The sequence below is a fragment of the Streptomyces sp. NPDC040589 genome, from assembly GCF_055594445.1.
This window is the reverse complement of record NZ_JBVIWP010000009.1, coordinates 230686-286288: the sequence shown is the minus strand read 5'-3', so window position 1 is coordinate 286288 and position 55603 is coordinate 230686. Positions and strand designations below refer to the sequence as shown.

The 55603-nt window shown below is 71.6% G+C and carries 53 protein-coding genes and 1 pseudogene (2 of these 54 running past the window's edge); 23 read left to right on the top strand and 31 right to left on the bottom strand.

The window, feature by feature from the left end; all coding sequences use genetic code 11:
* The 7 genes in view from ACZ58V_RS33075 to ACZ58V_RS33045 are tightly spaced (at most 50 nt apart) and all read left to right on the top strand, a layout consistent with a single transcriptional unit that may run on beyond the window.
* Positions 1-153: the 3' portion of an LLM class flavin-dependent oxidoreductase gene (locus tag ACZ58V_RS33075; RefSeq protein ID WP_405508843.1), read on the top strand. The gene continues 1002 nt to the left of window position 1, outside the view; only the last 153 of its 1155 coding nucleotides appear in the window; its start codon lies beyond the left edge, outside the window; its stop codon occupies positions 151-153.
* Positions 150-1334, top strand: a complete 1185-nt coding sequence (locus ACZ58V_RS33070; protein ID WP_471294699.1) for an SfnB family sulfur acquisition oxidoreductase — start codon at positions 150-152, stop codon at positions 1332-1334. The genes ACZ58V_RS33075 and ACZ58V_RS33070 overlap by 4 nt, the downstream gene beginning before the upstream one ends.
* A 7-nt stretch (positions 1335-1341) precedes the next feature.
* Positions 1342-2517 (top strand): acyl-CoA dehydrogenase family protein, encoded by a 1176-nt coding sequence (locus ACZ58V_RS33065; protein ID WP_471294696.1) that lies wholly within the window; start codon positions 1342-1344, stop codon positions 2515-2517.
* A gap of 50 nt (positions 2518-2567) precedes the next feature.
* The gene (locus ACZ58V_RS33060) at positions 2568-3935 is read left to right on the top strand and encodes an ABC transporter substrate-binding protein (protein WP_471294694.1); all 1368 of its coding nucleotides are present in this window, start codon (positions 2568-2570) and stop codon (positions 3933-3935) included.
* On the top strand, positions 3932-4810 hold the full coding sequence (locus ACZ58V_RS33055) for a carbohydrate ABC transporter permease (RefSeq protein ID WP_468195865.1): 879 nt from the start codon (positions 3932-3934) through the stop codon (positions 4808-4810). The genes ACZ58V_RS33060 and ACZ58V_RS33055 overlap by 4 nt, the downstream gene beginning before the upstream one ends.
* Complete coding sequence (locus tag ACZ58V_RS33050; RefSeq protein ID WP_471294692.1) at positions 4807-5691, top strand: carbohydrate ABC transporter permease; 885 nt, start codon at positions 4807-4809, stop codon at positions 5689-5691. Before ACZ58V_RS33055 ends, ACZ58V_RS33050 begins: the two co-directional genes overlap by 4 nt.
* Positions 5688-7097 (top strand): LLM class flavin-dependent oxidoreductase, encoded by a 1410-nt coding sequence (locus ACZ58V_RS33045; protein WP_471294691.1) that lies wholly within the window; start codon positions 5688-5690, stop codon positions 7095-7097. Before ACZ58V_RS33050 ends, ACZ58V_RS33045 begins: the two co-directional genes overlap by 4 nt.
* 7 nt (positions 7098-7104) lie before the next feature.
* Here the strand turns inward: ACZ58V_RS33045 and ACZ58V_RS33040 are convergent, their stop codons facing one another.
* The 10 genes from ACZ58V_RS33040 to ACZ58V_RS32995 form a co-directional block, all read right to left on the bottom strand.
* The gene (locus tag ACZ58V_RS33040; RefSeq protein ID WP_471294688.1) at positions 7105-8493 is read right to left on the bottom strand and encodes an FAD-binding oxidoreductase; all 1389 of its coding nucleotides are present in this window, start codon (positions 8491-8493) and stop codon (positions 7105-7107) included.
* 35 nt (positions 8494-8528) lie between these two features.
* Positions 8529-9704, bottom strand: a complete 1176-nt coding sequence (locus tag ACZ58V_RS33035; protein ID WP_471294685.1) for an acyl-CoA dehydrogenase family protein — start codon at positions 9702-9704, stop codon at positions 8529-8531.
* The gene (locus ACZ58V_RS33030; protein WP_468195855.1) at positions 9701-10711 is read right to left on the bottom strand and encodes an ABC transporter substrate-binding protein; all 1011 of its coding nucleotides are present in this window, start codon (positions 10709-10711) and stop codon (positions 9701-9703) included. The genes ACZ58V_RS33035 and ACZ58V_RS33030 overlap by 4 nt, the downstream gene beginning before the upstream one ends.
* Entirely contained in the window at positions 10708-11811 is a 1104-nt protein-coding gene (locus ACZ58V_RS33025) for an LLM class flavin-dependent oxidoreductase (RefSeq protein WP_471294683.1), read from the bottom strand. Before ACZ58V_RS33025 ends, ACZ58V_RS33030 begins: the two co-directional genes overlap by 4 nt.
* An 8-nt stretch (positions 11812-11819) precedes the next feature.
* Entirely contained in the window at positions 11820-12830 is a 1011-nt protein-coding gene (locus tag ACZ58V_RS33020; protein ID WP_468195851.1) for an ABC transporter substrate-binding protein, read from the bottom strand.
* Complete coding sequence (locus ACZ58V_RS33015) at positions 12827-13576, bottom strand: ABC transporter ATP-binding protein (RefSeq protein WP_471294681.1); 750 nt, start codon at positions 13574-13576, stop codon at positions 12827-12829. Before ACZ58V_RS33015 ends, ACZ58V_RS33020 begins: the two co-directional genes overlap by 4 nt.
* 7 nt (positions 13577-13583) lie before the next feature.
* Positions 13584-14525 (bottom strand): ABC transporter permease, encoded by a 942-nt coding sequence (locus tag ACZ58V_RS33010; protein ID WP_468195847.1) that lies wholly within the window; start codon positions 14523-14525, stop codon positions 13584-13586.
* A 40-nt stretch (positions 14526-14565) separates the two neighbouring features.
* Positions 14566-15429 carry a sulfurtransferase gene (locus tag ACZ58V_RS33005; protein WP_471294679.1) on the bottom strand — a complete coding sequence of 288 codons (864 nt, stop codon included), beginning with the start codon at positions 15427-15429 and terminating at the stop codon, positions 14566-14568.
* Positions 15426-16157: an alpha/beta hydrolase gene (locus tag ACZ58V_RS33000; RefSeq protein ID WP_471294678.1), complete on the bottom strand. Its 732-nt coding sequence runs from the start codon at positions 16155-16157 to the stop codon at positions 15426-15428. Before ACZ58V_RS33000 ends, ACZ58V_RS33005 begins: the two co-directional genes overlap by 4 nt.
* Before the next feature lie 195 nt (positions 16158-16352).
* On the bottom strand, positions 16353-16514 hold the full coding sequence (locus ACZ58V_RS32995; RefSeq protein WP_184586773.1) for a hypothetical protein: 162 nt from the start codon (positions 16512-16514) through the stop codon (positions 16353-16355).
* Between the two features lie 96 nt (positions 16515-16610).
* On the opposite strand from ACZ58V_RS32995, the gene ACZ58V_RS32990 reads away from it, so the two are divergent.
* Both ACZ58V_RS32990 and ACZ58V_RS32985 read left to right on the top strand, forming a co-directional pair.
* Positions 16611-17489 carry a LysR family transcriptional regulator gene (locus ACZ58V_RS32990; RefSeq protein WP_471294677.1) on the top strand — a complete coding sequence of 293 codons (879 nt, stop codon included), beginning with the start codon at positions 16611-16613 and terminating at the stop codon, positions 17487-17489.
* 61 nt (positions 17490-17550) lie between these two features.
* Complete coding sequence (locus tag ACZ58V_RS32985; protein WP_468195841.1) at positions 17551-20688, top strand: ATP-binding protein; 3138 nt, start codon at positions 17551-17553, stop codon at positions 20686-20688.
* On the opposite strand, the gene ACZ58V_RS32980 is transcribed toward ACZ58V_RS32985, so the two are convergent.
* On the bottom strand, positions 20669-21460 hold the full coding sequence (locus ACZ58V_RS32980) for an ABC transporter permease (protein ID WP_468195839.1): 792 nt from the start codon (positions 21458-21460) through the stop codon (positions 20669-20671). The genes ACZ58V_RS32985 and ACZ58V_RS32980 overlap by 20 nt on opposite strands.
* On the bottom strand, positions 21457-22449 hold the full coding sequence (locus ACZ58V_RS32975; protein ID WP_468195837.1) for an ATP-binding cassette domain-containing protein: 993 nt from the start codon (positions 22447-22449) through the stop codon (positions 21457-21459). Before ACZ58V_RS32975 ends, ACZ58V_RS32980 begins: the two co-directional genes overlap by 4 nt.
* Before the next feature lie 192 nt (positions 22450-22641).
* Between ACZ58V_RS32975 and ACZ58V_RS32970 the strand changes: the two genes are divergently transcribed.
* On the top strand, positions 22642-23388 hold the full coding sequence (locus ACZ58V_RS32970; protein WP_468195997.1) for a TSUP family transporter: 747 nt from the start codon (positions 22642-22644) through the stop codon (positions 23386-23388).
* 165 nt (positions 23389-23553) lie between these two features.
* Here ACZ58V_RS32970 and ACZ58V_RS32965 read toward each other — a convergent pair whose 3' ends face one another.
* Both ACZ58V_RS32965 and ACZ58V_RS32960 read right to left on the bottom strand, forming a co-directional pair.
* Positions 23554-24771 carry an MFS transporter gene (locus ACZ58V_RS32965; protein ID WP_471294674.1) on the bottom strand — a complete coding sequence of 406 codons (1218 nt, stop codon included), beginning with the start codon at positions 24769-24771 and terminating at the stop codon, positions 23554-23556.
* A 36-nt stretch (positions 24772-24807) separates the two neighbouring features.
* Positions 24808-25770, bottom strand: a complete 963-nt coding sequence (locus tag ACZ58V_RS32960) for an LLM class flavin-dependent oxidoreductase (RefSeq protein WP_471294671.1) — start codon at positions 25768-25770, stop codon at positions 24808-24810.
* A 248-nt stretch (positions 25771-26018) separates the two neighbouring features.
* On the opposite strand from ACZ58V_RS32960, the gene ACZ58V_RS32955 reads away from it, so the two are divergent.
* The 5 genes from ACZ58V_RS32955 to ACZ58V_RS32935 all read left to right on the top strand — a co-directional run bounded on the left by ACZ58V_RS32955 (position 26019) and on the right by ACZ58V_RS32935 (position 30658).
* Complete coding sequence (locus ACZ58V_RS32955) at positions 26019-26387, top strand: PhlB family protein (protein ID WP_471294668.1); 369 nt, start codon at positions 26019-26021, stop codon at positions 26385-26387.
* 74 nt (positions 26388-26461) lie between these two features.
* Complete coding sequence (locus ACZ58V_RS32950; protein WP_468195995.1) at positions 26462-27634, top strand: CaiB/BaiF CoA transferase family protein; 1173 nt, start codon at positions 26462-26464, stop codon at positions 27632-27634.
* Positions 27635-27673: 39 nt separating this feature from the next.
* Positions 27674-28849 carry an acyl-CoA dehydrogenase family protein gene (locus ACZ58V_RS32945; RefSeq protein ID WP_471294665.1) on the top strand — a complete coding sequence of 392 codons (1176 nt, stop codon included), beginning with the start codon at positions 27674-27676 and terminating at the stop codon, positions 28847-28849.
* Positions 28850-28875: 26 nt separating this feature from the next.
* The gene (locus ACZ58V_RS32940) at positions 28876-29658 is read left to right on the top strand and encodes an electron transfer flavoprotein subunit beta/FixA family protein (RefSeq protein ID WP_471294662.1); all 783 of its coding nucleotides are present in this window, start codon (positions 28876-28878) and stop codon (positions 29656-29658) included.
* Between the two features lie 34 nt (positions 29659-29692).
* Positions 29693-30658, top strand: a complete 966-nt coding sequence (locus ACZ58V_RS32935) for an electron transfer flavoprotein subunit alpha/FixB family protein (protein WP_471294661.1) — start codon at positions 29693-29695, stop codon at positions 30656-30658.
* Between the two features lie 78 nt (positions 30659-30736).
* On the opposite strand, the gene ACZ58V_RS32930 is transcribed toward ACZ58V_RS32935, so the two are convergent.
* Both ACZ58V_RS32930 and ACZ58V_RS32925 read right to left on the bottom strand, forming a co-directional pair.
* Complete coding sequence (locus ACZ58V_RS32930) at positions 30737-31231, bottom strand: flavin reductase family protein (protein WP_471294659.1); 495 nt, start codon at positions 31229-31231, stop codon at positions 30737-30739.
* Positions 31228-32409, bottom strand: coding sequence for an acyl-CoA dehydrogenase family protein (locus tag ACZ58V_RS32925; protein ID WP_471294657.1), 1182 nt, complete (start codon positions 32407-32409; stop codon positions 31228-31230). Before ACZ58V_RS32925 ends, ACZ58V_RS32930 begins: the two co-directional genes overlap by 4 nt.
* A 250-nt stretch (positions 32410-32659) precedes the next feature.
* On the opposite strand from ACZ58V_RS32925, the gene ACZ58V_RS32920 reads away from it, so the two are divergent.
* Entirely contained in the window at positions 32660-33610 is a 951-nt protein-coding gene (locus tag ACZ58V_RS32920; protein ID WP_471294654.1) for an AraC-like ligand-binding domain-containing protein, read from the top strand.
* Between the two features lie 2 nt (positions 33611-33612).
* Here the strand turns inward: ACZ58V_RS32920 and ACZ58V_RS32915 are convergent, their stop codons facing one another.
* The 7 genes from ACZ58V_RS32915 to ACZ58V_RS32885 form a co-directional block, all read right to left on the bottom strand.
* Positions 33613-34479, bottom strand: a complete 867-nt coding sequence (locus ACZ58V_RS32915) for a 3-hydroxybutyryl-CoA dehydrogenase (RefSeq protein ID WP_468195818.1) — start codon at positions 34477-34479, stop codon at positions 33613-33615.
* 229 nt (positions 34480-34708) lie between these two features.
* Positions 34709-35614, bottom strand: a complete 906-nt coding sequence (locus ACZ58V_RS32910; protein WP_471294652.1) for a LysR substrate-binding domain-containing protein — start codon at positions 35612-35614, stop codon at positions 34709-34711.
* An 88-nt stretch (positions 35615-35702) separates the two neighbouring features.
* Positions 35703-36803 carry an alcohol dehydrogenase catalytic domain-containing protein gene (locus ACZ58V_RS32905; protein ID WP_471294649.1) on the bottom strand — a complete coding sequence of 367 codons (1101 nt, stop codon included), beginning with the start codon at positions 36801-36803 and terminating at the stop codon, positions 35703-35705.
* 47 nt (positions 36804-36850) lie between these two features.
* Positions 36851-37405 (bottom strand): carboxymuconolactone decarboxylase family protein, encoded by a 555-nt coding sequence (locus ACZ58V_RS32900; RefSeq protein WP_471294647.1) that lies wholly within the window; start codon positions 37403-37405, stop codon positions 36851-36853.
* 25 nt (positions 37406-37430) lie between these two features.
* The gene (locus tag ACZ58V_RS32895) at positions 37431-38435 is read right to left on the bottom strand and encodes a VOC family protein (protein WP_471294644.1); all 1005 of its coding nucleotides are present in this window, start codon (positions 38433-38435) and stop codon (positions 37431-37433) included.
* Positions 38436-38522: 87 nt separating this feature from the next.
* Entirely contained in the window at positions 38523-39833 is a 1311-nt protein-coding gene (gene eno, locus ACZ58V_RS32890; RefSeq protein WP_471294642.1) for a phosphopyruvate hydratase, read from the bottom strand.
* A 476-nt stretch (positions 39834-40309) separates the two neighbouring features.
* On the bottom strand, positions 40310-41341 hold the full coding sequence (locus ACZ58V_RS32885) for a LacI family DNA-binding transcriptional regulator (RefSeq protein ID WP_468195806.1): 1032 nt from the start codon (positions 41339-41341) through the stop codon (positions 40310-40312).
* Positions 41342-41435: 94 nt separating this feature from the next.
* Between ACZ58V_RS32885 and ACZ58V_RS32880 the strand changes: the two genes are divergently transcribed.
* Positions 41436-42260 (top strand): fumarylacetoacetate hydrolase family protein, encoded by an 825-nt coding sequence (locus ACZ58V_RS32880; RefSeq protein ID WP_471294640.1) that lies wholly within the window; start codon positions 41436-41438, stop codon positions 42258-42260.
* Positions 42261-42349: 89 nt separating this feature from the next.
* Here the strand turns inward: ACZ58V_RS32880 and ACZ58V_RS32875 are convergent, their stop codons facing one another.
* On the bottom strand, positions 42350-43618 hold the full coding sequence (locus ACZ58V_RS32875; protein WP_471294638.1) for an MFS transporter: 1269 nt from the start codon (positions 43616-43618) through the stop codon (positions 42350-42352).
* Between the two features lie 586 nt (positions 43619-44204).
* Between ACZ58V_RS32875 and ACZ58V_RS32870 the strand changes: the two genes are divergently transcribed.
* The 3 genes from ACZ58V_RS32870 to ACZ58V_RS32860 are packed head-to-tail and all read left to right on the top strand — an operon-like array spanning position 44205 to position 46828.
* Positions 44205-45209: a C-terminal binding protein gene (locus ACZ58V_RS32870; protein ID WP_471294635.1), complete on the top strand. Its 1005-nt coding sequence runs from the start codon at positions 44205-44207 to the stop codon at positions 45207-45209.
* Entirely contained in the window at positions 45206-46267 is a 1062-nt protein-coding gene (locus ACZ58V_RS32865; RefSeq protein ID WP_471294633.1) for a phosphotransferase family protein, read from the top strand. Before ACZ58V_RS32870 ends, ACZ58V_RS32865 begins: the two co-directional genes overlap by 4 nt.
* A 30-nt stretch (positions 46268-46297) precedes the next feature.
* Positions 46298-46828 carry a cupin domain-containing protein gene (locus tag ACZ58V_RS32860; RefSeq protein WP_471294630.1) on the top strand — a complete coding sequence of 177 codons (531 nt, stop codon included), beginning with the start codon at positions 46298-46300 and terminating at the stop codon, positions 46826-46828.
* A 38-nt stretch (positions 46829-46866) separates the two neighbouring features.
* Here ACZ58V_RS32860 and ACZ58V_RS32855 read toward each other — a convergent pair whose 3' ends face one another.
* The 7 genes from ACZ58V_RS32855 to ltnD are packed head-to-tail and all read right to left on the bottom strand — an operon-like array spanning position 46867 to position 53758.
* Positions 46867-47613 (bottom strand): FadR/GntR family transcriptional regulator, encoded by a 747-nt coding sequence (locus tag ACZ58V_RS32855; protein WP_468195793.1) that lies wholly within the window; start codon positions 47611-47613, stop codon positions 46867-46869.
* 42 nt (positions 47614-47655) lie between these two features.
* Positions 47656-48669 (bottom strand): D-erythronate dehydrogenase, encoded by a 1014-nt coding sequence (denD, locus tag ACZ58V_RS32850; RefSeq protein WP_471294627.1) that lies wholly within the window; start codon positions 48667-48669, stop codon positions 47656-47658.
* Positions 48666-49469, bottom strand: a complete 804-nt coding sequence (otnI, locus tag ACZ58V_RS32845; protein ID WP_471294624.1) for a 2-oxo-tetronate isomerase — start codon at positions 49467-49469, stop codon at positions 48666-48668. Before otnI ends, denD begins: the two co-directional genes overlap by 4 nt.
* Positions 49470-49505: 36 nt before the next feature.
* Entirely contained in the window at positions 49506-50813 is a 1308-nt protein-coding gene (locus ACZ58V_RS32840) for an MFS transporter (RefSeq protein WP_468195785.1), read from the bottom strand.
* Positions 50814-50863: 50 nt separating this feature from the next.
* Positions 50864-51562 (bottom strand): class II aldolase/adducin family protein, encoded by a 699-nt coding sequence (locus ACZ58V_RS32835; protein WP_468195783.1) that lies wholly within the window; start codon positions 51560-51562, stop codon positions 50864-50866.
* Positions 51559-52839, bottom strand: coding sequence for a 3-oxo-tetronate kinase (otnK, locus tag ACZ58V_RS32830; protein WP_471294622.1), 1281 nt, complete (start codon positions 52837-52839; stop codon positions 51559-51561). Before otnK ends, ACZ58V_RS32835 begins: the two co-directional genes overlap by 4 nt.
* 1 nt (position 52840) lies before the next feature.
* On the bottom strand, positions 52841-53758 hold the full coding sequence (ltnD, locus tag ACZ58V_RS32825) for an L-threonate dehydrogenase (RefSeq protein ID WP_468195778.1): 918 nt from the start codon (positions 53756-53758) through the stop codon (positions 52841-52843).
* Positions 53759-53872: 114 nt separating this feature from the next.
* Between ltnD and ACZ58V_RS32820 the strand changes: the two are divergent.
* From ACZ58V_RS32820 to cbiE, 3 genes and pseudogenes are all read left to right on the top strand, one after another.
* Positions 53873-54013, top strand: a pseudogene (locus ACZ58V_RS32820) (acyl-CoA dehydrogenase); the annotation flags it as partial.
* Positions 54010-55080, top strand: a complete 1071-nt coding sequence (locus ACZ58V_RS32815; protein ID WP_471294619.1) for an enoyl-CoA hydratase/isomerase family protein — start codon at positions 54010-54012, stop codon at positions 55078-55080. The pseudogene ACZ58V_RS32820 and the gene ACZ58V_RS32815, both read left to right, overlap by 4 nt.
* Positions 55081-55227: 147 nt before the next feature.
* Positions 55228-55603: the 5' portion of a precorrin-6y C5,15-methyltransferase (decarboxylating) subunit CbiE gene (gene cbiE / locus ACZ58V_RS32810; RefSeq protein WP_471294616.1), read on the top strand. It continues 896 nt past the right edge of the window; 376 of the gene's 1272 nt are visible here — the first part of the coding sequence; its start codon is at positions 55228-55230; its stop codon lies off the right edge, out of view.

Genomic DNA, 55603 nt, shown 5'->3' with positions numbered 1-55603 from the left:
GTCCTCTCCGGCTACCCCCACCTGGAGGAGGCCTACTGGTTCGGCGAGGGCGTCCTGCCGAGGCTGGAGGCACAGGGCCTGTGGCAGCACCCCTTCCCGCAGGTCGCGGCCGCCGCCCAGGTCCCCTTCGCGGGCGCGGGAAACCCACGATGACGCAGGTGATCGCCGACGACGCCGAGGCGATCACCGTCGCGGCCGGACTCGCCGCCGAGTTCGCCCGCGACGCCGCCCTGCGCGACGCCGAGCGCATCCTGCCGCGCGCCGAGCTCGACCGGCTGTCCGCCTCCGGGCTGCTGGGCATCACCGTGCCCCGCTCCCACGGCGGTGCCGAGGTCGGCGCGCGCACCCTCGGCGAGGTCGTCCGGCTGCTGTCCGCGGCCGACGCCAGCATCGGCCAGATCCCGCAGAACCACTTCTTCTTCGTCGAGGTGCTGAAGGAGAACGGCACGCCCGGGCAGCGGGACCTCTTCCACGCCGAACTGCTGGCGGGACGCAGGTTCGGCAACGCCCTCGCCGAGAAGGGCACCCGGCACGCGCTGGAGTTCTCCACCCGGCTGAAACCCCGCCCCGACGGCTCGTACACCCTGACCGGCACCAAGAACTACGCCACCGGCGCCCTGTTCGCCCACTGGATCCCGGTCTTCGCCCTCGCCCCGGACGACAGCCTCACCGCGGCGTTCGTCCCGTACGACGCCCCCGGGGTCACGGTCGTCGACGACTGGGACGGCATCGGGCAGCGCGGCACCGCGAGCGGGACCGTGCGCTTCACGGACGTGCACGTGCCCGCCGACCGGGTGGTGCCCCATCACCTCACCTTCGAACGGCCCGAGGTCTTCGGCGCCTTCGGCCAGTTCATCCACGCGGCCGTCGACACCGGCATCGCCCGCGGGGCCCTGGAGGAAGGCGGCGAGCTGATCCGGGACATCGCCCGGCCGTGGGGCGAGTCGGGCGCCGACCGGGCGAACGAAGAACCACTGGTGATCAACAAGTTCGGCGAGCTGGCCCTGGTCGTACGCGCCGCCGAGGCCCTCCTCGACCGGGCCGGAGCCGCCCTCGACGCCGCTCGTGGTGCCCCCGGCGACGCGGGCCTCGCGGCCGAGGCCTCCGTGGCCGTGGCCGCCGCCCGCGCCCAGGCCGACACCGCCGCGCTGACCGTGGCGAACGACGTCTTCGCGCTCATCGGCACCCGGTCCGTGACCGGTGGCCGGGGCCTGGACCGGCACTGGCGCAACGCCCGTACCCACACCCTGCACGACCCGCGCCGCTGGAAGATCCAGCACCTCGGCAACCACGCCCTGAACGGGGTCGCCCCGCCCGCCAACGGAATCGTCTGAGGACCCCATGACCACGACCGACTGGATCGCCACCGCCCGCGCCGTGGCCGCCGACCTCGCCCAGGACGCCGCCCAGCGCGACAAGGCCAACAAGCCGCCCTTCGAGGAGGCCGAACGGCTGCGTGCCGCCGGGCTGCTGACGCTGCTGGTCCCCGCCGAGTACGGCGGCGGGGGAGCGGACTGGCGCACCGCCTACGCCGTCATCCGCGAGATCGCCGCCGGGGACGGCTCGATCGGGCAACTCCTCGGCTACCACTACCTGCTGTCCTGGAACCCGCGCTTCTTCGGAGAGCCCGCCACCGCCGAGCGGCTGGAGCGCGCGGCGGCCGAGGGGCAGTGGCTGTGGGGCGGGGCGTTCAACCCCCGGGACCCGGACGTCACCCTGACCCCCGAGGGCGACGGCTTCCGGCTCGACGGGCGCAAGAGCTTCGCGACCGGCGCCCGCGTGGCCGACCGGCTCGTAGCCGGTGCCACCAGCACCGACACCGGAGAACCCGTAGTCGTCTTCGTCGACCCGGCCCACCCCGGAGTCGTACGTCACGACGACTGGGACAACTTCGGTCAGCGGCTCTCGGCCAGCGGCAGCGTGGAGTTCCACGCCGTGCCGGTGGCGGCGGACGACATCATTGGGTCCCTCTCCGAGGAGGCCGGCACCCTCACCCCGTTCGCCACCCTCGTCACCCCCGCGATCCAGCTGGTCTTCGTCCACTTCTACCTGGGCATCGCCGAGGGCGCGCTCGCCGCGGCCGCCGACTACACGCGCGACACCACCCGCCCCTGGCCGCTGTCGGGCGTCGACTCCGCCACCCAGGACCCCTACACGCTGGCCACCTACGGCGAACTCGCCGTGTCCGCACGCTCGGTGCGGCTCCTCGCCGACCACGCCGCCGAAGCCGTCCAGCGCGGCATCGACCGAGGCCAGGACCTCACCGCCGAGGAGCGCGGCGAGATCGCCGTCACCGTCGCCGCCGCCAAGGTCGCCTCGACCAAGGCCGCCCTCGACATCGCCGCCCGGATCCTCGAGGTCACCGGCGCGAGGGCGACGGCGTCCGCGCACGGCTTCGACCGCTTCTGGCGCAACGTGCGCACCCACACCCTGCACGACCCCGTCGCCTACAAGCTCCGCGAGGTCGGCGACCACTTCCTGAACGGCGCCCACGCGCCTTTCACCCTCTACACCTGAGAACTCTCTCCACCCAAGAGCAGGTAAGAAGAAGCCAGGAGAACCACCCCATGACCCCGCCCCCGCGCCTCCCGCGTTCCCCGCTCTCCCGCAGACACCTGCTGCGCGCCGCCGGCGGTGCGGCGGCCCTCGCCGCGGCCGGCCCGCTCCTGACCGCCTGCGGCTCCTCCGAGGCCGCCGCGCTCGACCCGACCGCCAAGCCCGACCTCGACGGGGTCACCCTCAAGATCCTCGCCAACCAGCCGAACGCCCTGTCGTTCAAGTACCTGAGCAAGCCCTTCGAGGAGGCCACCGGCGCCAAGCTGTCGGTGACACCCGTGCCGTACGACAAGCTCACGGCGAAGGCCGTGCTCGACGTGCAGTCCGGGGCGGGCCAGTTCGACGTCTTCATGTACTGGTACGCGGCCGTCGGCACCCTCGCCGAGGGCGGCGTCATCGAGGACCTCACCGCGTACATCAAGGCGCACAAGGACATCGAGGAGAGCGACTTCCTGCCGTCCCTGTACGACACCTACACCCGCTACGACGGCAAGCGCTGGGGCCTTCCCTACGACGGCGACACCCACATCCTCTTCTACAACACCGAGATCTTCGAACGGCACAAGGTCGAGGCACCCCGCGCCTGGGCGGAGTACAACGACATCGCCGCGAAGATCACCAAGGACGCCAAGGGCAAGTACTACGGCACCATCATCGAGGCCCAGCAGGTCCCCGTGATCCTCGGCTGCGCCTTCGCCAACCGCCTCGCCGGGTACGGCGGTTCGTTCCTCGACGCGTCGGGCGCGCCCACCCTCGACACCCCGGAGGCGATCGAGGCCGCGCAGGTGCTGTTCGACGCCGCGCCCAGCGCGCTGCCCACCCCGCTGCAGATCGGCTTCGACCAGGCGCTGCCCGCCTTCCTCGACGGCAAGGGCGCCATGCTCGACTTCTGGACCGACTTCGCCAAGCGCGCCCAGGACCCGGGGCAGTCGAAGGTCGTCGACAAGTGGGCCGTCACCACGCTCCCGGTCGGCGGCGACAACACCAAGCCCCGTACCTCGCTCGACGCGGGCTTCGGACTGGCGGTGTCCACGGCGTCGAAGCAGAAGGAGGCCGCCGCCGCCTTCATCAAGTGGGCCACCGCCGCACAGCAGAACCTCCTCGTGCTCGCCCGGCCCGACGCGGGCGCCGACCCGATCCGCACCAGCACCCTCAGCTCCTCGGCGTTCCGCAAGAACTCGCCCGACTCCTACGAGGCCGTCCGCACCGGCCTCGCGGGCGACCCGCTGCCCTGGCCGACCGTGCCCAAGGCACCCGACCTGCTCCAGACCCTCGTGGACGAACTCGCGCTCGGCCTGCAGGGCAAGCAGAGCGCGAAGACCGCCCTGGGGAACACGCAGCGCGCCTGGGCCAAGGAACTCAAGGGAGCGTCCGGATGACAGCCAGGCCGGCCGCCCGGGTCCCCGGGGCGCTCGCCGCGCCGTCCGTGGTCTTCCTCGCGGTCTTCGCCGCCTACCCGCTCGTCTACGTCATCGGCCTGGCCTTCACCGACTCCACCCTCGCCCGGCCCTTGCGACGCTGGACCGGGTTCGACAACTTCCGTACCGCGCTGGAGAGCCAGTCGTTCACCGGCTCGCTGTGGCGGTCGGTGCTCTTCGCGGTGCTCGCCGCCGCCGTGCAACTGGTGCTGGGCACCGCCCTCGCGCTCCTGCTGCGCGCCCGGGCCACCCGCCCCGGCTTGCTGGGCACCCTTCTGCTGCTGCCGCTGGTCACGCCGCCCGTCATGGTCGGCGTGGCGTGGAAGCTGCTGCTGGCCCCGGTCGGCGGCGCCCTCAACGGCGTCCTGCACGCGCTGGGACTGCCCGGCGTGAACCCGCTCGGCAGCAGTACGGGAGCCTTCACCACCCTCGTCGTCATCGACAGCTGGCAGTGGACACCCTTCGTGATGCTGCTCGTGTACGCCGCTCTCCTCGGCGTACCGGACGAGCTGCGCGAGGCCGCCGCCCTCGACGGCGCCGGCCGCTCGCGCACCCTCCGCTCGATCGTCCTGCCGTACATCGAACCGACGCTGCTGTCCGTCCTGCTGCTCAAACTCGTGATCGGCTTCAAGGTCTTCGACATCGTCTACGTCGTGACGGCCGGCGGCCCCGGCTTCTCGACCACCACGAGCACGTACGACATCCAGCGCACCGCGCTGCAGGAGTTCGACGTCGGCGGCGCGGCAGCCGCGACCGTGCTGTTCTCCCTGCTGATCGGCCTGGTCACGAGCCTGGTGGCGATACGCCGCGAGAAGTACGAGGAGGTGGCGGCGTGACCACACTCGAAGCCGTACGGGAAGAGGTGGCGGCCGAGCCCGCGCCCCAGAAGCCCCCGCGCCGCACCGCCGGGCGCCGCCGCCCCACCGGACTCACCGCGCTGCTCACGGTCATCGCCCTGCTCATGGCCGTACCGCTGCTGTACGTCGCCTCACTCTCCGTCCGCTCCCGCGACGACGTCCTCAACGGCGGACTGCTGCCCTCCCGCCTGTTCTGGCGGAACTGGCCCGACACCTTCCGGGCCGTCGAGGTCGGCCACTACATCGTCAACTCCTGGACGGTCGCGGCCGGTTCCGTCATGCTCACGCTGCTGATCGCCGTACCGGGCGCGTACTTCACCGCGCGGGCCGGACGCCGTGGGGGCAGGCTCGCGACCCTGGTGCTGTCCAGCTACTGCGCGCCGCCCGTCGTGGCCGTCCTGCCGCTGTTCTATCTGCTGCGGAACCTGGAGCTGAACAACACCGTCACCGGGCTCGCCCTGGTGGACGGTCTGGCGAACGTGCCGGTGGCGATCTGGCTGCTGGACGGCTTCGTACGGAAGGTGCCGAAGGAGATCGAGGAGGCCGCCTGGCTCGACGGACTCGGCCCCTGGGCGAGCCTGCGGCGCGTCGTCCTGCCGCTCATCGCGCCGGGTGTCGCGGCCGCCGCGCTGATCTGCTTCTTCCTCAGCTACAACGAGTTCCTCTTCGCCCTCAGCTTCGCCCAGGACAGCAGTGCGCAGACCCTGCCGGTGCTGCTCTCCCTCTTCCAGGGCGACAAGAACGTCGAGTTCGGCCAGCAGGCCGTCGTCTCCCTCATCGGCATCGCGCCCGTCTACGTCCTGGCCGTGGCCGCCCAGCGCCGGCTCGTCGCCGGTCTGTCCTCCGGAGCCCTGAAATGACCCGCCGCATCCATCTGAACGCCTTCGACATGGCCTGCGTCGGCCACCAGTCGCCCGGCCTGTGGCGGCACCCCGACGACCAGGCGCACCGCTACACCGACCTCGCCTACTGGACCGGCCTGGCGCGGCTGCTGGAGCGCGGCGGCTTCGACTCGCTCTTCATCGCCGACGTGCTCGGCGCGTACGACGTCTATCAGGGCTCGCGTGACGCCGCCGTCCGCCAGGGCGCGCAGATCCCGCTGTCCGACCCGCTGCCCGCCGTCTCCGCCATGGCCGCGGTGACCGAGCGTCTGAGCTTCGGTGTCACCGTGTCCCTCACCTACGAGCAGCCGTACAAGCTCGCCCGCACCCTCACCACTCTCGACCACCTGACCAAGGGCCGGATCGCGTGGAACGTCGTCACCTCCTACCTCGAGAGCGCCGCCCGCAATCTGGGGCTCGGTGAACAGGTCGGGCACGACGACCGCTACGAGGTCGCCGAGGAGTTCCTCGAGGTCTGCTACAAGCTGTGGGAGTACTCCTGGGACGACGACGCGGTCGTCCGCGACCGGGAACGGGGCGTCTTCACCGACCCCGCCCGCATCCGGGACATCGCCCACAAGGGCCGCCACTTCACCGTGCCGGGCGTGTTCCTGTCCGAGCCGTCGCCGCAGCGCACCCCGGTCGTCTTCCAGGCCGGCGCCTCCCCGCGCGGCCGGGCCTTCGCCGCCCGGCACGGCGAGGGCGTCTTCATCAACGCCGTCAATCCGCAGGCGACCCGCCGCGTCGTCGACGACATCCGGGCCAAGGCCGCCGCCGAGGGCCGCGACCCGTACAGCGTCAAGATCTTCATCCTGCTCACCGCGATCACCGCCCCCACCGACGAGGAGGCCCAGGCCAAGTACGCCGACCTGATCTCCTACGCCTCCTACGAGGGCGCCCTCGCGCTCTACGGCGGCTGGAGCGGCCTCGACCTGTCCGAACTCGCGCCGGACCAGCCCTTGGAGTACGTCGACACCGACGCCGTCCGCTCCGCACTCGCGATCTTCTCCACCGCCGATCCGACCCGTCGCTGGACCCCCGACGACGTAGCCCGCTACCTGGGGATCGGCGGTATCGGCCCGGTGGTGGTGGGGTCCCCGGCCACGGTCGCCGATGAACTGGAACGCTGGGTGGAGGAGGCGGACATCGACGGCTTCAACCTCGCCTACGCCGTGACGCCCGGCACCTTCGCCGACTTCGTCGACCTGGTCGTGCCCGAGCTGCGCGAACGCGGCCGGCTCCCGGACACGCCCACCGGCACCACGCTGCGTGAACGCCTGCACGGCCCGGGCGGCGGACCCCGTGTCCGGGCCGACCACCCGGCGGCCGAGTACCGCGAACTGGCCGCCCGGGAGCGGGAGTCAGCCGCGACCCGCCGGGATTGACGGGTGGTCAGAGAGCCTTGCCGGGGTTGAGGACGTGGTGCGGGTCGAAGGCCGCCTTGACGCGTCGCTGCAGCGCGTGCTGCTCGGCGCCGAGTTCCTGGGCGAGCCAGCGTCGCTTGAGCGTCCCCACTCCGTGCTCGCCGGTGAGCGTGCCGCCCAGGCGCAGCGCGGTGGCGAAGATGTCGCTCGCCGCCTGCCAGGCCGCCTCCGGGACGTCGGGGGAGTCGGGGTCGAGGACGAGGATGGGGTGGAGATTGCCGTCGGCGGCGTGGGCGAAGGTGAAGATCCGTACGTCGTGACGCTCGGCGATGGCCGCGATCTCCCGGACCGCCGGGGCGAGTTGTGCCCTGGGTACCGCGATGTCCTCGATCAGCACCCGGCCGAGGCGTTCCAGGGAGGGCAGGACGAGCCTGCGGGCGGTGAGGAGCCGGTCCGCCTCCACCGGGTCGGTGGTGGTCTCGACGGACGCCGCATGCTTCCGCAGCAGCCGTACCGCCGCCTCAGCCTCCGCTTCCGCGGCCCGCCCGTCGCACTGCAGAAGCAGCAGCGCACCGCCCCGCGACCGCAGGTCCGTGCCCTGGGCCGCGTCCACGGCCGCCAGGACCGGACCGTCCAGCAGCTCGGCCATCGCGGGCTCGACGTGGGCGGCGGTGAGCGCGGACACGGCCTCGGCACCCTCGGCGAAGGTGTCGAAGTACGCGGCGACGGTGGCGGTCGACTCCGGTACCGGCCGCAGCCGTACCGTCGCGGCGGTGATCACACCCAGGGTGCCCTCGGAGCCGGTGAGCAGCGCCGTCAGGTCGTAGCCGGTGACTCCCTTGACGGTGCGCCGACCGGTCCGTATCAGCGTTCCGTCGGCGAGCACCGCGTCCAGCCCGAGGACGGCGTCCCGGGTCACCCCGTACTTGGCGCAGCGCAGCCCGCCCGCGTTGGTCGCGATGTTCCCGCCCACCGTGGAGATCGCCGCGCTCGCCGGGTCGGGCGCGTAGCGCAGTGCGAACTCGCCCGCCGCACGGTCCAGTTCGGCGGTGATGACGCCCGGCTCCACGACGGCGGTCTGTTCCTCGGGGCTCAGTTCGAGGATCCGGTTCATCCGCGACAGGTCGACGACGACACTGCCCGCCCCCGCGTTCGCCCCGCCGGACAGCCCGGTGCCCGCCCCGCGCGGCACGACCGGCACCCGCAGCTCGTGCGCGTGCCGCAGCGCGGTCTGTACGTGCTCGGCCCGGGTGGCGTGCACGACCGCCAGCGGCTCCCCGTCCGGGCGGCTGCCCGAGCGGTCGGCGGCGTACGGCGCGGTGGCCTCGGGCCCGATGCCGAGCGCACCCTCGGGCAGTTCGCGGCGGAGCACGGCGAGGAGCCGCGCGGCCGAGGGACCGGTGTGGGGAAGTGTCATGAAACCGTTCTCTCTGCGTACGAGGTGAGGGGCGCCTAGGAGTGGCCGGACCGGCCCGTTTCCAGTGCCCGCGCTCCGATGGCGAGCAGGGCCGTGTCCTCCTGCGGGGCGTGCACCGGGGCGCACTGGACATCCCTGAAGTGGCGCTCCAGGGGGTTGTCGCGGGTCAGCCCCGGGTTGCCGAGCAGCCGCACGGCCAGTGCGACGGCCTCGGTGGCGTGCCGGTCGGCCAGGACGCGGGCGCCCAGGGCCTGTTCGGGCGTATAGGTGTCGTCGGCCGCCTCCACCCGCTCGGCACCGGCGAACACCAGCTGTTCGGCGGAGTCGAGCCGCAGCGCGATCTCGCCCGCGGCGCGACGGAAGCGCTCCGTGCGGGCCACCGGGTGGCCGAGATTGGCGGGGACCCGTTCGTGCGCGAACCGGTGGAAACACTTCTGCGCGGCCCGGGCCACGCCCAGGTAGAGGGCGGCGAGCGGGAGATGGAGGGCGGCGCCGGCCCGGTTGTCCTGCTCCGCGCCCGCTCCGTGCGGGGCGATCTCCACCACGTTCCCGGCCGGGATCTCCACGTCGTGCAGTGCGATGTCGTGGCTGCCGCTGGCCCGCAGCCCCAGATGGTCCCAGCGGTGGGTGATCTCGATGCCGGGGGCCGTGCCGGGCACGGCGAACGTGCCCACGCGCGGGGTGGGTTCGTCCGTGGTCGCCCAGACCAGCAGCCAGTCCAGCCCTTCCACACCGGTGGCGAAGCGTTTGCGGCCGGTGAGGGACCAGCCGGTGGCCGTGCGCCGGGCCACCGTCGCGGGCAGCCCGCCGCGCGCGGGAGAGCCGAGCTCGGGCTCCACCCGTACATGGTTGAGGAGCACCGGGCGGTGAGCCGCCTCGGACAGCACCTGCCCGTACAGCTCCTCCGGCCAGTGCGGCCGTACGGCCTGGCGGTGGTGGACGGTGAGGCTCATCGCGGCGATCAGCGCCACCGACGGGTCGCCCTCGCCGAGCGCGTGCAGGATCCGGGCAGTGTCCGGGACTCCAAGCCCCGGCCCGCCGTACCGGGCGCCGACGGTGGCCGTGAGGAGCCCCGCCTCGTACGCGGCGCGGATCCCCTCGGCGGGGAAGGTGCCGCCGCGGTCGTGAGCGGCGGCGGTGGCGGCGAGCCGTTCCGTGACCTCGGGCAGGGCTCCCAGGCCGGGGGCGCGGAGCAGCAGACCGGTGGTCATCGGGCGAGCTCCTTCCGCAGCGGGGCGTTCAGCCGGTCGCTCCAGAAGCCGCTCACCTTCAGCCCCTGCTTGAGCGCGCCGAGGTCCCGGAAGGCGTCGGCGACCTCCTGCTGGGAGGCGGTGGCCCGGGCACTCACCGGCCGCACCTCGGTCTTCCGCTGCGCCTGCCCCTCGCTGTACTCCTCCAGCGCCTGGTCCACCGGCTGGTGGGTCGCGGTGGCGATGACCTTCGCGTACTCCTTCTCACGCCCGTCGCGGACATACGCGTTCGCCTGGTCGAGCCGGGCGAGCAGATCGGTCAGCGCCTCGCGCTCGGCCTTGTCGCCGAGGGTGTCGTCGGAGGCCGTCCACAGGAAGTTGCCGGAGAGGACGCCCTTGCCGGAGCCGATCGTGCGCGCGCCCTGCTGCCGGGCGGCGATGATCGAGTTCCCGTATCCGGCGAAGGCATCGACGGAGCCGCCGTTGAGTGCGGCGAGCGCCTTGTCCGGCTCCAGCGGGGCGGCGGTGATGTCGTCCCAGCCGAGTCCGGCCCGTTTCAGCAGCTCGTACAGGAAGTAGTGGGCGGTGGTGTTCTTGACGTAGCCGACCTTCTTCCCCTTCAGCTGCGCGATCGAGGTGACCTCGGAGCCCTTGGGAGCCACCACCTCCTGGTTGAGGGTGTTGCCGCGCTGTACGGCGACGACCTTGAAGTTGGGCTTCCCGTCGGCCGCCGCGAAGACCGGCGGGATCTCGCTCGAGCTGGCCACGTCCAACGCGCCCGCCCGTACGGCCTCCAACTGCTTGTCACCGCCCTGGAACAGGCTCCACTGCACCTCGTACGGCGTGTCGTCCAGGCCGGCGAACCTCAGCAGGGCCTCCTCGCCCTTCCAGCCCGTCGCGCCGACGCGCAGGGTGACGGAGGACCCCTGCCCGTTGCCCTCCGCTCCCGCCGAGCCGCCGCAGCCGGTCAGGGCGGTCACGGACAGGACGACGGTGGCGAGAGCGAGCGCGCGCCCCGCCCGCCTCACGCGGCCGCTCCCGAGGCGGCCCGGTGCGCCAGCTCCTGGCGGACCAGCGGCAGGACGTGCCGGGCGTAGTCGATCGCGTCGTTGAGCGGGTCGTAGCCACGGATGGACAGCAGCTCGCAGCCGATGTCGACGTAGTCGAGCAGCGCCTTGGCGACCGTCTCGGGGGAGCCGACCAGTGCCGTGGAGGCGCCGGCGGCGTTGGTGGCCGTGGCCGGCGCGGTCCACAGGCAGCGGTCGTGGACCTCGCCGCGTTCGGCGACGGCCAGCAGCCGCTGCGAACCCACGTTGGCCGGGGTGCCCTGGCCGAGGGCCGGATAGTGGCGCCGCTTGGCCCGCTCCTCGTGGTTCGTGGTGATCGTGCCGAGGACGCGGTGCGCCTTCTCCCACGCCAGCTCGTCGGTGGGCGCGATGATCGGGCGGAAGGAGACCCAGATGCGCGGGCGGGGCCGGCCGGCGGCGTCGGCGTAGGTGTTCACCGCCGCGATCTGCTCGGCGGTCTCCTTCAGCGGCTCGCCCCACAGCCCGAAGATGTCGCCCTGCTGCCCGCCCACCCGGTAGGCGTCCTCCGAGGAGCCGCCCACCGAGATGGGGATCGTGCCGTGGTACGGGGTGACATCGGAGCGGAAGCCCTCGAAGCGGTAGTACGGGCCCTCGTGCGAGACGGGCCCGCCGGCCGCCCACACCTCGCGCAGGATCCGGATGTACTCGTCGGAGCGCGCGTACCGCTCGCCCTTGCTCAGGTAGTCGCCCTCGCGGCGCTGCTCCTCGTCGTTGCCGCCGGAGATGATGTGCACCGCCAGACGGCCCTTGCTGATCCGGTCCAGGGTGGCCAGGGCACGGGCCGCGTGGGTCGGGAAGACCACGCCGGGGCGGTGGGCGAGGACGGGCTTGATGCGCTCGGTGTGGTTCGCCACGAACTGCGCCAGCTGCAGCGCGTCGGGCGAGGCCGAGTGGTAGGTGACGAGGGTGTAGTCGAAGCCGCCGTCGTCCAGGGCGCGGGCGTAGCGGCGGGCGTAGTCGACGTCGATGCCCGTGCCCGCGGTGGGGTCGCCCTCGGTGGCGGGGTTGGGGTGGACGGCGCTGATGAACTCGACGGGCATGGCGGGGCTCATTCCTTGACGAGGCTGGAGTCGACGTGGTCGGCGACGGTCGGGTTCGGGGTGAGGACACCGATGCCGTGCATGGTGTCGCCGACCTTCTGCACGGCGTCGACGACCTGCGAATTCACCGGCAGCAGCTCGCCGTTGGCCTGGCTCACCAGCGTCTTCGCGATCGCGGGGGAGGCGCCGTTGTTGCGCTGGATGGCCTTGGCGTAGTCGTCCGGGTGCTTGCGCGACCAGGCCAGGGCCTTGTCCAGGCGGCGGAGATAGTCGGCGATGGCGGCCTTCTTGTCCTTGTCGGCCAGTGCCTTCTCGGAGGCGCCGATGAAGCCGTAGCCGCTCACCCGCCCGTCGGCGCCGTTGACCAGGAGGCGGCCGCCCTGCTGCTCGGCGACGGCCTTGTAGACCCCGAAGGTCGCCCAGGCCTCGACCTTGCCGGAGGTGAACGCGGCCTGCGCGTCCGTCGGCAGCAGGTACTGCACCTTGACGTCGGAGTACTTCAGCCCGGCCTGCTGCAGCACGTGCGCGAGCAGGTACTCGGCGATGGACCCCTTGGCCGAGGAGACCACGACCTTCTTGCCCTTGAGGTCCTTGACGCTCTTCACCGACGAGTTCCCGCGGACCACGATCCCGGTGTGCGTGCCGTCGTTGCGCAGCGCGCCCACCGCCTTCACCGGCACACCTCCCGACAGCGCCTGGAGCGTGGGCAGATCGGCGGCGTACGAGGTGTCGGCGGCCCCGGCCTGCACGGCCTGGAAGAGCGGCGCTGCCCCCTCGAACTCGGCCCACTTGACCTTGTACGACGTCCCCTTGAGGGCGCCGGAGGCGTTGAACAGCGTCTGCAGGTTCTTGGCCTGGTCGCCGATGGTGAGAGTCTGTGAGCCGCTCCCGTCGGAGGCGGCCTCACTGTTGCCGCCGCAGGCGGTGGTGGCGAGCAGGGCGGTCAGGGAGAGGGCGGCGCCGAGGGTGCGGCGCGTGATCGTGCGGGTCATGAGGTGGGTGCCGTTCCTGTCGGTCATGTCGTGGCCTCTTCGCGAGGCGCCGAGGCGTCGTGGACGCCGAGCCGGTGCAGCAGTTCGCCGCGCAGCCGTACGAAGTCCGGGGAGCCGAGCGCGCGGGGCCGCTCCAGGCCGACCTCGGCTTCGTAGGCGATCCGTCCGCCGTCCATCACCAGGACCCGGTCGGCCAGCAGCAGCGCCTCCTCCACGTCGTGGGTGACCAGCAGCACCGAGCAGCCGTGCCGCTGCCACAGGTCGGCCACCAGCCGCTGCGCCCGGCCGCGGGTGAGGGCGTCCAGGGCGCCGAACGGCTCGTCCAGCAGGAGCAGTTCGGGCTCGCGGACCAGCGCCCGGGCCAGCGACACGCGCTGCGCCTGGCCGCCGGAGAGGGTCTTGGGCCAGCGGCCCGCGTACTCCTCGATGCCGACCTCGGCCAGATAGCGCTCGGCGAGCGACCGGTCCTTGGAGCGGGGCAGGCCGAGCACCACGTTGCGCCACACCCGCAGCCAGGGCATCAGCCGCGGCGACTGGAAGGCCACCGAGCGGCGTTCGGGCACGGTGACCTCGCCCTCGGTCTCGCTGTCCAGCCCGGCGAGGATCTTCAGCAGGGTCGACTTCCCGCAGCCGCTGTGCCCGAGCAGGGCGACGAACTCGCCCTGACGGATGGTGAGATCGAGATCGTCGATGACGGTCTTGTCGTCGAAGGCGCGGCTCAGGCCGCATACCTCCACCTGAGTGCTCACCGTCGTGCTCGCAGTCGTGCTCATCGCTCTCTCACGCTCCTTCGCCGTCGAACGAGGCCCGCCAGGCCAGCAGCCGCCGCGACAGCAGCCGCACGGCGAAGTCGCACAGCAGCCCCAGCACCGCGTAGACGGCCAGGCACAGGACGATGACGTCGGTCTGGAAGTACTGCTGGGCGTTGCTCATCAGATAGCCGATGCCGGCGTCCGCGTTGACCTGCTCGGCGAAGACCAGCGCGAGCCAGGCGGTGGACAGCGCGTAGCGCAGGCCGACCAGGGCGCCGGGCAGCGCGGACGGCAGGATCACGTACCGGATCAGACCGATGCGGCCGAGCCCCGCCATGCGTCCGGCCTCGATGAGCTGGGAGTCGGCGGAGCGGATGCCGCCGTAGATGTTGAAGTACAGCGGGTAGGTGACGCCGAGCGCGACCAGCGCGATCTTCGGGGTCTCGTCGATGCCGAACCAGACGATGAACAGCGGGATCAGGCCCACCCACGGGATGGCCCGGAACATGCCCATCGACGCGTCGATGACGTCCTCGCCGAGCCGGAACAGCCCCGCGGTGAGCGACAGCGCGAGCGCGACGGTCGCACCGATGAGGAACCCGGTAGCGGCGCGGCGGCCGGACGCGGCGATGGCCTGCGGCAGTTCACCGGTGCCGATCAGGTCGGCGGCCCGCTGGACGACGTCCACGGGGGAGGCCAGCACTGACTCGGGCAGTACGCCCGTGGCGCTCGCCAGGAACCAGACCAGCACCAGCCCCAGGGGCCCGGAGGCCCGGCGCACGCCACGCGGTACACGGAAGCGGGACCGCTTGCGCGGGGTGCCGGGGCGGGCGTTCTTCGTGGCGGTGGGGCGAGGCGGCCGCGCCGGTCCGGTGGGCGCCGCGGCTTCTTGTGCGGTGTGTGTCGTCGGTGGTGCGGACCCGTGTGTCGGCGGTGAGGTTTCCGACACGGCGGAGTGCGGGGAGGGCATGCGGCGGCCTCTCGGTCGGGGACGGGGGAGGAGGCGGGGGTCAGCCCGGCTGTTCTCCCTGTGCTGCGGGGCGTGCGGGGTCGGCGGACCAGGCGGACCAGGAGCCGGCGTAGAGGGCGGCCGGGATGCCGGCGTGGGCCAGGGCCGCGACGGTGTGGGCGGCCGTGACGCCGGAGCCGCAGTAGACGGCGACCTCGGTCGCGTCGTCGGCGCCCAGCGCCGTGAAGCGCAGCGCGAGGTCCTCGGCGGGACGGAAGGTGCCGTCCGCCGCCAGGTTGTCGCCGGTCGGGGCGGAGCGGGCACCGGGGATGTGTCCGGCACGCGGATCGACCGGCTCGACCTCTCCCCGGTACCGCTCCGCCGCCCGTGCGTCCAGCAGGACGCCGCCACGGGCGACTTCGGCCGCCGCGTCCGCGTCCAGGACGGGCAACCGCCCCGGGCTGAGCACGATGTCGCCGGGCGCGGGCGTCTCCGGTTCGCCGCTCGCCGTCGGGAGCCCCGCCGCTCGCCAGGCGTCCAGGGCCCCGTCCAGCAGGAGCACCTGCTCGACCCCGGCCCAGCGCAGCAGCCACCAGGCGCGGGCGGCGGCGGTGTTGCCGTTGTCGTCGTAGACCACCACCGGACGCCCGGCGGAGAGCCCCCAGCGGCGCGCCGCGGCCTGCAGCGACGCCGGGTCCGGCAGCGGATGCCGGCCACCGTCCGGCGTCGCGGGAGCGGCCAGCTCGGTGTCGAGGTCGACGTAGCGGGCGCCGGGGATGTGCTCCTTGAGGTAGTGCTCGCGGCCGTGCGGATCGCCGAGCCTCCACCGCACGTCGAGGACGACCGGGGCCGGATCACCGGTGCGCACGAGGAGGTCGAGTTCGGCGGCGCTGGTCAGCACGGGGAGGCTCTCGAACGCGGTCACGCGATGTCCTCGGCGACGGCGATGGGCGCCAGGTCGGAGGAGAGTCGCAGCCGCTCCAGGAAGAGCACGACGGTTGCGGCGGCGGTGCGGTGGGTGACGTCGTTGAGGGCGTCGTGCCGGGTCCCGAGCAGGCTCACCAGCTCAGCGCCCGGGAGCGCGCTGTAGACGCGACGGGCCTCTTCGAGGGGGCTGATGCCGTCTTCGGCGCCGTGCAGACCGAGCACCGGGAGGGAGATCCGGTCCGGCGCGGGCAGTTCCTGTCCCGCGGGCTCCTCCAGAGCACCCCGCCGGAAGGCGGTGTCGTCGGTCAGCCGGCCCCGGTGCGTGGGGCAGGCGGTGCGCTGCTCCAGTTCGCCTTCCCAGCCAGGCGCCGTGGTGCCCGCGTCGGTACCCATCGGCAGGCCGGCGAGGATCAGTGCGTCCAGGCCGGGGGTGTCGCGGGCGGCCAGCGTCGCGGCGTACGACGCGCCGGTGTCGGAGCCGACCAGCACCCGCGGACCGGGCAGCGTCTCGTCGCGCAGCAGCTTGGCCGCGGCGTCGATGACGGCCGCCGGGTCCAGGGAGGCGTCTCCCAGGGCCCGTACGCGGTACCCGTCGGCGGCGATACGGCGGCCGAACCGCTCGTAGACACCGCCGTGTTCACCTCGGCCGGGGAGCACGACGAGGGTGCCGCGCGGGGCGATTCCTTCGGGTTCGTCCCAGGAGTGGACAGGCTGAGAAGCGCTCATGGTGACTCGATTCATCGACAGCGGCGACGCCCGGGCAGGGCGTGGCGGTGCGGTGGGCGGGAGGGGAGAAGCGGCGCACGGCGGTACGGAGCCCCCACGGCGGTTGGGAGCCGGCACGGCGGTACGGAGACCGCGCGCAGTGCGCGGCATCGATCGAGCGGCGAAGCGGGGCGCGCTCGAAGGGGGCGAGAAGGGTCAGCGACAGCGCATGGCGCCGCTGCGGCCGAAGTCGACCACGCGCCGCTGCGTCAGCCAGGCGCCCGCGCCGCAGCGCGCCGCCGACCCGGTGGCCGACGGCCAGGGTCCGATGCGGTGGGCGCGCGGCCGGCGGGCCGTCACGAGGGCTGAACGCAGCATGCGCTCAGCATGCACGAGGCAAGAGACCGACGTCCAACGACGATTCGCCATCAAAACCGATCAGGATCCGTCATCGGTGGGTGTTAACCTGCGGCCATGCGGCCGGTTCTGGACATCGTGGCACTGCGCAGCCTCATCGCCGTCGCCGACTACGGCGGCTTCCACCGGGCTGCCGCGGAACTCGCGCTCAGCCAGTCCGCGGTCAGCCAGCACGTACGACGCCTGGAGAAGGCCCTCGGACATCCCGTCGTGGAACGCGACGGCCGCAAGACCCGGTTCACCGCCCTCGGCGCCCAACTGCTGGAAGAGTCCAGGCTGATACTCGGGGCGCACGACACCGCCGTCCAGCGCCTCCTGGGCGAGGAGGGGGCGACAGCCGCGACCGTCGTCATCGGCGCCACCGAACACGGCGCCGACCAGATCCTCCCGGCGCTCACCGACGCCGTCCGCGAGGTCCGGCCGGACGCCGAGGTGCGGGTGCGGATCGACCGTTCGGCGCGGCTGACCGAGGCGGTCGGACGCGGCGAGCTCGACCTCGCCGTCTACGTCACCGAAGCGACCACCACCGAGGGCACCTCCGTCGGAGACCTCCCACTGCGCTGGTACGCCGCCCCGGGCTGGCAGCCGCCCGCCACCGGGCAGCTGCCCCTGGTCGCCGTCAACGCGCCGTGCGTCATCCGCCGTCGCGCCCTCACCGAACTGGCCGCCTGTCGTATGCCGGCCACCGTGGTCGCCGAGGCCGGATACCTCGCCGGCGTCCTGGACGCGGCCCGTGCCGGACTCGGCGCCGCCCTGCTCGCCGTCCCCGGCGGGCAGCACCCCGACGGGCTCATCCCGTACCGGGGCCTCCCCGCGGTCCCCTCGGTCCGGCTCAGCGCCCTCGCCCGACGAGGCTCCGACCCCTCCCTGACCGGGGCCGCGGTCCAGGCCGTGCGCACCCTGCTCGCGTCCTGCGCGACGGACCGGGCGGCGTAGCGCGCCACCGGGCCGTCAAGGCCGCGAGTTCCGACGGCCGGGCCTTGGCTAGGCTGCACGGGTGACCACCGACCTGACCCTGCTGCCGCGTGTCGCCTACCGCGGACAGGAGGTCACCGCGCCCCGGCTCCGGGGCCTCCTCGCGCTGCTCGCGGGCGACTTGCGCACCGGCTGCAGCACCGACCGGCTCGTGTCGGGGCTGTGGCCGGACGCGTTGCCGGAGCGGCCGGGAAAGGCGGTGCAGGTCCTCGTGTCCAGGGCGCGGGCCCAGCTGGGCGCCGACGTCATCGCCAGCACACCGACCGGATACCGGCTCACCCTCGCCGAAGACCAGGTCGACAGTTCCGCCCTGCTGCGGCACGCTGCCACCGGCGCGGACCGGGCCAGGGCCGGAGACCACGCCGGATCGCTGGCGGCGGCCGAGGCCGGGCTCGCGCTCTGGGAAGGCACCCCTGTCGGCGCCGACGACACCGACGACCCCTTGGCCGCGCTGCGCACCGAGCGCGCCCCCGTCCGCAGCGCGCTCGTCCGCGCGCGGGCCCTCGCGCTCGCCCGCCTCGGACGGCACGCGGAAGCGGCCGGACCGCTGGCCGTGGCCGCCGCCGAGCATCCGCGCGACGAGGAAGTGCTCGCCGAACTGCTGCGCGGCGCGGCCGCGACGGCCGGCCCGTCCGCCGCGCTGACCCGGTACGAGGCCTACCGCCGCGAGCTGCGCGACGAGCTCGGCACGGATCCCGGCGCCGCGCTCCAGGCCGTACAGCGGGAGCTGCTGCGCGGCGAGGCGCCCTCGGTCAGACACGGCGTGCCGCACGAGCCGAACCCGCTCCTCGGCCGGGACGAGGACATCGCCGCGGTGGAGCGGCTGCTGCGCGCCTCCCGCGCCGTCACCGTCGTCGGCCCCGGCGGCCTCGGCAAGACCCGGCTCGCGCACGCCGTCAGCCGCCGGGCCGAGCAGCGCGTCGTGTACTTCGTGCCGCTCGCCGGTGTCACCGAGGACGCGGACGTGGCCGCCGAGGTGGCCTCCGCGCTCGGCGCGGGCGAGAGACGGTCCGGCCCTGGTACCAGCCACGACCCGGTGTCCGGCATCCTCGGCGTGCTCGGCCCCGGGCCCGCCCTGCTGGTGCTCGACAACTGCGAGCAGGTCATCGCCGGCGCCGCCGGCCTCGTACGTGCCCTGGTCTCGTCCTCGAAGGACCTGCGGGTGCTCGCCACCAGCCGGGCCCCGCTGGGCCTCACCTCGGAGGCGGTGTACGCGCTGCCGGAGCTCCAACTCACCACCTCCGTCGAGCTGTTCACCCAGCGAGCCAGGGCCGCCAGGTCCGGCGTCGAGCTGCCGCCGGACGCCGTGGCCGGGCTGTGCCGCCACCTCGACGGGCTGCCGCTCGCCGTGGAACTGGCCGCCGCGCGGGTCCGGGTGCTGTCGGTGCCGGAGATCGCCCGCCGCCTCGGCGACCGGTTCGCGCTGCTGCGCGGCGGGGCGCGGGACGTGCCGGAACGTCACCGCACCCTGCACGCCGTCGTGGACTGGAGCTGGAACCTTCTCGACGAGGAGGCCAGGGCGGCGCTGCGCCTGCTGTCCGTCTTCCCCGGCGGCTTCACCGGCGAGACGGCGGAACAGGTCCTGGGCGAGGACGAGGACGCGCTGTTCCTGCTGGAGCAGCTGGCCGACCAGTCGCTGCTCACCGTCGCCGACACCCCGGCCGGTGTGCGGTTCCGGATGCTGGAGACCGTACGGGAGTTCAGCGCCGCCCGGCGCACGGAGGCCGGCGAGGACGAGGAGGCCGTCGGCCGGTTCCTCGCCTGGGCGCGGGACTTCGGGGTCGCGCACCACGACTGGTTCTTCGGCTCGGGACCGCTGTCCGCCTGGGAGCGGATCAGGGCCGAGCAGGACAACCTCGTGCCGGCCCTGCGGCACGCCCTGGCCCGTACGGACGGCCCCACCATCGCCGCCCTCACCGCGGTCCTCACCGCCCTGTGGTCCACCGGCTCCAACTTCACCCGCCTCACCACCCTCGCCGCGGACACCGGCCCGCCCCTGTCGCACTACCACCCCGAGCCCGAGTACGTCGAAGTCGCCCGCGCCGCCGCGGTGTTGTCCACGACGACCCTGTTCATGGGCTACGGCCCGCACGTCGTACGCCAGCTCGTCACCCTCCGGCGGTTGCCCCCGGCCCCGCCGGACACCCTGGTGCGCGCCATCGCGATCGTGCTGGGCGCGGTCCCCGAGATGCTGCCGCCCGACTACGAGGTGCTGCGCAGGCTCTGCGACAGCGAGCAGCCGCTGCTCGCCGGTATCGCCGAGTGCGTCGCCACCTACGTCTGGGAGTACGAGCACGACATCGACCGCGCGCTCGCCTCGGCCCGCCGGATCGTCACCGCGCTGGGCCCGGTCGACAACCCGTTCCTGCAGGTCATGGGCCATGCTCGGCTGGGCGAACTGTGCCTGAGGACGGAGCAGGGCGAGGCGGCGTACGAGCATCTCAAGGCGGCGCTGGAGGCGCTGCCCCGGCTCGGTGACGAGCACGACTCCATCGGCGTACGCAGTGGCCTCGTCCTCGCCTGCCTGCACCGCGGCGACCCCGACGAGGCCGAGTACTGGCTGCGGCAGGCGGAGGGCCACAACGCCCCGCTGCAGGACGACTTCCACAGCCCCGGCCTCGGCGGGCGCGCCGAGATCGCGCTCGCACGCGGGCTGACGGAGGTCGGGCTCGGCCTGTGGCGCAGCGCCGTGGAGGGGATGGCCGAGGTCGGCCCGGTGGACGGCGGCGATCCCTTCCACGACCGGTGGGTGCTGCAGATCCAGTCGGCGGCGGTGACGGCGCACGCGCACGTCGGCCGTCTCGAGCTGGTCGCGGACGTGGTCGACCGGCTGCGGCAGGAGCTGCGGACCATGCTCGACGGTCCGGCAGGCTCGCCCATGGAGTTCCGGTACGGGACGGCGCTGCACGCCCTCGGCATGGCGGGGCTCGCCTCCGGCGACTCCTCGGCCGTACGGATGATCGCGCTGGCCGAACGGCTGCGGGTGCTGCGCGACTACCAGCCGACGATGTCGGCGGCCCGGGCCCGGCGGGCGGCCGAGAAAGCCGACAGGGCGGCCTACGCCGACGCGGTGTCGGAGTACGCCGCCCTGGAGCGGAACGAGTTGCGGGATGCGGCCCGCGCCGTCATGGCGGTTGCCGCTACTTCGGGTCGCGGTTGAACTGTGCCGTCGACCAGCGGTAGCCGAGCGCGCTCAGGCCGACGCACCAGGCGATGGCGATCCAGCCGTTGTTGCCGATCTCGGTACCGAGGAGCAGACCGCGCAGGGTTTCGATGGCGGGGGTGAAGGGCTGGTACTCGGCGATGGGCTGGAACCAGCCGGGCATGGTGTCGGCCGGGATGAAGGCGCTGGAGATGAGCGGGAGAAGGATCAGCGGCATGGCCATGTTGCTGGCCGCCTCGGGGTTCGGGCTGGCCATGCCCATGCCGACCGCGATCCAGGTGAGGGCGAGGGAGAACAGGGCGAGCAGTCCCACTGCCGCGATCCATTCCAGGAGCGTGGCGTCCGTGGAGCGGAAGCCGATGGCCACGGCGACGGCACCGACGAGGACCAGGCTGGCCATCACCTGCAGCACGCTGCCGACGACGTGCCCGATGAGCAGGGAGCCCCGGTAGATCGCCATCGTGCGGAAGCGGGCGATGAGCCCCTCGGTCATATCCATGGAGACGGCGATCGCGGCCCCGATCACGGTGCTGCCGATGGTCATCATCAGCAGGCCCGGGACGATGTAGGCGATGTAGTCGGAGCGGTCGGCGCCGCTGCCGCCGATGCCCGCGCTCATCACGTCGCCGAAGATGTAGACGAAGAGCAGGAGCAGCATGATCGGCGTGAGCAGCAGGTTCAGCGTCATCGAGGGATAGCGGCGGGCGTGCAGCAGGTTGCGGCGCAGCATCGTGGACGAGTCGCGGACGGCGAGGGCGAGGGAGCTCATCGGACGTTCTCCTTGGACTGGCTGGGCTGACGGGGGACGTTGGTGGTGCCGGTGGTGGTGCTGGTCAGGGCGAAGAACACGTCGTCGAGGTCGGGGGTGTGCACGGTCAGCTCGTCCGCCTCGACGCCGGCCGTGTCGAGCCAGTCGAGGATGGAGCGCAGCTCGCGCTGGCTGCCGTCGCTCGGGATCTGCAGCGCCAGTGCCTCGTCGTCACGGGTGACCTCGCGCAGCGCGGAGGCGGCCGACCGGTAGGCGTCCGGGTCGGTGAAGCGCAGCCGCACATGCCCGCCGGGGATGAGCCGCTTGAGTTCCTCGGCGCTGCCCTCGGCGGCGATCGTGCCGTCGTGCAACACCGCGATGCGGTCGGCGAGTTCGTCGGCCTCTTCCAGGTACTGCGTGGTGAGGAAGACGGTCGCCCCGTCGGAGACCAACTCGCGGATGATGCCCCACATGTTGTGACGGGAGCGGGGGTCGAGGCCGGTGGTGGGCTCGTCGAGGAAGATGATCCGCGGATTGCCGACCAGGGTCATGGCGAGGTCGAGGCGCCGCTTCATGCCGCCGGAGTAGGTGGAGGCGGGCTTCTTCGCGGCGTCGGAGAGGTCGAAGCGTTCCAGCAGCTCGGCGGCCACCCGCCGCCCCTCCGGCCTGGGCAGGTGGTGCAGGTCCGCCATGAGGAGCATGTTCTCCTCGCCGGTGATCAGCCCGTCGACGGCGGAGAACTGCCCGGTGACACCGATCGCGGCCCGCACGGCCTGCGGGTCGGTGGCGAGATCGTGGCCGCCGACGTGCAGCTCGCCCGCGTCGGCGGTGATGAGGGTGGAAAGGATCTTGACGGCGGTGGTCTTGCCGGCGCCGTTCGGCCCGAGCAGGGAGAAGACCGTGCCGGCCGGCACCGCCAGATCGATGCCGTCGAGGACCGTCTTGTCCCCGTAGGCCTTGCGCAGCCCCTTGGCCGCGATGGCGAGTGAGTGCGAAGTCGTTGTCGTCATGCCGCAGAGCTTGCGGCAGGGCGCATTCAGCGCGGTTTCACGACGGTTTCAGCGCCCTGGAACCGGGCGGCGGAGCGAGGTCGCGATCTACGCTGTCGCCGGAAGGCCGGCGGGACAGACCGGCACGGGCTGAGGGCGGCGCGGGGGCATCGGGTGGAGTGGGAACTGGGGGCGGCCGGCCTCGCGGTCGGGATGCTGATAGCCGTGGTGACCGCGCCGGTCGGCGTCTCCGGGGCGGTGTTCCTGCTTCCGGTGCAGCTCAGCGTCTTCGCCGTGCCCAACCCGGCCGTCACGCCCACGAATCTGCTCTACAACGTGGTGGCGGGCCCCGGCGCCCTGCTGCGCTACCGACGCGACGGCGCCCTGGCGGGACCGCTCGTCCGCCGCCTGGTGCTGGGCACCCTGCCCGGTGTCGTCCTCGGAGCGGTCATCCGCGTGTTCGCTCTTCCGGGCCCGAGCGTCTTCCGCCTCCTGGTCGCCGCGCTGATGCTGCCGCTCGGCAGCTGGCTCATCGCCCGGACCCTGCGCCCCGCACCCCCGGAGATCCGGCGCCCCGAGCCCACGCCCCGGACGGTCACCTGCCTGGCCCTCGTGGTCGGCGTCGTGGGCGGCATCTACGGCATCGGCGGCGGCTCGATCCTCGGCCCCGTCCTGGTCGGGCGCGGCGTCCCGGTCGCCAAGGTCGCCCCGGCCGCGCTCGCCTCCACCTTCGCCACCTCGGTGATCGGCGCCGCCACCTACGCCCTGCTCTCGCTGGCCCACAGCGGCAGCATCGCCCCGGACTGGTTCCTCGGCCTGTCCTGCGGCCTCGGCGGTCTCCTCGGCGGCTACCTCGGAGCCCGCCTCCAGCCGCGCCTGCCCGAGCCCCTCCTCCGCCTCGTCCTCGGCACCTTGGCGACGACGCTCGGCGCCCTGTACGCGGTCGACGCGCTGCGCTGACCGCGCAACACGGAACGGCACCGAGGGAATCGGCCAGAGGCCGGCCCGCCACCGGTCGTGGAAGGTGTTGCCGTCCCACAGCGCCTCGACGGTAGCCACCCGGCCCGGGAGCGGCGTGGCACGGGCTGTGAGTGAATGCTGCCTTGACCCTCTGCCCTCACACCCTCACGGCCGTGTTACCGACTCGGTGGCCGGTGAGGCCGTCGCGGAGCGCTTGCCGACGGCGGGAGCGAGGATGATCGCCACGGCGGTGAAGGCGAGGACGACGATCATGGCGACGCGAAGCCCGTAGTGCTCGCCGAGGAAACCGAGACACGGGGGCCCGACGAGGAACGCGACGTAGCCGATCATCGCCACCAGGCTGACACGCGCGGCCGAGTCGGGCCCTGAGTCACCTGCCGCCGAGAGAGTGACAGGGAAACCGAGCGAGGCACCCAGGCCCCAGAGGAGAACGGCGGCCCCCGCGAGGACCGCCGAGTCGGCGAAGACGACGACGGCGATTCCCAGAGTCGCGCAGACGGCGCTGGCCCGGACGACGGGGGCGCGGCCGAGCCGGTCGATGAGGAGTCCGCCGCCGAAACGGCCGATGGTCATGGCGGCGGCGAAGCCCGTGTAAACGGCGGATCCCAGGGCGGGGTCCATGCCGTGGCCGTCGACCATGAGCAGGGGCAGCCAGTCGTTGGCGGAGCCCTCGGCCAGTGCCATGGCCAGGATGACGCCGCCGATCAGCAGCAGCCGCGGGTCCTTCCAGACCTTCACCTCGGCCGGCGCGGCGGCGGGGTCAGGCCGCGAGCCGCCGTCGTCCCGGGTCTTGCCGACCGCGTGGGGGATGGCTCGGAAGGCATGGGCGAACATGACCGCTGTGACGGCGGCCATGCCGGTCAGGTGCCACTGCACGGGCCAGGAAACAGCCGTGCACAGAATGCCGAACGCGGCCCCCACGACGGTGCCCAGGCTGAAGAACCCATGGAGCGTGGGCAGTACCGTCCGGCCCGTGATCCGCTCGACGTCCGCGCCGTCGATGTTGATCGCCACCTCCCCACCGCCCATACCGGCCCCGAGGAGGAACAGTCCGGCGGTGGTCGCGGGGGCGGAGGAGAGCATCGTCCCGCCGCCGATGACGGCCATGCTGAGGATGACCAGCAGTGTCGCGACGCCCATGACGGGCCGGGTGCCGAATCTGGCCACGAGCGTTCCGGAACTGAGAATGCCGATCATCGAGCCGACCGACAGCCCGAACAGGACGATGCCCATCTGAGCCGTCGAGACGCCGAGTTGGTCCCGGATGTCGGGTGTCCGCGTCACCCAGGAGGAGATCGACAGGCCGGGTATGAGGAAGAAGAGGAACAGCGCCGCTCGGCGGCGGCGTGTGGCCAGGTCCATCAGGAGCTTGCTCTTTCATGTGTGTTAGGGGACTGCTCACAGGATCGCCGCGAGCGAATCCAGTGACGCCAGACAGTCATCGCCCACGGGGGTGAGGACGGCGCTGGTGACGCCCGCCTCGAACAACTCCGACACCCTGGACCGGGCCTGCCCCGGCGTGCCTGCCACGGCGAGTTGCCCCACCCAATCGTCCGGCAGGGCGCGGGCGAAGTCCTGCGGACTGTCGCAGCGGGAGCGCAGGGCGACGAGTTCGTCGTAGAAGGGGAGCGGGGCGATGTGGGGCCGCCAGTCCGGTTCTCCCACCACTTCGAGGGCGGGGCGGACCGCTGTCAGCGCGACGGCGGGGTCATCGTCGATCGCCGCGACGTTGTAGGCGACCAGACGGTGCGGGCGGTTCGGGGCGATGTGCTTGAGGGCCTCTCGCACATAGGCGGGGGTGACCGGTTCCGCGAGGACAGTGCCGTCGGCCACGTCACCGGACACGGCAAGGGACTTGGGACCGCGCACGCCGGCCAGGACGATGGGGGCCGCCGCCGGTGTCGCGGTCTCGTGCAGTCGCACCCCGTCGACGCGGACGTACTGCCCGTCGTGGTGAACGGGTTCGCCGCTCAGCACTGACTTCAGGACGGTGATGTACTCGCCCAGGAGCGTGAGAGGGCTCTTCGGCCACGCCCCGACGCTGCGCATCCACGAGGGCATGCCGTGGCCGACGGCGATGTCCACGCGACCGGGATGCAGTTGGACGAGACTCGCGATCTCCATCGCGGCGAAGGCGACGTTGCGGGCGGCGGCCGGCAGCAGTCCGACGCCGACGCGGATCCGCGTCGTGGCGGCGAGGACGGTGGCCGCCTGCACCAGCCCACCCCGGTAGCCGAGATCCTCCACCACCCACAGCTCGTCGAAGCCGTGTTCCTCCGCCCGCCGGGCGAACGTGATGATGTCCCGCGCCCGAATGTCGCGGGGCAAGAGGGCGCCGATCGCGCCGTCCCGTTTCGCCATGGTGATCTCATCCTCCGCAGGTTCAGGTGATCATCGTCCAGCGGCCGACCGGGGGACATGCCGGATGTCCGATCGTAGTCATGACTGGATCCGGGCAACCCGCTCCGACCTCAGAGAACGGATCGCTTTCCGCGCACAAAGATGCGCCAGGTCATCGTTGACCGGTGCTTCGGAGCCGGGCCAGGGTGAAAGGGACATCGGATTCCGGTCACCTTTTCCGGTCACCGAATTGCGTGCAGGAGGCCGCGATGCTCCAGACAGAGACCCGGGAAGACACCGAGCTCGGGAAAGTCCTCTTCTTCCAGCGCTGCCTCTGGTGCGGCACTCCGGCCTACCGGCGCTCGTACTGCCGTGCGTGCGGGGCCGTGGCCTTCGGCCGGGAACGCAGCGCGGGTGCCGGAGTCGTGGTCCGCCGTAACGGTCAGGTCCAGCAGAACACGTGGTTCGTCGCGATGGACGAGGGCTTCAACCTGCTCTGCCAGGTCACCGGAACGGCACCGGTCGTCGTGGCGGTGGGCGCCCGGGTGACGGTCGTACGGGCCGTCGCTCCCCACGGCCAGGGCCTTCCCGTGGTCGAACTCATCCACCCGGAAACGCCCTTGGGGCAGTGGTGGTGACCGGACACGGCCCCCGCGGAGCCGCGGACGAGCGGGACGATCAGAGAGGAGGGTGCGTGAGCACCCAGGACAACATGCCGGACGGACGGGGCGCACTGGGTGGTGTGCGCATCGCTGACTTCTCCCGCGTTCTCGCGGGACCCTACGCCACCATGCTCCTCGCCGACCTGGGCGCCGACGTGGTCAAGATCGAGCGGCCGGGCGTCGGGGACGACACCCGGGCCTGGCGGCCTCCGGCGGACCACGAGGGTACGTCGACCTATTACCTGAGCGTGAACCGGAACAAGCGGTCGGTCGTCCTGGACCTGGCGACGGACGCCGGCCGCGAACAGGCGCGGGCCCTGGTCGCCGAGTGCGACGTGGTCGTGGAGAACTTCCGGCCCGGCACGATGGAGCGGCTGGGCCTCGGCCACGAGGAGCTGCGTGCGCGGCACCCGGAGCTGATCTACTGCTCGATCAGCGGCTTCGGCAGCGGTGCGGGCGCCGCGATCCCCGGATACGACCTGCTCGTGCAGGCCGCCGGAGGCCTGATGAGCGTGACCGGGGAGGCACACGGGGAGCCGGTGAAGGCAGGTGTGGCCCTCGTGGACGTGATCACCGGGCTGCACGCCTCACTCGGCATCCTCGCCGCCCTCCGGCACCGGGACGCCACCGGCGAGGGGCAGCTCGTGGAGGTGAACCTGCTGAGTTCCCTTCTCTCGGCCATGGTCAACCAGGCCTCGGCGTTCGCCGTCGCCGGTGTGGTCCCGGGCCGCATGGGCAACGCGCACCCGAGCATCGCCCCGTACGAGACCTTTCCCACCGCAGACCGTCCGCTCGCCCTCGCGGTGGGCAACGACAAGCAGTTCGTGGTACTCGCCGAGATCGTCGGGGAGCCCGGTCTCGCTCTCGACGACCGATTCCGCACCAACGCCGACCGGGTCGCCCACCGAACCGAACTCGCGGAGATCCTGACCCGGCTGCTGAGCACCGACGGCGCGGACCACTGGTCGGCGGTCCTGCTGGCCGCCGGAGTACCGGCCGGCCCGGTCAACAACCTGGACGAGGCGTTCACCTTCGCCCACGAACTCGGCCTGCCCGGCGTCATCGACCTCCCCGCTGCGGCTGTCGACGCCGAAGGAGGCAGGCCCTCCCGTCAGGTCGCCCACCCCCTCGCGCTGAGCGCGACGCCCGCGCGGTACCTGCTGCCCCCGCCTCTGCTGGGACAGCACACCGACGAGATCCTCCGCGGCATCTCCGGCCGCTGACCCATCCCTCGACACCCCATCGTTCCCAAGGAGCCCACCATGAGCCGCAAGCCGATGAAGGACCCCCTCGACCTGCTCGACATCACCTCCGTCCTCTCCGACGAGGAACGTGAGATCCAGTCCACTGTCGCCAGGTTCCTCGCCGACCGGGTGCGCCCGCACATCGGCGAGTGGTTCGAGAACGCGCACTTCGCCCGCGAACTCGCGCCCGAACTGGGCAAGTTGGGCGTACTCGGTATGCACCTCGAAGGGTACGGCTGCGCCGGGACGAACGCCGTCAGCTACGGCCTGGCCTGCCTGGAGCTGGAGGCGGCCGACTCCGGCTTCCGCAGCTTCGTCTCCGTGCAGGGCTCGCTGTCGATGTTCTCCATCTGGAAGTGGGGTTCGCAGGAGCAGAAGCAGGAGTGGCTTCCCCGGCTGGCCGCCGGTGAGGCGATCGGCTGCTTCGGGCTCACCGAGCCCGACTTCGGCAGCAACCCGTCCGGCATGCGCACCCGGGCCGTCCGCGACGGTGACGACTGGGTCCTGAACGGCTCCAAGATGTGGATCACCAACGGCGGCATCGCCGACGTGGCCACCGTCTGGGCGCAGACCGAGGACGGCATCCGCGGCTTCCTCGTGCCGCGCGGCACCCCCGGCTTCACCACGCAGGACATCAAGCAGAAGATGTCGCTGCGCGCCTCGATCACCTCGGAGCTGTACTTCGACAACGTACGGCTGCCCGACTCCGCGCGGCTGCCGCTCGCGGAGGGCCTGCGCGGACCGCTGTCCTGCCTCAACGAGGCCCGCTTCGGCATCCTGTTCGGCGCGGTCGGCGCGGCCCGCGACTCGATCCAGGCGGCCATCGACTACGCCGGCTCCCGGGTGCAGTTCGACAAGCCGATCAGCGCCTTCCAGCTCACCCAGAGGAAGCTCGCCGACATGAGCGTGTCCGTGGGCAACGCCGCGCTGCTCGCCCTGCACCTGGGCCGGCTCAAGGACCAGGGCCGCATCCGGCCGGAGCAGATCAGCGTCGGCAAGCTCAACAACGTCCGGGAAGCCATCGCCATCGCGCGGGAGTGCCGCACGATCCTCGGCGCCAACGGCATCTCCCTGGAGTACTCGCCGCTGCGCCACGCCAACAACCTCGAGTCGGTCCGCACGTATGAGGGCACTGACGAGATGCACACGCTCGTCGTCGGCCAGGCGATCACCGGTTATCCGGCGTTCCGCTGACCACCCGGAACCGGAGGAGGACGAACGTGAACATCGTCGTCATGGTCAAGCAGGTCCCGGACACCAGCGCGGAGCGCACCCTCGCCGGGGCGGACCACACCCTTGACCGCGAGAGCGTCGATCTCGTACTGGACGAGATCGACGAGCACGCGGCGGAGGAGGCCTTGACGCTCAAGGAGGCCGTGGGAGCCGAGGTGACCGTCGTGTCCATGGGACCCGACGCGGCGCTCGACGCGATCCGCAAGGTTCTGGCGATGGGCGCCGACCGTGGAATCCACCTCTGCGACGACAGGCTCCGGGGCGCCGACGTGGTGACCACGGCGCGAGTGCTGGCAGCGGCCGTGCGGACGGTGGGGGACGTCGGCCTGGTGCTCGCGGGCAACGCGACGACCGACGGGCAGGCGAGCGCTGTACCCGCCATGGTCGCGGACCTGCTCGGACTGCCGCAGCTGACGCACGCCCGGGAGCTGAACGTGGACGCGGGGCGGGTGCGCGCCGAGCGCGAGACCGAGCACGGCGAGACGACGCTCGACGCACCGCTGCCCGCGCTGGTCAGTGTCACCGAGAAGATCAACGAACCCAGGTACCCCTCCTTCAAGGGGATCATGGCCGCCAAGAAGAAGCCGGTGGAGACCGTCGGTCTCGACGACCTGTTCCCCGACGCGGAAGGCGCCGGATTCCTCACCACCCGCACCCGTGTGGTGGACGCCGTCCCGCGTCCGGTGCGGGTGGCCGGCACGCGCGTCACGGACGACGGCTCGGCCGGCCGGCAGCTCGTCGAATACCTGATCACCCAGAAGCTCCTCTGAACGCCCCGCAAGCCCGACCATGAAGCAGGCACCCATGCCCGATGTCCTTGTCCTCGTCGACCACGACGGGGAACGTGTTCACAAGTCCACGTACGAACTCCTCACCGCCGCACGGAGGCTGGGCGAACCGGCAGCCGTCGTGGTCGGACCTCCCGGCACCGCGGCCCGCCTGGCGGCGTCCCTCGCCCGCCACGGCGCCAGGAGCGTCTACGCGGCCGAATCCGCCGAGGCGGACGAGTTCCTCGCCACGCCGGCCGTCGACGCCCTGGAACTCGCGGTCGGGGAGGCTGCCCCCGCCGCCGTTCTGGTCTCCGCGACGACGGACGGCAGGGAGGTGGCCGGGCGTCTGGCCGCGCGGCTGGACGCCGGGCTGCTGATCGACGCGGTCGACGTGGACTCGTCCGGCGTGGTCACCCAGGTCGTCTTCGGCGGGTCGTACACCGTGCGCTCACAGGTCACCCACGGCATGCCGGTGATAACGGTGCGGCCGGGCTCGTTCGAGGCGGAGGAGTGTCCGGTGCGGGCGGAGGAGAAGAAGCTCGCCCTGCCGCCGGTCGCCGCTGCGGCCTGCGCACGCATCACCTCCCGTCGCGGCGCGATCGCAGGTGACCGTCCCGAACTCACCGAGGCGACCGTTGTCGTCTCCGGCGGACGCGGGGTCGGAGGAGCGGAAGGCTTCCAGGTGGTGGAGGAGCTGGCCGACGCCCTGGGAGGCGCGGTGGGCGCCTCACGCGCCGCGGTGGACGCCGGCTACTACCCGCACCGGTTCCAGGTGGGACAGACCGGCAAGTCCGTCTCGCCCCAGCTGTACATCGCCCTGGGCATCTCGGGAGCCATCCAGCACCTGGCCGGGATGCAGACCTCCAGGACGATCGTCGCGGTCAACAAGGACCCCGAGGCGCCGATCCTCGCCCTCGCCGACTACGGCGTGGTGGGCGACCTGTTCGCCGTGGCTCCCGAGCTGACCCGGGGAGTGGCCGCCCGCCGCACGGACGGTTGAGAGACGTACCACGCCGAGCGCTCCCGCCCCCCGTCACACGCACGGGAGGCGGGAGCGCTCGCGTCGGCTGTCCGTCCGTCAGACGGCCAGACGCCGGAACCGGCTGCCGTGGAACACCAGCGGCTCCCGGTCGGGTTCGGCCGTCAGGCCGTGAATCTCCAGTAGCACGATCGTGTGGTCGCCCCCGGGGAACTCGGCGTAGACCGAGCAGTCCAGCCAGAGACCGGCGCCGCGGATGTACACGCTGCCGCCCTCGGACGCCTCCCAGTCGACGTCTGCGAACCGGTCACCACCCTTGCCCGCGAGCGAACGGCAGACCCGACCCTGCTCCTCCGCCAGCACGCTCAGGCCCAGGCGGCTCCGCATCCTCAGCTTCGGCCAGGTCGACGAGGTGTCCTGGACACAGACCGACACCAGCGGCGGCCGAAGAGAGACCGGGGTGAACGTACTGGCGGCCATGCCCACCGGCCCGCCCGAATCCAGGGCGCACAGGGCTGTCACCCCGGAAGGAAAGCAGCCGAACGCCTGGCGCAGCACGGCGGGGTCCGTCGGTGTCGTCGAAAGGGCGCTCATCGGACGTCCTCCCGGCCCGAGAGAACCGCGCCCAGGCGGCGCAGTGAGCCGTTGTTGCCCGCGACGTGCTGGGAGACGCAGCGGACGTCGCGCCAGCGGCGCTGCAGGGGATGGGAGCTGTAGAGTCCCGAGCTGCCCGACAGGGTCATGAGTTCGTTGAGGACGCGGATGCCCTCGTGGTGGATGTGCTGGTGGCCGCCGGTGTAGCCGAACCATTCGCGCGCGGTGGGCTCCTCGCCCGCGAGCGCGCGGTCCATGACGACGCGGCCGGTCTGCTCCAGCAGGGCGTTCAGTGCCGCCGTGCGAAGGTGCAGCTCGGCGAACTTCTCCTGGAACACCGGGTCCTCCCCGATGACGAGTCTGGGATCGAACGCCGGCCGCTTGGTGACGGCGAGTTCGGCCAGATCGTCCAGCGCGCCCTCCAGACAGCCGATGACGACGGCGTCGTGCGACGAGCCGGTGGCGGAGTACGGCAAGCCGTAGAAGGGAGCGGGGATGTTGTTGCCGCCCACCAGCGGTCCCGTGAAGCACTCGGGCACGAAGACGTCGTCCATCGTGAAGTCCGTGCTCTGAGTGGCGCGCAGACCCACGGCGTCCCACGTGTCGAGGAACGTGGCCTGTTCCGGGCGGAAAAGCGCGACGCGCGTGTCCGGGCGGCCGTCCGGGAGCGGGGGCGCACCCTCGACCACGAAGCCCGCGAGCATCCAGTCCGGGGTGAACGAACCACTGGCCAGCGGCCAGCGGCCACTGAGGCGGTAGCCTCCCGCGACCCTGGCCGCTCTGCCCTTGGGTGCTATCGCCCCACGGAGCATCAGGTCGGCGCCGTCGCCGAACACCTCGTTCGCGAGCGTCCCGTGGGGCAGCGAACGCACGAAGTACCAGGCCATCGAAGCAGCCTGAACGGTCCAGCCGGTGGACCCGTCGGCCCGCGAGATCTCCCGGACCACCCGAGCGCTCTCCACCAGGCCCAGCTGCTCGCCGCCCCATGTCCTGGGCAGGCTCATCCGGAACACACCGGCTTCGCGCAGGGCGGCGATGAGGTCCGCCGGGACGGCCCGGGCGGCCTCGGCCTCGGCGGAACGTGCCGCGATCTCGGGCAGGTGCGCCCGGACGCGGTCGAGCACGCGGCAAGGGGCTGCCTGGTCGGGTGATGCGGTGGACTCAAGCAATGTCGACATGAAGGATCCTTGGATACGGCGGTCATGGGAAGCCGGACGGGACACCGGCCGAGGTGCCCCGGGGCCACTGCTCGCATGATGTGGGGCGCGGCGCAGGCCTGCTTGTGTCCGGGAGCACCGGATGTTTGTGTGGCTGAGAACACTTCCCGCGAGCCGGTTGAAAAGCGCCCCGGGAGACCTACCATTCCTCGCCAGGAGTGCCGTCCGAGCCCGTTCCCGTGGGTTCCGGCACCGCCGGGAGGAGAGCCGCATGCCCCGGATCACGACGCCGAGCGAAGGTACGGTCACCGAGCGACTGGACTGCTGGCGGGACGCCGTGAGCCGGAACCTCGTGCCCCTGGAGGTCCGGCCGCGCGAGAGCGCCGACTTCAGGGCGTCCCTGCACGCCGTGCGGGTCGGTCAGGTGCAGATGTCGGTCATCTCGGCCGAGCCGCACAGCATCGCGCGCACCCGCCGCCACATCGCGTCCGACGCCCCGGACTTCTTGCAGCTGACGGTGCAGCTCTCCGGGCAGGGCGTGCTGACCCAGCGGGACCGCCGGGCCGAAGTGGGGCCGGGGGAACTGGTCGTGTACGACACACGCCGTCCCTTCACCTACGACCTGCACCGGTCCCACACCGGTCTCGTGCTGATGTTCCCGCGGACCATGCTGCCGTTGGCGGAGCGTGACCTGCTGCGGGTGACGGCGACTCCGGTGCCCTGCCACGACGGGCTCGGGCAGGTGATCCTGCCCCTGCTGCGCGGGCTGGCGCGGCAGATGGAACTCCTGGAGACCCGGGGCACGCCCCGGCTCGCCGACAACGTGATCGACCTGGTCGGCACCCTGCTCGCGGAGCACGCGGACGGGGACCGGAGGGCCGAGGAGGCCGGCCCGGACCTGCTCACCGAGCGCGTCCTCGGCTACATGGAGCAACGGCTCGCGGACCCCGGGCTGAGCCCTGAGGGCATCGCCGCCGCCCACCGCATCTCCCGCCGCTACCTGTACAAGCTGCTGGCCGCGCGGGGACACACGGTGTCGGGCTGGATCCGGGAACAGCGCCTCGCCCGGTGCCGGCGCGACCTCACCGATCCGGCGCTGGACCACCTTCCGGTCGGTGCCGTCGGCGGGCGCTGGGGTTTCGCGGACCCTGCCCATTTCAGCCACGCCTTCAAGGCGGCCTACGGTATGAGTCCCCGGGAGGCCCGCGCGGCGCGTCGATGACGTCAGGCGGGCTGGTAGTCGAAGAAGCCCTGCCCCGACTTGCGGCCCAGCAGACCCGATTCGACCATGCGGCGCAGCAGCGGGGGAGGGGCGTACAACGGCTCCCGGTACTCCTCGTAGAGCGCTTCCCCTATCGCCGCCACGGTGTCCAGTCCGATGAGGTCGGCGAGGCGCAGCGGCCCCATGGGGTGGGCGCACCCGGCCGTCATGCCCGTGTCGATGTCCTCCGCGGTCGCCGTGCCGGAGGCGACCATGCGCACCGCGGCCAACAGGTAAGGCACCAGCAGGGAGTTCACCACGAAACCCGCGCGGTCCTGCGCGACGATCGTTCTCTTGCCCAGGATGTCGCCCGCGAAGGCCCGCACGCGCCGCTCGGTGCTTTCCGAGGTGTGCAGGGAGGGGACGATCTCCACCAGCGGCATGACGGGGACCGGGTTGAAGAAGTGCAGGCCGATCACCGTCTCGGGACGGCCGGCGGCGGCCGCGAGCCGGGCGATGGGGATCGAGGAGGTGTTGCTGGCCAGGACGGCCGCCGGGTCCGTGACCACCTCGCCCAGCTGCCGGAACAGTGCCGTCTTGGCCCGCTCGTCCTCGACGGCCGCCTCGATGACCAGGTCCGCCCCGCCCAGGCGGGAGAGGTCCTCGGTGACCGAGATCCCCGCCAGGGCGTGCGCGCGGTCCTCGGGCGCGAGGGCACCGCGCTTCTCCGCCTTCAGCAGGGAGTCCGCCACGCCCGCCAGGCCGGCGCGGGCTCTGTCCTCGGTCAGGTCGCACAAGGTGACGTGCAGTCCGGCCCGGGCACACACCTCGGTGATGCCCTGGCCCATCTGGCCCGCGCCCACGACCCCCACGTGCCTGATCGCTGTCATCTCATTCTCCGCCTGTCCTCCGTCGTTGGGCGGTCGATCGACGCCGCCACGGTGTGTGCCGCGGTGTCGAGCGTAGGCCGGATAGACCCCCTCTGACCTGCTTGAACAATGCGTCATCCGCGTACAAACGTGCGCCGGTTCGATGGTGGGGCGCACCGCCCGTCGCCTCGGCGACCGCATGCCGACGGGACGTCGGGCACATGCCGGACGCCTGACGCGGAACGGCGTTTCAGGCCGCGGCCGTGGCGGCGGCCGCCTCCCGCAGCCGGCGGATCACGCCGCGCACCGCGGGCGAGGTCTCCCTCTTGCGATAGGCACCGACCAGCCGGGTGGTCAGCGCCACGTCCGCCAGGGGCCGGTACGCCACTCCCGGGATCTGTACCCGGCGCAGCGAATCGGGGACCAGGGCCACCGCGAGACCGCCGCCCACCAGTGTCAGGGCCGCGATGTAGTCCCGCACCGGGGGAGCGCACCGCGGACCGAACCCCCCTTGCTCCGCCACCTCGAGGATCTGGTCACGGCAGCCGTACTCCTCGTCGAAGTGCGGGGCCACGAAGCACTCGTCGCGCAGCTTCGCCGCCGGTACCGCGTCGTACGCCGCCAAGGGCGCAGCGGCGGGCAGCGCCAGAACCACCTGCTCGGTGAGCAGGCAGGTGGCCGTGACGTCGGGTGGGTACTCCGGCCGCCAGCGCAGAAAGCCGACGTCGATGTCCCCGCAGGCCAGCGCCTCCAGTTGGGCAGGCGTCTCCAACTCGCGTACCTGTACCGTCAGTTCGGTGCCCGGGGCCGCGCAGCGGGTGAGGACGTCGGTCAGCACCCCGGAGAACGCGGCCGAGGCGACGTAGGCGATCTGGGCGTGTCCCAGCTCCCCGCGGCCGGCACGCCGGCCCACCGCCTCGGCCCGGGCGGCCTGGGCGAGCGTCAGCCGGGCTTCCTCGAGGAAGAGCCGCCCGGCGCTGGTCAGGGCCGGGCGGGTGCGCCGTCCGCGGTCGATGAGCCGAACGCCCAGGTGGGACTCGAGCGCTCTGATCTGGGCGCTGAGCGCCGACGGCGCGAGGTGCAGCCGGTCCGAGGCCCGCGCGAAGTGCAGTTCCTCCGCGACGACGACGAACGATTCCAGCCAGCGCAGTTCCACCGGTACCTCCTCCGCCCTGCCGGTACACCCCGCGGCGGCGTCAGGGCAGAACAGGTCCGCCGCGGGGTGAGTATGGGGGATCGGCGCCTCAGGGGATCACGACGTAGTTGCTGAATCCGCCGTCGAGGTCCGTGGCGCGCCCCGAGATCGCCTCGTTGACCTCGGACAGCGGGAAGGGCTTGGTGATCAGGTACGACAGGTCCAGGGCTCCGGTCGCCACCATGTCGGCGACCTCCTGGCCCTGCGCGGTGGTGAACCAGTTGGAGCCGATCAGCTGGACCTGCTCGTCCATCAGCCACTTCACGTCCACGGGCAGCAGGTCCGCCACACCTCCGACGTTCACCACCCTGCCGCCGCGGCGGACGCCCCGCATGGAGTCGAGCATCGTCTCCACGGGGGCCTTGGCACCGAGCGCGCTGATGACGAAGTCGGCCCCCTCGCCGCCCGTGCGGGACCTCGCCCACTCGCCGGTGGAGCCCTCGCCCAGCCGCATGACCTCGATCCGGTCCGGGGCCAGCTCCTTGACGCGCTTGAGGAGTTCCTCGTTGCGGCCGGTGCCGAGGACCCTGGAGACACCCGAGGCCAGCGCGAGGAGGGCGGAGGCGACGCCGAGCGTTCCGGTGATCCCGTCGATCAGCGCGACCTGGCCGGGGCCGGCCGCGGCGTGCCTCAGGGCGCCGTAGGAGGTGCCGATGTAGCCGAGCTTGCCGGCCTGCTCGAACGTCATGGTGTCGGGGATGTTGACGATCGAGTACTGCGGAGCCGTCATGTACTCGGCGAAGCCGCCGTAGGGGTAGAGGTCGAAGATCCGCTGGCCGTCTCGGGACGTGCTGAAGTAGCCGTTCAGAGTGAAGTAGCGGCACCGGCTGAGCTCGCCGCCGCGGCACACCTGGCAGCTGCCGCAGGACCGCAGCGGACTCACATAGACCCGGTCCCCGGGCTTGGTGTTGAGGACGGCCTCGCCGACCGCCTCGACCACACCGGCGGGATCCAGGCCGAAGACCGCGGGCAACTTGGGCAGCGGCTGGTGCGGATACCAGGTGGGCCAGTTGTTGATCACGTTGGCCATGTTCGGCACGATTCCGCATGCCTTGACCCGCACCAGTACATCGGTCGGCCGCGGGGTGGGCACATCGATCGTGTCCACCGTCATCGGCTCACCGAGCTGGTGCAGTCGTGCGGCGAGCATTTTCGCCATTGAAATACTCCTGAAAAGACGGGCCGTACGGTGCCGAATTACTGAGAACCGGGGAACGGGTTCGGGTAATTTTCCTCAAGGTCGATGTCCAGCAGACCCATGACGCGGACGCCGGAGTTGTACCAGGCGATGGACAGCGACAGTTCGACCATCTGCCGGTCCGTCAGATGAGCGGCGGCGGCGCGCCAGGTCTCCTCGGACACGTCGACCTGGAGCGTGGACTCCTTGGCGAGCCGCATGACGGCCTTCTCCGTCTCGTCGAACAGGCCCGACGACTCGAAGTCGGCCACCGCCGCGAGCTGTTCGCCGGTCAGTCCGGCCTTGAGACCGTGCGACTGGTGGTGCGCGACCTCGTACGCGGACCGGGTCGCGTGGCCCACGGTCAGAATGGCCAGCTCGCGCAGCCTGGGGCTGAGGTCGGCGGCGCGCAGGGAGTTGGCGTAGGTCAGGAAGGCGTCCAGCTGGGTGGGCGCATGGGTCAGGGCGAGGAAGATGTTCGCCGTCGGTACCTTGCGTTCGGCTTCCAGCCGGTCGTACAGGGGCTTCTGCGACTCGTCCGCGTCCTCGCGGCGCAGATAGGGGACTCGTGCCATGTCGTCTCCTCGGGGGACGGGAAGGTCAGTGCGGGGACTGCTCGAGCAGGAACCGCTCGAGCGTCATCGGGTTCGGAGGCTCGGTGGGTGGCGTCTGCTGCACCCCGGCGAAGGGCGACGCCTCGAAGTACCACTTCTCCAGCGCCGGGAACCCCCAGCGGACGTTCGTGCTGAGCGACCCGGCGTCCCAGCGCACGGGCTCGATCTCGGTGTCGATCGTCTGGTAGTGGGCGTTGAAGACCTCCACCCGGTGCCCGTCGGGGTCACGGAGGTAGGTGAAGAGCATCCCGCCCGGACCGTGCCGCCCAGGGCCTCGCTCGACGCCCTCGCCGTAGCCGAGGATCCCCGCCCAGTCGCAGGCGGTGAAGATGTCGCGGCTCTCGGAGACGGTGTAGGCGAAGTGATGGAGCGCGGGGCCGGTGTTCTCCACGAGCGCCAGGTCCAGGGTGGTCCCCTTGCGGTACATGAACGAGCTGAGCAGCTTGTCGCCGTGAGCCAGGTACTCGGAGTTCCGGAATCCGAGCTCGCCGTAGAACGCGGTCAGCTCGTACGTGTTCGGCGCGAAGGTCTGGAAGTGGTCCAGCCGTTGCGCGTGGGCGCCGCGGTAGTGCTCGAAGTCGATGTGCAGCCTCGGCCGTGTCTCCATGTGCGCGCAGAGTTCGAGCGGCGTGCCGACGGGGTCGGCGACATGCAGCGTGCGGCCCTGGTACGGGAGGTCGACCCACTCCGCGGGCAGCCCCCGGTCCCGGAACCATGTGTAGGCGACGTCGAGATCCTCGTCGAAGAAGACACGGAAGCCGATTCTCCGGCAGGCGCCGGCCCCCTCCTCGTCCAGCTCCAGTACGAGGCTGTGGTGGCAAGCCTCGGCGAGACCGCGGAGGTAGCAGGTGCGCTCGTCCTCGTCGCTGACGACGAGCCCGAGGGCTTTCACATAGAAATTCCGGCTCTCGGCGAGGTCGGCCACGGTGAGACGCACATGGGAGGCGCGGGTGATGTTGAAACTCGGGCGCAGATTGACGGGTGGCAGCATGCTGGTCTCCGTGCTCCGGTCAGCTCTTTATTGCGATGACTTTTCGATGACTGTAATACTTCGAGGCGCTAATGTTTCGAGGCGGTTTTACGGCCTGGCCGTGGAGGGCCCGGAATCGGAGAATGTGAACGCGGACCATCCGCTGAATTCCGCGGATTCACCCAGGGACTCCTCGATACGCAGCACCTCGTTCCACTTGGCCATGCGCTCGGAGCGGGTGAACGAGCCCACCTTCAGCTGGCCCGCGTTCCATCCGACGCTCAGATGGGCGATGGTGACGTCCTCGGTCTCGCCGGACCGGGCCGAGACGATGGTGCCGAACCCGGCGTCCTTTCCGGCGCGCAGCGCCTGGAACGCCTCCGTGACCGTGCCGGCCTGGTTCGGCTTGACGAGGACGGCGTTCGCGGCCCCGCTGGTGGCCGCCGCCTCCACCCGCTTGGCGTTCGTGACCAGGTAGTCGTCACCGATCACCTGGCAGCGGGCGCCGTGGCGCCGGGTGAACTCCACCATGCCGTCGGTGTCGTCCTCGCCCACCGGGTCCTCGACGGACAGGATCGGATACTGCCCGATCCAGTCGCCCAGCATGTCGATCAGCGCCGCGGTGTCCAGCGTGCGGTCGTCCAGGGCCAGCGTGTACCGCCCCCCGCTGCCGAACTGCGAGGCCGCGACATCCAGCGAGATGCCGACCTGCGCCAGGGGTTCGAACCCCGCCGTCTCGATCGCCCGGGTGAGCGTCTCGAGTGCTTCCTCGTTGGAGTCGAACGCGGGCCAGTAGCCGCCTTCGTCGGCCACGCCCTGTGCCTTCCCGGCCCTGCGCATCAGGCTTCCGGCCGCCCGGTAGATCTCCGCGGTCCAGTCGAGGGCCTCGGAGAAACTGCGTGCCGCGGGGCACATCACCATGAAGTCCTGGACGTCGACGCGGCGGTCGGCATGGGCGCCGCCGCCGAAGATCTGGATCTCCGGCAGGGGGATGCGGACCGGCCGTTCGCCCGCCAGGTGCCGCCACAGCGGTACGCCCGCCGACGCGGCGGCGGCGTGCAGCACCGCCATGGACGTGGCGACGATCGCGTTGCCGCCCAGGCGAGAACGGTCGGGGGTTCCGTCGAGGTCCACCAGGAGCCGGTCGACGGCTTCCTGATCGGCCGCGTCGCGGTCCAGGAGAGCGGGCGCGATCTCGCCGTTCACCGAACCGACCGCGCGGTGCACGTCGAGGCCGCCGAAGCGGCTGCCGCCGTCCCGCAGATCGAGCGCCTCACCCTGGCCCGTCGAGGCCCCGGCCGGCGCGATGGCACGCCCGACCGCGCCGTCCGCCAGACGCGCTTCGACCTCCACCGTGGGGCGCCCGCGGGAATCCCACACCCTGCGGCCGTGGAGCTTGGCGATCCGCGCGTCTGTCATGGCGGTGCAACCTTTCGAAGATCGGACGATCGGGGCACCGGGCGGTGCCCGTGTCTGCCGTGAGGGAGGGGTGCCCGGTGCCCGGAGGAGGTGTACGGAATGTCCGCGCGCAGTCGAGTGGGCGCGGTCCGTGGCCAGGGGAGGACGAGGGATGCTCATCCACTGCGGCTCTGATCGTGCTAACGATAGCGCAATCGTGCGCAGCGTCGAGGTTTCTGTCAAGAGGTAAGCGGCTCAATGATTCGGGGCTGTGGTGCGTGCTTCACTCCCCTTGGGAGTAGCGGCCCTTCAGTGCTATCGTTCGCACAACCCGTCCGTGTCACTGTGACGCTGCGGTAGGAACTCCGGCGAGCCCGCGCCGTCCTGGACGGACGGACAGCACAGGCGGCACGGGCTCGCCGGTCCGCGCCGAGCGGGTGCTCGACGCACTCGTGCGTACCGCTACGAGGCTGCCCGAGACGAAGCGGCGCCCTGGCTCAGGCGGCCCCGGACGGAGCCTTCCCGCCCGGGCGTGCCGTGCTGCCGCGCAGCACGAGTGAGCCTGGGGAGACCGAGGTGTACGGGCCGTCGTTGCTCGGCTTGGTCTTGAGGCGACGCATCATCCACAGTGCGCAGCCGGTGGCCATCTCCTGGATGGGCAGACCGATGGTGGTGAGTCCGGGACCCCACCAGGAGAATCCGGGCTCGTCCCCGAACCCGACCACGGACAGCTCCTCGGGCACCTTCACGCCCTGCCGTGACAGCTCTTCGAGGACGCCGAGGGTGAGCTGGATCGATCCCAGCACGAGCGCGGTGGGCGCGTCCGGCCCCCGCAGCAGCCGGCGCACCGCTTCGCGGCCGTGTTCGATCGACGACGGCGGCCCCAGTGCCGTCCGGCCCGCATCGTCCGGCAGGCCTCCTTCACGCAGGGCGCTGCGGAAGCCGCGCAGGCGCTCCGCGCCCGTGGGCAGCTCTTCCGGGCCGCCGAGGTAGGCGATGCGGGTATGGCCCTGTGCCACCAGGTGGGCCGTGGCCCCGCGCAGCGCCTCGTGGTCGTCCACGCCGAACCACTGCGAACCGAGGGACGGGTGGCGGCGCAGGAGCTGCAAGTGCGGCAGGGCGCGCAGGAGTTTGACGGACTCGCTGTGCGGGCGCGCGGTGGGCACGATGATGACGCCGGCCACGCGGTTCGCGGACAGCTCCCGCAGATGGCGCAGCTCCGCCGTGCGGTCGTCGTCGGTCTCCGAGAGCATCAGCTGGAAGCCCTCGGCCTCCATGTTCTTGGACAGCTCGTGCGCGATGGTCGAGTAGAAGCTGTTGCGGATGTCCGGGATCACCAGCGCGACCACGTTGCTGGACGCGCCGCGCATCATCCGGGCCGCCCGGTTGCCGACGTAGCCCATGTCGGAAGCGGCTTGCCTGACGCGGAACTTGGTCTCCTCGCTGATGCGCGGATCGTCGGCGAGCGCCCGCCCCACCGTCGACACGGAGACTCCGAGGCGCTCGGCGATGTCCCTGGTCGTGATCACGTATGGAGTCCCCTCGACTGGCTGGTCCCGTGTCGTCACTGCGCGTGTGCCAACGATAGCAGTGCTGCCGCTGTGCTAACGTTAGCATTGCTGGATGGGCCGTGCAGCCGCCTTTGGCTGCCTAGTTGCGGAGGTGTCCGTGCGGATCGTCAGGTATGCCGTCGGCGGCGTGCGGTACTACGGAGAACTCGAATCCGGTGATGTCACCATCGCCAGATTCGAGGGTGATCCTTTCACCGGGTTTTCCCTTACGGGGCACATCGACCGGGTCGCCGAGGCCGTCATTCTCCCGCCGGTCGAGCGATCCCGGATTTTCGGGTTCGCGTACAACTACGCCTCACATGTCGACGAGACCGACCGTGATATTCCCGAGGTTCCGGTGTGCTTCATGAAGCCGAGCACGGCGGTGGTCGGGCCGGGGGAGGCGATCGTGTATCCGGTCGACGGGGAACTGATCCATTTCGAGGGCGAGTTGGTCGTCGTCATCGGAAAGGAAGCCCGCCATGTGAAACCCTCCGACGCGCATGAGTACATCCTCGGATACACCTGCGGCAATGATGTCAGTGACCGCATCGTCCAGCGCAAGGAGAGCGCGTTCGGGACGCTTCTGATCGGGAAGGGCCAGGACACCTTCGCTCCCCTCGGGCCCGTCATCGCGACCGGACTCGACCCCTCAGGACTCTCCCTGGTCACCCGTGTGAACGGCACCGTCGTGCAGTCCGCGAGCACTGCCGACCTGCTGCTGCCGGTCCCGGAAATCGTCAGCTACCTCAGTCGCTATCTGACGCTGCTGCCAGGAGACGTGATCATGACCGGAACGCCGTCCGGTGTCGGTCCGATCCGCCCCGGGGACGAGGTGGAGGTGGAGATCGAGGGCATCGGCGTCCTGCGCAATCCGGTCGTGGCCGAGAGCCGTTGACGGGCGCTTGCCCGCCGGCGCCGGCCGTGACAGGGCCTGCCCACCGCTCGGCGGTGGGCAGGCCCTCGGTGTGTCGGCCGGGTGGGTCGTTAGCGGATCGCGTTGTTGAACCGCGCGGGGCGGACGAAGGCCAGGGCGACGACGCCCGCCAACGGCAGGACCGTGACCTGGAGCAGCCCTGCCCGGCTCCAGCCGAAGGTCTCCACGAGGGCGGCGAAGAGCAGGCCCGAGAGCGCCGCCGGGCCGTAGTAGCTGCTCACGAAGAGCCCGGAGGCGCGTCCGATCTGCGACGGACGCACGGCCCGCTGCATCGCGCTGTTGGTGTTGGGATAGACGAAGCCCAGTCCGAAGGCGCCCATGAGGAAGGCGAACACGCACTGCGGGCCCACCGCGGCCCGCGTCTCGTAGATGCACGTGCTGATGACCGAGACGGCCAGCAGGCTGAGGATCAGCAGGTTGCGCTGGTTCACGCGGTCGCCGAGCCAGCCGCCGAGCACGGCCGTCATGCCCCCGAAGCCGAGGAAGCTCATGGCCAGCGCGGCCTGTTCGGCGGAGTAGTGCAGCGAGCTGATGAGGTACGTCGGGTACAGGCCGAGGAACCCGTAGATGGCCACGCCGCTGACGACGGAGTGGACGGTCAGGGCGATCGTGTTGCGGTTGTAGGCGGAGGCCGGCATGTACTCGTAGGTCTTGGTCGAGGCGACCCGCTCGACGGTGTGCTCGGTCAGGCCGGCCTTGACGAGGAACAGGGAGGCGGCGGCGATCAGCAGCCCGGCCGTGCCGAACAGGTAGAAGGGCGCGTGCCAGGTGCCGTGCATGCCCATGAGTTCGACGCCGATCAGCGGGGCGATGAACACGCCGACGGAGTAGCCGACGCCGATGACACCGAAGGCGAGGCCGCGCCGGTGGACGAAGAAGGCGCCCATCGCCGCGAAGATGGCGGCGGACTGCATGCCCTCACCGAAGCCCGAGACGACCCGGTACAGGGTCATGTCGGCGAACCCGGTCGCCAGCGGCGTGGCCATCGTGCCCAGGGAGTAGATCACGATGCTGACTAGCAGGACCGTCCTGCGGCGGAAGCGGTCCAGGAGGTAGCCCGCGGGCAGGCCGGCCAGGGCCATTCCGAGGGTGAAGTTCGTTGCCAGCAGCCCGCCCTGCTCCAGGGAGAACCCGTACTCCGCGCGGATGGCGGGCAGCAGGGGAGGAAAGACCTGGCGGTCCATCGCATTGACCATGTAGGAGAGGACGATCAGCAGAAAGCCGACCCCGATCATGGTCCGGGAAATGGGAAGACGGCTCCCTTCCGGTGTGCTGTCGGCGGGAACTGCGCCGATGTCGACGTGCGCGGCGTGAGTCATAGCGGCTCCTGAGGAGGAATGGGCCGCGGCAGGGCGCGGCGGACGCATCGCCGGTACGGGTCCGTACGGGCGGCTACGACGGGATGCGATGAGGAGAGAAGAAGAGGCGAGAAGCGGTGAGCTGAACACGGACTGCGTCGGGTCGGCGTCGGCGAGCGGCCGCCGACCGGCGGCAAGGGGGCGATGGGCTGCGGGTCGGATGCCGCATGCGCAATTCAGCCGTATTTCGCCCGTCGGGGACGTCCGTGGCTATGGCGTCTTCGACAGCCGGACTTCGTGCGGACTCTTATGGGGTCACACGGTCGGCATTGGCAGAACCATGGAGGGAACTCCGTTGCGCGTCAAGATGTGAACACCGGTTTTCTTGGGAATTCCTCGTTCTCCCGCGCTCTTGACGCGTCGAAGTGCGCCAGTGCTATCGTTAGCATCACGTGGCTGTGACAGAGTGATGCGACGTGCCCCGGCATCTCGCGACCCCCAGGCGTGGCGCCCGTACCGACCACAAGTCGGCGAGCGCCGGCACCCCACCCGAGCCCAGCGAACCTCTCCACCTCACCCGCGCACGATTCTGCGAGGACGACCTTCCATGAACCCACCGAGCCGCCCCGGCACCGTGCTGCTCACCGACCACGCCTGGCCCGACGACTCCGTCGAGCGATCCGTCATCGAGCGGGCGGGCCACACCCTGGTGACCGGCCCCGCCGAGCCCGCCTCCGCCGAGGCGATCGAGGAGCTGGTCGCCGAGCACCGCCCCGCCGGCATCCTGACCTGCTGGGCACCCGTCTCCGCCACCGCGATCGGCACCGCGCCGGAACTGCGGGTCGTCGCCCGGCTCGGCGTGGGGCTGGACAACATCGCCGTGTCCACGGCCACCGAGCGCGGGGTGTGGGTCACCAACGTGCCCGACTACTGCGTGGAGGAGGTCTCCGACCACGCCGTCGGCATGGTGCTCGCCTGGACACGCGGACTGGCCGCGTTCGACCGGGAGGTCCGCGCCGGCCGCTGGAACCCCGCGAGTGCCCGGCTGCGCCGACTGGCGACGCTGACCTGCGGTGTCGTCGGCTTCGGGAGGATAGGGCGCGCCACGGCACGCAAGCTCGGCGCCTTCGGCTGCCGGACACTGGCCCACGACCCGCACACGCCGAAGGACGCCCCCGGTGTGGAGATGGTGGCCTTGGACGAACTGCTGCGCCGCAGCGACGTGGTGATCCTCCACCTGCCGCTCACAACGGAAACGTTCCACGTCATCGGAGCCGAGCAGCTGGAGCTGATGCGTCCGGGTGGTCTGCTGGTCAATGTCAGCCGGGGCGGCCTGGTCGACACGGACGCGGTGATCAAGGCGCTCGACAGCGGACACCTGGACGGTGCCGCTTTCGACGTCCTGGAGACCGAGCCGCACGTTCCCGCCGGGCTGTCGGCACAGCCCGGCGCGCTGCTCACCCCGCACGTCGCCTTCTCCTCCGACACGTCGGTGACGGAACTGCGCCGCCGCGCCGCCGAGGAGGTCGTGCGGGTCTTGGCGGACCAGGCGCCGGCCCACCCCTGCAACAGCCCCCAGGGCGTGACCACCGGACCGGGTGAAGGGCGATGAGCGCGGCTTCCGCACAGATCGGACCGGGCCCCGTGCCCGACATGGTGCTGAGCGACTTCCTGATGGCCGAGGGCCTCGCCGAGCCCGACGAGACCGCGACCTGGACGCCGCTGGCCGGTGGCGTCTCGTCCGACCTGTGGCGCGTGGACCTGCCGGGACGTTCCCTCTGCGTCAAACGCGCCCTGGCGAGGCTGAAGGTCGCGGCAGACTGGGAGGCACCGGTGTCGCGCAACGCCTACGAATGGGCGTGGATGCGGTTCGCGTCCCGGCACCGCCCGGACAGCGTGCCGGAGCTGCTGGCCCACGATCCCGCGGCGGGCCTCTTCGCCATGGCCTACCTGCCTCCCGAGCGGTATCCGATGTGGAAGGCGCAGCTGCTCTACGGCGAGGTGCGGGTGGCGACCGCGGCGGCGGTCGGGAAACTGCTCGGCGGCCTGCACGCGGCGAGCGCGGGCGATGCCGCCCTCGCCGAGGAGTTCGCGACCGACGACAATTTCCACGCCCTGCGCATCGCGCCGTACCTGCTGGCCACCGCCGCCGCGCACCCCGGCCTCGGCGACGTCCTCCAGGGCCTGGCCGACCGCACCGCCGGCACGCGCCTGGCGTTGGTGCACGGCGACGTCAGCCCCAAGAACATCCTCGTCGGCCCGTCGGGGCCCGTGCTGCTGGACGCCGAGTGCGCCTGGTACGGGGACCCGGCCTTCGACCTCGCCTTCTGCGTCAACCACCTGCTCCTCAAGAGCCTGGTGGTGCCGGGGTGCCGTGACGACCTTCTGCGGTCGGCCCGCGTCCTGGCCGAGGAGTACGTCAGGTGCGTCGACTGGGAGCCCCGCGCGGCCCTTCTCCACCGTGCCGCGACCCTGTTGCCGGCGCTGCTGCTCGCGCGCGTGGACGGCAAGTCCCCCGTGGAGTACCTCACCCACGAGGGGCACCGGCTGCTCGTGCGCACGGTCGCGTCGACGCTGCTGCGCGCGCCCGCGGCCACGGTCGCGGACGTCGTGGCCGCCTGGGAAACGGCCCTCGCGGCTCCGGCCGAAGCGGGCACGAGGCCCCACTGACACGCATCGGACCCGAGCGAGGAGAGACGTATGCGCAGAGTCGTCACCGGCCATGACGAGAACGGCAGGTCGGTCGTCGTCACCGACGGCCCGATCCCGCGCAGCCGGGAGTTCACCAGTCTGCCGGGCTGGGTGTCCCGGCTGCCCTGGGCCACCGAACCCGGCGAACCGGTCAGCAGGACAGGGGAGGACCCCACTCCCAAGGTCACCAGCCTGCTCCCGGCGCCCGGCGGCACGCGGTTCATCGTTCTGACCTTCCCGCCGGAATCCGCGCTGGCCGACCCCGCGTTCGACCCGGCGGCCTTCGACCAGGAGCAGCGGGCCGACTCGCCCGGCATCGCCGAACTCATCGAACCCGACGGCATGCACGCCACCGAGACCGTGGACTACGGCATCGTGCTGACGGGCGAGATCGTCCTCGAACTCGACGACGGCCACCGCACGCCGCTCTCGGCAGGGGACATCGTGATCCAGAACGGCACACGTCACGCCTGGCGCAACCGCAGCGGACGGGCGGCGACCATGGCCTTCGTCCTCATAGGCGTGGAACGCGACGACTGACGGACCGAGGGGGATCGGCCTGCGGGCGTACCGGCGCGTCAGGGAGCGCTGTCGAGATCCACCTCGATGTCCTCGGCGTCGGTCCAGAATCCGTCGTCCGCGTCCTGGAGGCGGGCGGCGGCGTGGTTCATGTGGAGGCGTGCGGCCGTGCGTGCCGCCTCCGCGTCGCGGGCCTCGACGGCGGCGAGGATGGCGTGGTGCTCCGCCCGGACCGCTTCGATGAAGTCGTTCCGGCGTGCCTCGTTCGCACGCGTGACGCGGATACCGCCGCGCGACACATCGCCCAGGTACCGCAGCGTCGAGACCATCACCGTGTTTCCGGTCGACTCGGCGATCGACCGGTGGAAGGCGAGGTCCTCGTCCACGCCGTCGCCGCCGGCCGCGACCGCCGAGTCGATCGCGTCCAGCGCCTGACGCATCCGTGCGAGGTCGAAGGGTGTGGCCCGGGTGGCCGCGAGATGGGCCGCCTCACCCTCCATGGCGCGGCGCACCTCCACGATCTGCAGCACCTTCGCCTTGGTGTCGGCGGCCTCCAGGTCGAGCGGGCGGGTGCGCCGCGGCAGGACGAACACGCCGATGCCCTGGCGCGGTTCGATCAGGCCCGCGTTGCGGAGCCGCGACAGCGCCTCGCGCACCACCGTGCGGCTGACGCCCAACTGCCTGACCAGCTCGACCTCTGTCGGCAGTCGGTCGCCCTCGGCCAGCCGCCCCGACTCGATCTCCTCCGAGAGGGTCGCGGCGACCTGATCCGCGAGCCGGACGGGACCGCTTACCTTGGAAAACATGGTTTTCAGTCTATAGGCCCGGGTCTCGTCGTTCCGCTTCCACTAGGCCTTGACCAGGACCGCGTCGGGGTGGTCGGCGAGGTAGTCCCGCACCACCGATTCGAAGCTCGGGTCGGGCTCCAGCCCGAGCGCGGCGGCCCGTGTGTTGTCGAAGACGGAGGGCCACGATCCCACCACGGCCTCGACGTCACGATCGGGCGCGACGGTCACCAGATCGGCCGCGGCGTCGCCCGCCACCCGCCGCAGCGTGGCCAGTATCTCGGCGACCGAGACCGTGAGTGCCGGGAGGTTGACGGGCAGTCCGCCGTCGAGCCGGCCCTTCCCGCTGCCGCGCTCTGCTTCCGCGATGCGGAGGATCCCCTCGACCGTGCGCCGTGGTGACGCCAGGGCAACCCGCAGGTCGGGGCGTACGGGGCAGATCGCGGGGAGGCCCGCGAGCGGCTCGCGGACGATGCCCGACAGGAAGCCGGAGGCGGCGGCGTTCGGCTTGCCGGGACGTACGGACACGGTCATCAGCCGGGCGACGCGTCCGTCGATGAAGCCCCGGCGCGTGTAGTCCGCGACGAGCTGCTCGCAGACGAGCTTCTGGATCCCGTAGCTCGACCGGGGCGTGGGCAGGGTCGACTCGCTGACGACCGGCGGGAGCGGCAGTGCCGGGTCGGAACCGTAGACCGCGACGCTGCTGGAGAACACCAGGCGCGGCACCGGCCCGCCGGCCGCCGACTGGGCCCGGGTGGCTTCGAGGAGGGCGCGGGTGGTGTCCAGGTTGGCGCTCATCCCGAGGTCGAAGTCGGCCTCGCACTCGGCCGAGACGGCGGCGGCGAGGTGGATCAGCACGTCCACCGGCTCCGCGAACACCTCGTCGAGACACTCGACCAGGTCACCCCGCACGATCTCCACCAGGGGATCGGCCGCCTGCGGCGCCCCGGGCGGCACGAATCGGTCGGTGAGCACCAGTTGATCGATCGGCGAACCACCGTGCGTCCGAGCCCTCAGCAGGGTGTCGGTGATCTCGCGTCCCAGAAAGCCGAAGCCGCCCGTGATGACGATCCTCATGCGCTGTCTCCTCGGTAGTCGTTGAGCCAGCCGAGGCCCTCGCTCGTGCCGGCACGGGGGATGTACTCGCAGCCGATCCACCCGTCGAAGCCCAGGTCGTCGACGACGCCGAACAGATGCCGGACGTCGAGCTCGCCGCTGTCCGGCTCGTTGCGGTCCGGCACGCCGGCGATCTGCAGATGGCCGACCCGGCCGGTCGGCAGGTCGCGGCGCAGCGTCGCCGTGAGATCGCCTTCGACGATCTGGCAGTGGTACAGGTCGAGTTGCACCTTGAGATTCGGGGCGCCCACCTCCCGTACCACCGCGTGGGCCTCCGCCTGCCTCGACAGGAAGTAGCCCGGCATGTCGCGGCCGTTGATCGGCTCGACCAGGATGTCGACCGCCAGCTCGGCGGCTCGCTCCGCTGCCCATTCGAGGTTGGCCAGGTAGGTGTCGCGGTGCTCGGCCCGCTCCTTCGGAGTCACGTCCGGCGGCAGGAGACCGGCCATCACGTGCAACCGCGGGCAGTCCAGTGCGGCGGCGTACTCGAGAGCCCGGGCGATTCCGGAGCGGTGCTCCGCCTCGCGGCCGGGCAGCGCCGCGATCCCGCGTTCTCCGGACTCCCAGGCCCCGGGAGGTGCGTTGAAGAGGACTTGCCTGAGGCCGTGGTCGTCGAGCCGGCGCCGCAACTCCGCGCTGTCGTAGGCGTAGGGGAAGAGGTATTCGACGGCGGTGAAGCCGTCCGCCGAGGCCGCGGCGAAGCGGTCGGGGAAGTCGTGCTCGGGATACATCATGGACAGGTTCGCTGCGAACCTCGGCATGCTGGCTCCTGTGGGGGGGGGACCGGGAGGGAACGGTCAGCGGTTGACGGTCTGCTTGTCGGTGGTGAGCACCGCGGCGGCGCCGACGACGAGGCTGAGCGCCAGGACGTACATCGGGAGCGATGTCGAGCCGGTGGCGTCCTTCAACGCGCCGATCATGTAGGGGCTGACGAAGCCGGCGAGGTTGCCCACCGAGTTGATCGCGGCGAGGCCGACCGCGGCTGCGGTGCCTCCGAGGAACGCGGTGGGGAGTGACCAGAACAGCGGCGCGCAGGTCAGCACCCCGGCCGCGGCGAAGGACAGCGCGGCCAGGGACAGCGCGGTGGACCCGGCCCAGCCGGCCGCCAGAGAGAAGCCGACGGCGCCCATGAGGCTCGGGACGACCAGGTGCCAGCGGCGCTCGCGGTGCTTGTCCGCCGAACGTCCCAGCACGTTCATCGTGACGAGTGCGGCCAGGAACGGCACGGCGCTGAGCGCCCCGATCGCCAGGTTGCCCTCGATGCCGGTGGACTCGATGAACGTGGGCATCCAGAAGGTCAGGGCGTACTGACCCATCACGAAACAGAAGTAGATGAGGCACATCAGCCACACCTTCGGCTCGCGGAAGGCGTCCCAGACCCGGCCGTGCACGGTCTGGTGCGCGGCGTCCTCGGCGATCGCCCGTTCGACGACGTCCTTCTCCTCGTCGGTGAGCCACTTCGCGGCGCGCACGCTGTTGTCGAGGTAGAACAGGGTGGCCACACCGATGAGGACGGCGGGTATCGCCTCCAGCAGGAACATCCACTGCCAGCCCTGCCAGCCCTTCACCCCCTGGAACCGGTCCATGATCCAGCCGGAGAGCGGGTTGCCGAAGATGCCGGCCACCGGGATCGCGGACATGAACATCGCGATCACCCGGGCACGACGCTGCGACGGGAACCAGTACGTGCAGTACAGGATCACCCCCGGGTAGAACCCCGCCTCCGCGGCGCCGAGGAGGAACCTGAGGACGTAGAACGTCGCCTCGTTGCTGACGAACACGAACGACGCCGAGACCAGACCCCAGCTGATCATGATCCGGGCGATCCAGGTGCGGGCGCCGACGCGCTGCAGCATCAGGTTCGACGGCACCTCGAAGAGGAAGTAGCCGATGAAGAACAGGCCGGCGCCGAGGCCGTACGCCGCCTCGCTGAATCCGAGGTCGTCGGACATCTGCAGCTTCGCGAAGCCGACATTGACCCGGTCGAGGTAGGAGACGACGTAACAGAGGACGAGGAAGGGGACGATGCGCCGTACGACCTTGCGGAAGACGGCGTTCTCACGGGCGACGTCGGGGACTTGGGACGCCGATATGGGCATGGACATGGCGATCCTTTGAGCGGCTCAGGGGAATTCTCCGGCAGGGGAGAAGGGGTTCACCACGCGGCGTTGAAGGTGGACCTGAGTTCATCGAGCGCGTGATCGGAAAGCGGCTCGGGGCGACGGTCGGTCATGAGCCAGAGACGTGCCGTCTCCTCGAGTTCTTCGAGGACGGCGAGAGCGGTGGCCGCGTCGGGGCCCCAGACCACGGGGCCCAGCCGGTCCAGCAGCACCGCCCTGATGGGCGTTCGGCTCGCTGCGCGGTCGGCGATGAGGGCGGTCACCAGGTCGGCCACGTGGGGGTCGCCGGGCCGGTGGTAGGGGATGAGCGGGACGTGCCCGACCTTCATCACGTAGTACGGCGTGAGGGGCGGCAGCACGTCCGCGGTGCTCCACACACCGGCCAGCGTGAGCGCGACCAGGTGCGTGGAGTGGGTGTGGACGACGAACCGGGCCGTGGGGTCGGCGGCACAGATGCGCCGATGGAGCGTCAGGGTCTTGCTGGCACGGTCGCCCGCGATCTGCTCACCCCGGGCGTCGACCTGTGCCAGGCGGCCGGGTTCGAGGAACCCCAGGGCGGCGTCGGTGGGCGTGATCAGATGGTGGTCGCCGACCTTGGCACTGATGTTGCCCGCGCTGGCGTGGACGTAGCCCCGGGCGAACAGGCTGGTGCCCACGCGGACGATCTCCTTGCGGGCCAGGTCGACCGTCTCGTCGTGTCCTGTCCCGGCGGCGGTGCTCGGCTGCGGGGTCATGCTGCCTCCTCGTCCAGGAGCGCGAAGGAACGGGTGAAGAAGTCGGGGCCGCCGAAGTTGCCGGACTTGAGCGTGATGTGGAGCGTGTCTCCGCCCGGAAGGGCCGCCGCGCACCAGGGCACACCGGGGTCGATCTGCGGCCCGATCCGGAGTCCGGTGACACCGAGCGCCTGGACGACCGCCCCCGAGGTCTCACCACCCGCGACGACCAGTCGGCGCACGCCACGTTCCACGAGCCCCTGTGCGATGCGGGCCAGCGTCCGCTCCACGAGCTCACCGGCCTCGGCGGCACCGAGCCGGCCCTGGACGGTGCGGACCGTGTCGGCCGACTCGGTGGAGTAGACGAGGACGGGCCCGTCGTCCAGGTGCGACTCGGCGAAGGCCAGGGCCTGCCCGACCACGTCCTCGCCTGCGGCCACGCGCAGCGGGTCCACGCTGAACGCGGGTCGGCCGGTGCGCAGGTACTCGAGGACCTGACGGTTGGTGGCCGTGGAGACCGAGCCCGAGACGACGGCCCGGTGACCGGCGGGGGGCGGCAGCTCCGCTGCGGCGCGGGACGGCTCGAACCCCCAGTTCGCGGGCAGGCCGATCGCCAGCCCCGAGCCGGCGGTCACCAGCGGGAAACCCTGGACCGCCGCGCCCAGCCGCACCAGGTCGTCGTTGGAGACGGCGTCGACGACGGCGATCCCGAAGCCGTCCTCACGCAAGGCGTCTACGCGGGCCCGGATCGCCTCGACGCCGTCGGCGACGTCCGTGTGGTCGATGAGGCCGACCTCCCGCGTGGTCTGCGCGCCGAGGACGGAGACCAGATTGGAGTCGGTCATCGGGGTGAGCGGGTGGTGGCGCATGCCGCTGTCGCTGAGCAGGACGTCGCCGACGAAGAGATGCCCCTTGAAGATCGTGCGCCCGTTGTCGGGGAACGCCGGCGTCGCGACCGTGAAGCCGGTGCCCAGGGCGTCCATCAGCGCCTCGGTCACGGGCCCGATGTTGCCGGCCGGCGTCGAGTCGAAGGTGGAGCAGTACTTGAAGTAGATCTGCTCGGCGCCCCTGGACCCCAGCCAGGCCAGTGCTCGCAGCGATGCCTCGACGGCGTCGGCCGCCGGGACGGTCCGCGACTTGAGGGCGATGACCACGGCGTCCGCGTCGATCGCCTGCTCGGCGCCGGCCGGTGGTGTGTCGATCAGCTGGACCACGCGCATGCCCGCGCGCACCAGGTTGTTGGCGAGGTCCGTGGCGCCGGTGAAGTCGTCGGCGATGCATCCGAGACGGATTCCCATGTCAGGCCTCCACCGGCTCGGGCAGGTCGACCCCCGGGAAGATCTTGATGACCGCGCTGTCGTCCTCGGCCCCCAGTCCGGACGCCGACGCCTGGAGGAACATCTGGTGGGCGGTGGCGGCGAGGGGGAGCGGGAACCGTTCCGGCCGGGCGGCGTCCAGTACGAGCCCGAGGTCCTTGACGAAGATGTCGACGGCCGAGAGGGGCGTGTAGTCACCGTCGAGCACATGGGCCATGCGGTTCTCGAACATCCAGGAGTTGCCGGCGCTGTGGGTGATGACCTCGTAGAGCGCCTCGGCGGGAACGCCGGCCTTGATGCCGAGGGCCATCGCCTCGGCCGCCGCGGCGATGTGCACGCCCGCGAGCAGCTGGTTGACGATCTTGACCTTCGAGCCGAGCCCGGCACGCTCTCCCAGGCGGTAGACGGTGCCGCTCATGGCCTCGAGCACGGGGTCGGCGAGCGAGTACGCCTTGGCCGAGCCCGACGTCATCATGGTGAGTTCACCGGCCGCCGCGCGCGCGGCGCCGCCGGAGATGGGCGCGTCCAGGTAGAGCACGCCCCGCTCGGCCAGTCGGCTTTCGAGCGCGGCGGACCAGCCCGGATCGACCGTGGAGCACATGACGAAGACGGCACCGGGGCGGAGCCGGTCGGCCGCGCCCTCGGCGCCGAACAGCACGGCCTCGACCTGCGCGGCGTTCACCACCACGCCGACCAGGACGTCCACCGCGGCTGCCAGCTCGCCACAGGTCCCGAACGCCGTCCCGCCGTCGCGGGCGAAGTCCGCGGCCGCCTCCGGCCGCAGGTCGTGAACGCCGACGTCGTATCCCGCCGCCCGCAGGCTCCGGGCCATCCCGAGGCCCATGGCTCCTAGACCCACCACGCCCACGCGCGGTCGTTCGGGCTTGTTCTGGTCGCTCATGCCCATCCTCGCCTTGCTGTGCCGTCCGGAAGGCGATTCACCCAACCGCCCGCCGTGAGATCAGGTCATATGATGACCTGAGGACAGAGGAATGTGCGGTGTGATGTCCGTCACGCACCCTCTTTGCATGGGGGGCCTTACCTCAGCGCGTACGGCATCGAGAAGATCGACCTGCGAGTCCACCAGCTCCTGGAAGGAATTAACGAGATCATGCGCGTCATCGCGGCCCGAGGCCTGACGGAGACACTCGGATGACCGACGTCCTCTTCCGTACGACGGGCCGGGCCGCCCACATCGTCCTCAATCGGCCCAAGGCCCTCAACGCCCTCACCCACGCCATGGTGCGCCGCGTCGACGAGGCCCTGACCGACTGGGAGCGGGACCCGGCCGTCGAGACCGTCGTCATCACCGGTGCGGGGGAGCGCGGCCTGTGCGCGGGCGGCGACATCCGCGGCATCCACGACGACGCCCGCGACGGGGACGGCACCGCCTCGGCCGCGTTCTGGCGCGACGAGTACCACCTCAACGCCCGCATCGCCCGCTACCCCAAGCCGTACGTCGCCGTCATGGACGGCATCGTCATGGGCGGCGGCGTAGGCGTCTCCGCGCACGGCAGCGTCCGGATCGTCACCGAGCGGTCGAGGATCGCCATGCCCGAGACCGGCATCGGCTTCGTCCCGGACGTCGGCGGCACCTACCTGCTCGCCCTCGCCCCGGGCGAACTCGGCACCCATCTCGCGCTGACGGGCGCCCAGATCGGAGCCGGGGACGCACTCCTGGCCGGTCTCGCCGACCACTACGTGCCCTCCGAGGCGCTGGGGCGGTTCGTCGACGACCTCGCCGGCATGCCCGTACGGGAGGCCCTGGACCGGCATGTGGAGCCCGCACCGGAAGGGGAACTGGCCGGGCGGCGGGAGTGGATCGACTCCTGCTTCGCCTCCGACACGGTCGAGGAGATCGTCCAACGGCTGCTCGCGCACGGCGACCCGGCGGCGAAGGAGACCGCCGAGACCCTGCTGGCCAAGTCGCCCACCTCGCTCAAGGTCACCCTCACCGCCCTGCGCCGCGCCCGCCGGCTCGGCCCGCTGGAACGGGTGCTGGAGCAGGAGTACCGGGTCTCCTGCGCGTCCCTGAGCACGCCCGACCTGGTCGAGGGCATCCGCGCCCAGGTCATCGACAAGGACCGCGATCCGCGCTGGTCACCGGCGACTCTCGACGAGGTCACCGAAGCCGACGTGGAGCGCTTCTTCGCACCCCTCGGCGAGCGCGAACTCGGGCTCGCCGGAGCCTCGGCCTGTCCCACCGGGCCCTGTTCGACGTGACCTCCACGGCCTCCGGCCGGCGCTGGGCGCTCCTCGCGATCGGAGCCGGAGCCTGTGCACCCGAGCAAAGGTGTGCTGGTCGGCGCCCAGTAGAGTGCGCCTTTGTCGCCCCACGAGAGCTGCCCCCGAATCCCGAGGTACCGCGCAGTGAACCCCGCACGTCCCGCACCGACCGCCGCCGTGACCGTCGTCGGGATCGGGGCCGACGGCTGGGAGGGGCTGACCGACGCCTCCCGTGCCGCGCTGGGCGAGGCCGAGGTCCTGATCGGCGGCCCGCGTCAGCTGGACCTGCTGCCCCCGCGGTGCGCCGGGGAGCGGATCGCCTGGCCCTCGCCCCTGCGCCCCGCGGTCCCCGGCCTGCTCGCGGCACACGCCGGCCGCCGGATCGCCGTACTGGCCAGCGGGGACCCCATGTTCTACGGCATCGGACGCGCCCTCGCCGAGGAAGTCGGGGAAGCGGGCGCCCTGCGCGTCATGCCCCACCCCTCCTCCGTCTCCTACGCCGCCGCCCGCCTCGGCTGGC

Coding starts and splice junctions, on each gene's coding strand:
- ACZ58V_RS32955 (WP_471294668.1), top strand. CDS start 26,019: ATGCTCCAGACAGAGACCCGGGAAGACACCGAGCTCGGGAAAGTCCTC.
- ACZ58V_RS32935 (WP_471294661.1), top strand. CDS start 29,693: ATGCCCGATGTCCTTGTCCTCGTCGACCACGACGGGGAACGTGTTCAC.
- ACZ58V_RS33045 (WP_471294691.1), top strand. CDS start 5,688: ATGACCCGCCGCATCCATCTGAACGCCTTCGACATGGCCTGCGTCGGC.
- ACZ58V_RS32970 (WP_468195997.1), top strand. CDS start 22,642: ATGCTGATAGCCGTGGTGACCGCGCCGGTCGGCGTCTCCGGGGCGGTG.
- ltnD (WP_468195778.1), bottom strand. CDS start 53,758: ATGAGCGACCAGAACAAGCCCGAACGACCGCGCGTGGGCGTGGTGGGT.
- ACZ58V_RS32930 (WP_471294659.1), bottom strand. CDS start 31,231: ATGAGCGCCCTTTCGACGACACCGACGGACCCCGCCGTGCTGCGCCAG.
- ACZ58V_RS33065 (WP_471294696.1), top strand. CDS start 1,342: ATGACCACGACCGACTGGATCGCCACCGCCCGCGCCGTGGCCGCCGAC.
- ACZ58V_RS32950 (WP_468195995.1), top strand. CDS start 26,462: ATGCCGGACGGACGGGGCGCACTGGGTGGTGTGCGCATCGCTGACTTC.
- ACZ58V_RS33015 (WP_471294681.1), bottom strand. CDS start 13,576: ATGAGCACGACTGCGAGCACGACGGTGAGCACTCAGGTGGAGGTATGC.
- ACZ58V_RS33060 (WP_471294694.1), top strand. CDS start 2,568: ATGACCCCGCCCCCGCGCCTCCCGCGTTCCCCGCTCTCCCGCAGACAC.
- ACZ58V_RS33010 (WP_468195847.1), bottom strand. CDS start 14,525: ATGCCCTCCCCGCACTCCGCCGTGTCGGAAACCTCACCGCCGACACAC.
- ACZ58V_RS32975 (WP_468195837.1), bottom strand. CDS start 22,449: ATGACGACAACGACTTCGCACTCACTCGCCATCGCGGCCAAGGGGCTG.
- ACZ58V_RS32835 (WP_468195783.1), bottom strand. CDS start 51,562: ATGACCCCGCAGCCGAGCACCGCCGCCGGGACAGGACACGACGAGACG.
- ACZ58V_RS33020 (WP_468195851.1), bottom strand. CDS start 12,830: ATGACCGACAGGAACGGCACCCACCTCATGACCCGCACGATCACGCGC.
- ACZ58V_RS32925 (WP_471294657.1), bottom strand. CDS start 32,409: ATGTCGACATTGCTTGAGTCCACCGCATCACCCGACCAGGCAGCCCCT.
- ACZ58V_RS33070 (WP_471294699.1), top strand. CDS start 150: ATGACGCAGGTGATCGCCGACGACGCCGAGGCGATCACCGTCGCGGCC.
- ACZ58V_RS33000 (WP_471294678.1), bottom strand. CDS start 16,157: ATGAGCGCTTCTCAGCCTGTCCACTCCTGGGACGAACCCGAAGGAATC.
- ACZ58V_RS32860 (WP_471294630.1), top strand. CDS start 46,298: ATGCGCAGAGTCGTCACCGGCCATGACGAGAACGGCAGGTCGGTCGTC.
- ACZ58V_RS32905 (WP_471294649.1), bottom strand. CDS start 36,803: ATGCTCGCCGCACGACTGCACCAGCTCGGTGAGCCGATGACGGTGGAC.
- ACZ58V_RS32945 (WP_471294665.1), top strand. CDS start 27,674: ATGAGCCGCAAGCCGATGAAGGACCCCCTCGACCTGCTCGACATCACC.
- ACZ58V_RS32965 (WP_471294674.1), bottom strand. CDS start 24,771: ATGGACCTGGCCACACGCCGCCGCCGAGCGGCGCTGTTCCTCTTCTTC.
- otnK (WP_471294622.1), bottom strand. CDS start 52,839: ATGGGAATCCGTCTCGGATGCATCGCCGACGACTTCACCGGCGCCACG.
- ACZ58V_RS32920 (WP_471294654.1), top strand. CDS start 32,660: ATGCCCCGGATCACGACGCCGAGCGAAGGTACGGTCACCGAGCGACTG.
- ACZ58V_RS32865 (WP_471294633.1), top strand. CDS start 45,206: ATGAGCGCGGCTTCCGCACAGATCGGACCGGGCCCCGTGCCCGACATG.
- ACZ58V_RS33040 (WP_471294688.1), bottom strand. CDS start 8,493: ATGACACTTCCCCACACCGGTCCCTCGGCCGCGCGGCTCCTCGCCGTG.
- denD (WP_471294627.1), bottom strand. CDS start 48,669: ATGAGGATCGTCATCACGGGCGGCTTCGGCTTTCTGGGACGCGAGATC.
- otnI (WP_471294624.1), bottom strand. CDS start 49,469: ATGCCGAGGTTCGCAGCGAACCTGTCCATGATGTATCCCGAGCACGAC.
- ACZ58V_RS32855 (WP_468195793.1), bottom strand. CDS start 47,613: ATGTTTTCCAAGGTAAGCGGTCCCGTCCGGCTCGCGGATCAGGTCGCC.
- ACZ58V_RS32815 (WP_471294619.1), top strand. CDS start 54,010: ATGACCGACGTCCTCTTCCGTACGACGGGCCGGGCCGCCCACATCGTC.
- ACZ58V_RS32875 (WP_471294638.1), bottom strand. CDS start 43,618: ATGACTCACGCCGCGCACGTCGACATCGGCGCAGTTCCCGCCGACAGC.
- ACZ58V_RS32900 (WP_471294647.1), bottom strand. CDS start 37,405: ATGGCACGAGTCCCCTATCTGCGCCGCGAGGACGCGGACGAGTCGCAG.
- ACZ58V_RS32870 (WP_471294635.1), top strand. CDS start 44,205: ATGAACCCACCGAGCCGCCCCGGCACCGTGCTGCTCACCGACCACGCC.
- ACZ58V_RS33025 (WP_471294683.1), bottom strand. CDS start 11,811: ATGCCCGTCGAGTTCATCAGCGCCGTCCACCCCAACCCCGCCACCGAG.
- ACZ58V_RS33035 (WP_471294685.1), bottom strand. CDS start 9,704: ATGACCACCGGTCTGCTGCTCCGCGCCCCCGGCCTGGGAGCCCTGCCC.
- ACZ58V_RS32895 (WP_471294644.1), bottom strand. CDS start 38,435: ATGCTGCCACCCGTCAATCTGCGCCCGAGTTTCAACATCACCCGCGCC.
- eno (WP_471294642.1), bottom strand. CDS start 39,833: ATGACAGACGCGCGGATCGCCAAGCTCCACGGCCGCAGGGTGTGGGAT.
- ACZ58V_RS32995 (WP_184586773.1), bottom strand. CDS start 16,514: ATGCTGCGTTCAGCCCTCGTGACGGCCCGCCGGCCGCGCGCCCACCGC.
- ACZ58V_RS32880 (WP_471294640.1), top strand. CDS start 41,436: ATGGGCCGTGCAGCCGCCTTTGGCTGCCTAGTTGCGGAGGTGTCCGTG.
- ACZ58V_RS32840 (WP_468195785.1), bottom strand. CDS start 50,813: ATGTCCATGCCCATATCGGCGTCCCAAGTCCCCGACGTCGCCCGTGAG.
- ACZ58V_RS33055 (WP_468195865.1), top strand. CDS start 3,932: ATGACAGCCAGGCCGGCCGCCCGGGTCCCCGGGGCGCTCGCCGCGCCG.
- ACZ58V_RS32960 (WP_471294671.1), bottom strand. CDS start 25,770: ATGGCGAAACGGGACGGCGCGATCGGCGCCCTCTTGCCCCGCGACATT.
- ACZ58V_RS32980 (WP_468195839.1), bottom strand. CDS start 21,460: ATGAGCTCCCTCGCCCTCGCCGTCCGCGACTCGTCCACGATGCTGCGC.
- ACZ58V_RS32915 (WP_468195818.1), bottom strand. CDS start 34,479: ATGACAGCGATCAGGCACGTGGGGGTCGTGGGCGCGGGCCAGATGGGC.
- ACZ58V_RS32990 (WP_471294677.1), top strand. CDS start 16,611: ATGCGGCCGGTTCTGGACATCGTGGCACTGCGCAGCCTCATCGCCGTC.